The organism is Acidovorax sp. FW305-C-20-28 (assembly GCF_058783375.1).
Map to the genome: position 1 here is coordinate 165,759 of NZ_JBYSYM010000004.1, position 54,297 is coordinate 220,055.

At 68.3% G+C, this 54,297-nt stretch carries 53 protein-coding genes and 1 riboswitch (1 of these 54 cut by a window edge); of the genes, 18 read left to right on the top strand and 35 right to left on the bottom strand.

The genetic code is table 11. From position 1 onward, the window contains the following. From AC3WOH_RS07245 to AC3WOH_RS07295, 11 genes are all read right to left on the bottom strand, one after another. A protein-coding gene (locus AC3WOH_RS07245; protein ID WP_492228679.1) for a D-amino acid dehydrogenase crosses the window boundary here: on the bottom strand, positions 1-802 show its 5' portion. The gene continues 512 nt to the left of window position 1, outside the view; only the first 802 of its 1,314 coding nucleotides appear in the window; its start codon is at positions 800-802; its stop codon lies beyond the left edge, outside the window. Positions 803-892: 90 nt separating this feature from the next. After that, a riboswitch (glycine riboswitch) is annotated at positions 893-1,002 on the bottom strand. A gap of 176 nt (positions 1,003-1,178) precedes the next feature. Beyond that, entirely contained in the window at positions 1,179-1,598 is a 420-nt protein-coding gene (locus AC3WOH_RS07250; protein WP_492228680.1) for a YXWGXW repeat-containing protein, read from the bottom strand. 132 nt (positions 1,599-1,730) lie between these two features. Then, entirely contained in the window at positions 1,731-2,177 is a 447-nt protein-coding gene (locus tag AC3WOH_RS07255) for a YXWGXW repeat-containing protein (protein ID WP_492228681.1), read from the bottom strand. Between the two features lie 147 nt (positions 2,178-2,324). Beyond that, positions 2,325-2,705 (bottom strand): DUF6463 family protein, encoded by a 381-nt coding sequence (locus tag AC3WOH_RS07260; RefSeq protein WP_492228682.1) that lies wholly within the window; start codon positions 2,703-2,705, stop codon positions 2,325-2,327. Positions 2,706-2,733: 28 nt separating this feature from the next. After that, positions 2,734-4,068 (bottom strand): ABC1 kinase family protein, encoded by a 1,335-nt coding sequence (locus AC3WOH_RS07265; RefSeq protein ID WP_492228683.1) that lies wholly within the window; start codon positions 4,066-4,068, stop codon positions 2,734-2,736. Beyond that, positions 4,065-4,577 carry a DUF2867 domain-containing protein gene (locus AC3WOH_RS07270; protein ID WP_492228684.1) on the bottom strand — a complete coding sequence of 171 codons (513 nt, stop codon included), beginning with the start codon at positions 4,575-4,577 and terminating at the stop codon, positions 4,065-4,067. The genes AC3WOH_RS07265 and AC3WOH_RS07270 overlap by 4 nt, the downstream gene beginning before the upstream one ends. Then, positions 4,574-5,401, bottom strand: coding sequence for a TetR/AcrR family transcriptional regulator (locus AC3WOH_RS07275; RefSeq protein WP_492228685.1), 828 nt, complete (start codon positions 5,399-5,401; stop codon positions 4,574-4,576). The genes AC3WOH_RS07270 and AC3WOH_RS07275 overlap by 4 nt, the downstream gene beginning before the upstream one ends. 102 nt (positions 5,402-5,503) lie before the next feature. Next, positions 5,504-5,698 (bottom strand): helix-turn-helix transcriptional regulator, encoded by a 195-nt coding sequence (locus tag AC3WOH_RS07280; protein WP_492228686.1) that lies wholly within the window; start codon positions 5,696-5,698, stop codon positions 5,504-5,506. Between the two features lie 18 nt (positions 5,699-5,716). Further along, positions 5,717-6,763, bottom strand: coding sequence for an NAD-dependent epimerase/dehydratase family protein (locus tag AC3WOH_RS07285; protein ID WP_492228687.1), 1,047 nt, complete (start codon positions 6,761-6,763; stop codon positions 5,717-5,719). Positions 6,764-6,765: 2 nt separating this feature from the next. Then, entirely contained in the window at positions 6,766-7,158 is a 393-nt protein-coding gene (locus AC3WOH_RS07290; RefSeq protein ID WP_492228688.1) for a hypothetical protein, read from the bottom strand. A 90-nt stretch (positions 7,159-7,248) separates the two neighbouring features. Then, complete coding sequence (locus AC3WOH_RS07295) at positions 7,249-7,980, bottom strand: helix-turn-helix domain-containing protein (RefSeq protein WP_492228689.1); 732 nt, start codon at positions 7,978-7,980, stop codon at positions 7,249-7,251. Positions 7,981-8,097: 117 nt separating this feature from the next. Between AC3WOH_RS07295 and AC3WOH_RS07300 the strand changes: the two genes are divergently transcribed. The 3 genes from AC3WOH_RS07300 to AC3WOH_RS07310 are packed head-to-tail and all read left to right on the top strand — an operon-like array spanning position 8,098 to position 11,497. Next, positions 8,098-8,997, top strand: a complete 900-nt coding sequence (locus AC3WOH_RS07300) for a hypothetical protein (RefSeq protein ID WP_492228690.1) — start codon at positions 8,098-8,100, stop codon at positions 8,995-8,997. Next, entirely contained in the window at positions 8,994-10,967 is a 1,974-nt protein-coding gene (locus tag AC3WOH_RS07305; RefSeq protein ID WP_492228691.1) for an MFS transporter, read from the top strand. The genes AC3WOH_RS07300 and AC3WOH_RS07305 overlap by 4 nt, the downstream gene beginning before the upstream one ends. Next, a complete protein-coding gene (locus AC3WOH_RS07310; RefSeq protein WP_492228692.1) occupies positions 10,967-11,497 on the top strand; it encodes a hypothetical protein in 531 nt (176 codons plus the stop codon). Before AC3WOH_RS07305 ends, AC3WOH_RS07310 begins: the two co-directional genes overlap by 1 nt. A 63-nt stretch (positions 11,498-11,560) precedes the next feature. On the opposite strand, the gene AC3WOH_RS07315 is transcribed toward AC3WOH_RS07310, so the two are convergent. Continuing rightward, positions 11,561-12,577, bottom strand: coding sequence for a 1-aminocyclopropane-1-carboxylate deaminase (locus AC3WOH_RS07315; RefSeq protein ID WP_492228693.1), 1,017 nt, complete (start codon positions 12,575-12,577; stop codon positions 11,561-11,563). 183 nt (positions 12,578-12,760) lie between these two features. On the opposite strand from AC3WOH_RS07315, the gene AC3WOH_RS07320 reads away from it, so the two are divergent. Then, positions 12,761-13,279, top strand: a complete 519-nt coding sequence (locus AC3WOH_RS07320) for an Lrp/AsnC family transcriptional regulator (protein WP_492228694.1) — start codon at positions 12,761-12,763, stop codon at positions 13,277-13,279. A gap of 13 nt (positions 13,280-13,292) precedes the next feature. Here the strand turns inward: AC3WOH_RS07320 and AC3WOH_RS07325 are convergent, their stop codons facing one another. After that, a complete protein-coding gene (locus AC3WOH_RS07325; RefSeq protein ID WP_492228695.1) occupies positions 13,293-14,468 on the bottom strand; it encodes a saccharopine dehydrogenase family protein in 1,176 nt (391 codons plus the stop codon). A gap of 276 nt (positions 14,469-14,744) precedes the next feature. On the opposite strand from AC3WOH_RS07325, the gene AC3WOH_RS07330 reads away from it, so the two are divergent. From AC3WOH_RS07330 to AC3WOH_RS07345, 4 genes are all read left to right on the top strand, one after another. Further along, positions 14,745-15,230 (top strand): YiaA/YiaB family inner membrane protein, encoded by a 486-nt coding sequence (locus tag AC3WOH_RS07330; protein WP_492228696.1) that lies wholly within the window; start codon positions 14,745-14,747, stop codon positions 15,228-15,230. A gap of 76 nt (positions 15,231-15,306) precedes the next feature. Then, positions 15,307-15,765 (top strand): hypothetical protein, encoded by a 459-nt coding sequence (locus AC3WOH_RS07335; protein ID WP_492228697.1) that lies wholly within the window; start codon positions 15,307-15,309, stop codon positions 15,763-15,765. Between the two features lie 14 nt (positions 15,766-15,779). Beyond that, positions 15,780-16,610 carry a DUF2145 domain-containing protein gene (locus AC3WOH_RS07340; protein ID WP_492228698.1) on the top strand — a complete coding sequence of 277 codons (831 nt, stop codon included), beginning with the start codon at positions 15,780-15,782 and terminating at the stop codon, positions 16,608-16,610. 54 nt (positions 16,611-16,664) lie between these two features. Beyond that, positions 16,665-17,783, top strand: a complete 1,119-nt coding sequence (locus tag AC3WOH_RS07345) for a serine endopeptidase (protein WP_492228699.1) — start codon at positions 16,665-16,667, stop codon at positions 17,781-17,783. A gap of 2 nt (positions 17,784-17,785) precedes the next feature. Here AC3WOH_RS07345 and AC3WOH_RS07350 read toward each other — a convergent pair whose 3' ends face one another. The 3 genes from AC3WOH_RS07350 to tgt form a co-directional block, all read right to left on the bottom strand. Next, positions 17,786-19,249 carry a GGDEF domain-containing protein gene (locus AC3WOH_RS07350; protein ID WP_492228700.1) on the bottom strand — a complete coding sequence of 488 codons (1,464 nt, stop codon included), beginning with the start codon at positions 19,247-19,249 and terminating at the stop codon, positions 17,786-17,788. A 124-nt stretch (positions 19,250-19,373) separates the two neighbouring features. Then, positions 19,374-19,898 carry a hypothetical protein gene (locus AC3WOH_RS07355; RefSeq protein ID WP_492228701.1) on the bottom strand — a complete coding sequence of 175 codons (525 nt, stop codon included), beginning with the start codon at positions 19,896-19,898 and terminating at the stop codon, positions 19,374-19,376. A gap of 28 nt (positions 19,899-19,926) precedes the next feature. Then, complete coding sequence (gene tgt / locus AC3WOH_RS07360) at positions 19,927-21,099, bottom strand: tRNA guanosine(34) transglycosylase Tgt (RefSeq protein ID WP_492228702.1); 1,173 nt, start codon at positions 21,097-21,099, stop codon at positions 19,927-19,929. A 150-nt stretch (positions 21,100-21,249) separates the two neighbouring features. Between tgt and AC3WOH_RS07365 the strand changes: the two genes are divergently transcribed. Continuing rightward, on the top strand, positions 21,250-21,738 hold the full coding sequence (locus AC3WOH_RS07365; protein WP_492228703.1) for a universal stress protein: 489 nt from the start codon (positions 21,250-21,252) through the stop codon (positions 21,736-21,738). A gap of 72 nt (positions 21,739-21,810) precedes the next feature. Beyond that, on the top strand, positions 21,811-22,440 hold the full coding sequence (locus AC3WOH_RS07370) for a LysE family transporter (protein WP_492228704.1): 630 nt from the start codon (positions 21,811-21,813) through the stop codon (positions 22,438-22,440). Positions 22,441-22,498: 58 nt separating this feature from the next. Here AC3WOH_RS07370 and AC3WOH_RS07375 read toward each other — a convergent pair whose 3' ends face one another. The 3 genes from AC3WOH_RS07375 to AC3WOH_RS07385 form a co-directional block, all read right to left on the bottom strand. Then, on the bottom strand, positions 22,499-22,891 hold the full coding sequence (locus AC3WOH_RS07375; RefSeq protein ID WP_492228705.1) for a hypothetical protein: 393 nt from the start codon (positions 22,889-22,891) through the stop codon (positions 22,499-22,501). A gap of 335 nt (positions 22,892-23,226) precedes the next feature. Then, entirely contained in the window at positions 23,227-24,381 is a 1,155-nt protein-coding gene (locus AC3WOH_RS07380) for a phospholipase A (RefSeq protein ID WP_492228772.1), read from the bottom strand. A 232-nt stretch (positions 24,382-24,613) separates the two neighbouring features. Then, the gene (locus AC3WOH_RS07385) at positions 24,614-26,689 is read right to left on the bottom strand and encodes an ATP-dependent helicase (protein ID WP_492228706.1); all 2,076 of its coding nucleotides are present in this window, start codon (positions 26,687-26,689) and stop codon (positions 24,614-24,616) included. Between the two features lie 247 nt (positions 26,690-26,936). Here AC3WOH_RS07385 and AC3WOH_RS07390 point away from each other — a divergent pair, with 247 nt between their 5' ends. The 6 genes from AC3WOH_RS07390 to AC3WOH_RS07415 all read left to right on the top strand — a co-directional run bounded on the left by AC3WOH_RS07390 (position 26,937) and on the right by AC3WOH_RS07415 (position 31,568). Then, a complete protein-coding gene (locus tag AC3WOH_RS07390; RefSeq protein WP_492228707.1) occupies positions 26,937-27,743 on the top strand; it encodes a hypothetical protein in 807 nt (268 codons plus the stop codon). Further along, positions 27,740-28,294: a GTP-binding protein gene (locus AC3WOH_RS07395; RefSeq protein ID WP_492228708.1), complete on the top strand. Its 555-nt coding sequence runs from the start codon at positions 27,740-27,742 to the stop codon at positions 28,292-28,294. Before AC3WOH_RS07390 ends, AC3WOH_RS07395 begins: the two co-directional genes overlap by 4 nt. Beyond that, a complete protein-coding gene (locus AC3WOH_RS07400; protein WP_492228709.1) occupies positions 28,291-28,689 on the top strand; it encodes a roadblock/LC7 domain-containing protein in 399 nt (132 codons plus the stop codon). The genes AC3WOH_RS07395 and AC3WOH_RS07400 overlap by 4 nt, the downstream gene beginning before the upstream one ends. Positions 28,690-28,787: 98 nt before the next feature. Continuing rightward, positions 28,788-29,147, top strand: a complete 360-nt coding sequence (locus tag AC3WOH_RS07405) for a hypothetical protein (RefSeq protein ID WP_492228710.1) — start codon at positions 28,788-28,790, stop codon at positions 29,145-29,147. A gap of 105 nt (positions 29,148-29,252) precedes the next feature. Next, a complete protein-coding gene (locus tag AC3WOH_RS07410) occupies positions 29,253-30,521 on the top strand; it encodes an ABC transporter substrate-binding protein (RefSeq protein ID WP_492228711.1) in 1,269 nt (422 codons plus the stop codon). 93 nt (positions 30,522-30,614) lie between these two features. Beyond that, positions 30,615-31,568 carry an AEC family transporter gene (locus tag AC3WOH_RS07415; protein ID WP_492228712.1) on the top strand — a complete coding sequence of 318 codons (954 nt, stop codon included), beginning with the start codon at positions 30,615-30,617 and terminating at the stop codon, positions 31,566-31,568. A gap of 63 nt (positions 31,569-31,631) precedes the next feature. Here the strand turns inward: AC3WOH_RS07415 and gspD are convergent, their stop codons facing one another. The 15 genes from gspD to AC3WOH_RS07490 form a co-directional block, all read right to left on the bottom strand. Beyond that, a complete protein-coding gene (gspD, locus tag AC3WOH_RS07420) occupies positions 31,632-34,115 on the bottom strand; it encodes a type II secretion system secretin GspD (protein ID WP_492228713.1) in 2,484 nt (827 codons plus the stop codon). 31 nt (positions 34,116-34,146) lie between these two features. Beyond that, a complete protein-coding gene (locus AC3WOH_RS07425; RefSeq protein WP_492228714.1) occupies positions 34,147-34,761 on the bottom strand; it encodes a hypothetical protein in 615 nt (204 codons plus the stop codon). Then, positions 34,758-36,110, bottom strand: coding sequence for a hypothetical protein (locus AC3WOH_RS07430; RefSeq protein WP_492228715.1), 1,353 nt, complete (start codon positions 36,108-36,110; stop codon positions 34,758-34,760). The genes AC3WOH_RS07425 and AC3WOH_RS07430 overlap by 4 nt, the downstream gene beginning before the upstream one ends. Positions 36,111-36,185: 75 nt before the next feature. Next, positions 36,186-37,217, bottom strand: coding sequence for a hypothetical protein (locus AC3WOH_RS07435; RefSeq protein ID WP_492228716.1), 1,032 nt, complete (start codon positions 37,215-37,217; stop codon positions 36,186-36,188). Next, entirely contained in the window at positions 37,214-37,861 is a 648-nt protein-coding gene (locus AC3WOH_RS07440) for a PulJ/GspJ family protein (RefSeq protein WP_492228717.1), read from the bottom strand. The genes AC3WOH_RS07435 and AC3WOH_RS07440 overlap by 4 nt, the downstream gene beginning before the upstream one ends. Beyond that, positions 37,858-38,394: a type IV pilus modification PilV family protein gene (locus AC3WOH_RS07445; protein ID WP_492228718.1), complete on the bottom strand. Its 537-nt coding sequence runs from the start codon at positions 38,392-38,394 to the stop codon at positions 37,858-37,860. The genes AC3WOH_RS07440 and AC3WOH_RS07445 overlap by 4 nt, the downstream gene beginning before the upstream one ends. Beyond that, positions 38,372-38,848: a prepilin-type N-terminal cleavage/methylation domain-containing protein gene (locus AC3WOH_RS07450; RefSeq protein WP_492228719.1), complete on the bottom strand. Its 477-nt coding sequence runs from the start codon at positions 38,846-38,848 to the stop codon at positions 38,372-38,374. The genes AC3WOH_RS07445 and AC3WOH_RS07450 overlap by 23 nt, the downstream gene beginning before the upstream one ends. Positions 38,849-38,887: 39 nt before the next feature. Continuing rightward, positions 38,888-39,346, bottom strand: coding sequence for a type II secretion system major pseudopilin GspG (gspG, locus tag AC3WOH_RS07455; RefSeq protein WP_184860406.1), 459 nt, complete (start codon positions 39,344-39,346; stop codon positions 38,888-38,890). A gap of 31 nt (positions 39,347-39,377) precedes the next feature. Continuing rightward, positions 39,378-40,577, bottom strand: a complete 1,200-nt coding sequence (locus tag AC3WOH_RS07460; RefSeq protein ID WP_492228720.1) for a type II secretion system F family protein — start codon at positions 40,575-40,577, stop codon at positions 39,378-39,380. After that, on the bottom strand, positions 40,574-42,172 hold the full coding sequence (locus AC3WOH_RS07465; RefSeq protein ID WP_492228721.1) for a GspE/PulE family protein: 1,599 nt from the start codon (positions 42,170-42,172) through the stop codon (positions 40,574-40,576). Before AC3WOH_RS07465 ends, AC3WOH_RS07460 begins: the two co-directional genes overlap by 4 nt. A gap of 257 nt (positions 42,173-42,429) precedes the next feature. Then, the gene (priA, locus tag AC3WOH_RS07470; RefSeq protein ID WP_492228722.1) at positions 42,430-44,547 is read right to left on the bottom strand and encodes a replication restart helicase PriA; all 2,118 of its coding nucleotides are present in this window, start codon (positions 44,545-44,547) and stop codon (positions 42,430-42,432) included. A gap of 1,567 nt (positions 44,548-46,114) precedes the next feature. Continuing rightward, on the bottom strand, positions 46,115-46,303 hold the full coding sequence (locus AC3WOH_RS07475; RefSeq protein WP_492228723.1) for a hypothetical protein: 189 nt from the start codon (positions 46,301-46,303) through the stop codon (positions 46,115-46,117). Positions 46,304-46,601: 298 nt separating this feature from the next. Next, on the bottom strand, positions 46,602-47,717 hold the full coding sequence (gene hemE / locus AC3WOH_RS07480; protein ID WP_492228724.1) for a uroporphyrinogen decarboxylase: 1,116 nt from the start codon (positions 47,715-47,717) through the stop codon (positions 46,602-46,604). Positions 47,718-47,897: 180 nt separating this feature from the next. Next, positions 47,898-49,478, bottom strand: a complete 1,581-nt coding sequence (locus AC3WOH_RS07485; protein WP_492228725.1) for an MFS transporter — start codon at positions 49,476-49,478, stop codon at positions 47,898-47,900. 138 nt (positions 49,479-49,616) lie between these two features. Beyond that, the gene (locus AC3WOH_RS07490; protein WP_492228726.1) at positions 49,617-50,150 is read right to left on the bottom strand and encodes a MarR family winged helix-turn-helix transcriptional regulator; all 534 of its coding nucleotides are present in this window, start codon (positions 50,148-50,150) and stop codon (positions 49,617-49,619) included. A 96-nt stretch (positions 50,151-50,246) separates the two neighbouring features. Here AC3WOH_RS07490 and AC3WOH_RS07495 point away from each other — a divergent pair, with 96 nt between their 5' ends. Both AC3WOH_RS07495 and AC3WOH_RS07500 read left to right on the top strand, forming a co-directional pair. Continuing rightward, complete coding sequence (locus AC3WOH_RS07495) at positions 50,247-51,200, top strand: tripartite tricarboxylate transporter substrate-binding protein (RefSeq protein ID WP_492228727.1); 954 nt, start codon at positions 50,247-50,249, stop codon at positions 51,198-51,200. Positions 51,201-51,209: 9 nt separating this feature from the next. Next, the gene (locus AC3WOH_RS07500) at positions 51,210-52,541 is read left to right on the top strand and encodes a sulfatase family protein (RefSeq protein ID WP_492228728.1); all 1,332 of its coding nucleotides are present in this window, start codon (positions 51,210-51,212) and stop codon (positions 52,539-52,541) included. 6 nt (positions 52,542-52,547) lie between these two features. On the opposite strand, the gene paaN is transcribed toward AC3WOH_RS07500, so the two are convergent. Next, on the bottom strand, positions 52,548-54,221 hold the full coding sequence (paaN, locus tag AC3WOH_RS07505; RefSeq protein WP_492228729.1) for a phenylacetic acid degradation protein PaaN: 1,674 nt from the start codon (positions 54,219-54,221) through the stop codon (positions 52,548-52,550). Between the last annotated feature and the right edge of the window lie 76 nt (positions 54,222-54,297).

The window sequence follows — 54,297 nt, forward strand, 5'->3', positions numbered from 1 at the left end:
GCTGTGCCAGCAGCGGGCTGAACGAGCCCATGGCGAGCACGAAGGCATCACCGTGCACGCGCTCGAAGCGGCCGTCGGCATTGGTCACCTCCACATGGTCGATGCGCCCGCCCGCTTCGCGCAGGGCGGTGATGTGGTGGCCCATGCGGAACTGCACGCCCGCGGCCTCGCACAGGCGCGCCAGTTCGCGGGTGAAGGTGTTGGCGTCGCCCGACTCGTCTTCGGCCGTGAAGGTGGCACCGGCCAATTGCGGGCGGATATGGGCCAGCGCCGGTTCGATGCGCACGGCCTCGTCGGCGCTGACCACCTGGCGTTCGCAGCCCAGGGCCCGCATCTGCTCGGCGGGCGCCAGGGCACCATCGAACTCCTTCTGGCTGGTGTAGAAGTGCAGGATGCCCTGCGTGCGCTGGTCGTAGGCGATGCCGGTGGCCGCGCGCAACTGCTGCAGCGTGTCGCGGCTGTAGGTGCCCAGGCGCACGATCTGCTCGATGTTGTGGCGCGTGCGTGCCGGTGTGCAGTTGCGCAGGAAGGACAGGCCCCACAGCCACTGGCGCATGTCGGCGCGCAGGCGGAACAGCAGGGGCGCGTCTTCCTTGCCCAGCCACTGCAGCACCTTGAGCGGGGCGCTGGGGTTGGCCCAGGGTTCGGCATGGCTCACCGAGATCTGGCCGCCGTTGGCAAAGCTGGTTTCTGCACCAGGAGCCCCCTGGCGGTCGATGACGGTCACCTCGTGGCCGAGCTGTTGCAGGAAATAGGCCGAAGTCACGCCGAGCAGGCCGGCGCCAAGAACGATCACACGCATTTTGAAAGCCTTTAAAGGGCTGTGCCGGACGCACGTGTGTCGGCCAAGCGATGCGGGTGCATGCGCGCAGCGGGCACAGGTCTGCCGGCTGCCGCTCCCCCTGTCCTTGGTACCTGAGAGATTCACCGCGCACCCCTCATGGGCGGCGGCTTGCTCCTTCGGTGCGCTGCATGGTGCAGCGGCTCTCCAGACGGCTTTGATCAATGGTGCAGTACGGGACCTGAGCGTGCATGGGAGTTTGCGCCTTCGGTGAAGCGGGCAGTGCCGCTTGCTCTCCTGCGGTGTCCATTCTAGGTGCAGCAAAGACAAACGCCGCAGCTAATGTGCGGCGTTTGTTGCTGATGCAAGCCAGGCCGGGCCGTGGCCCGGTCATGCGTCAGTTGCGGCGCGGGTTGTTGGGGTTGTTGTCGTAGCGGTTGGGCACACCGTCGCCATCGCGGTCGCGGTCATGGCGGTTGGCCACGCCGTCACCATCGCGGTCCCAGCCGCCGCGGCGCATTTCCCAGCGGCCATCGCGCTCCTGCCAGGTGGGCTGGCGGTAAGCGTAGCCGGGGCGGGCCTTCACCCAGTGGCCGGCAACCCATACGTGGCGGCCGCCACGCCAGTCCCAGTGGCCTTCCTCCCAGACCATGCCGCGGCGGGGGGCCGGCATCGCTTCACGGCGGGGTGGGGGTGGGGCGGGGATCACCTGGCCGGACTGGATCACCACCGTCTGTGCGACGGCCACGGGCGCGAACGTGCCCAGTGCCAGCGTGCTGGCAATCAGGGCGGCGGCGGAAATGGTTTTGTAGGTCATGGGTGACTCCTTTTTTCAATGTTGTGGTTTCGCCTCTGTATGGTGGTGTGGCCGGGGCGCCGGGTCTGTAGGCGCCAGGCCTTGCCGCCTGTAGGCATGCGGGGCCGCCGGTGGGCGGCCACCGGACCACGGTCAGTTGCGGTAAGGGTTGTCGGGGCGGCGGTCATAGCGGTTGGGCACACCGTCGCCATCACGGTCCCAGCCGCCGGGGCGCATGTAGTGGCGGCCGCCGCGCTCTTCCCAGCGCGGCTCGCGGTAGTGGTAGCCGGGACGGGCTTGCACCCAGTGGCCGCCGATCCACACATGGCGGCCGCCGCGCCATTCCCAGTGGCCGGGCACCCAGGCCATGCCGCGGCGGTGGGGTGGAACGGCCTCGTAGCGGGGCGGCGGTGGTGCGTGGTGGTATTGCACCGGCACAACCTGCAGTGGGGCAAGTGCCGGGCGTTGCACCGGGGTGTAGTACGACGAAGGCGTGCCAGTCTCGATGACGATGGTGGCGCTGGGGGATGCCAGCGCCGGGGCAACGGCGCTCAGCGACAGCAAGGCCAGGGAAGCGGCGGCGAGGGCAATGCGGGCCATGAAGGTCTCCTTGGAAATGATTCCTTGCGGAACCGGAGCCTTGATCGTGGACTTTTTGCGTCAAGCCGGTGTAGTGGGCGTGCGAAGAGTTGTAAGCGGGTGTTGCTGCAAGCCAGCTTGCGCACCCGAAGCGTGATTTATGTCACATCAGCGGACCAGCAAGGCCAGGGCGGGTGGCAATACCAACCAGAAGCCCGACACCGGCATCAACACCAGGCCTGCCGCTACCAGGGCCAACAGGCACCAGCCCATGGGGCGCAGCGCGGCTGGGGGCTGGCTGCGTTCGAGCGCCGTCACCTCCCATGCCAGCAGGGCCAGCACGGCGCCGAACAGCAGGAACCAGATGGCGTTGCCCATGTGCGCATCGCCTGCCACCGCGTTGAACACGCCGCGCTGCCAGAGCGCACGCCATTGGGGTGCGAACAGGATGGCGGCCACAGCCGTGTGCAGCAGGGCCACGGCGAGTAGCCAGCGGCCTTTCCAGGGACGCGTTGCCAGCAGGGCCAGGGTGGAGGGGAGGCTGTGCATGGGATCTCCTTGGTGGGAAAAGCGGGGGTCAGCCGATCCAGCGCTCGGCCCGCGTATGCACCTGTGCCTGCATCTCGGTCAGCAGGTGCATGAGCCCGAGCCAGGCGCGCTCGAACGACGGCAGCTCCGGTGGCACGGCGGCCAGGTGCCTGGCCAGCACCTTCTGCTGCGCCGCCACGGGCGCGGGCGGGCGGCTCTTGCCGGCGAAGTCGAAGACCGGTGCGGTGAAGGGTTCGGTCTGCCAGGCCTGCATGATCGAGAGGGCGGGCATCAGCTCGCCGGTGAAGGTGGCGAGGTCCAGCGACGCATCGACCAGCCCCAGTGCCCCGTAGGCCTGCAGCACGCCCTGGTCACGTGCTGGCGATGCGGGCTGCAGCAGCGCACGCCAGGCCTGCAGCACCCCGGCGCGGAAGGCCGGCGAGAGCTGGCGCGTGCAGCCGAAATCGAGCACGCCGAGCTGCCCGTCCGGCAGGAACAGGAAGTTGCCCGGGTGCAGGTCGGCATGCATGTGGCCGAGGCCGAAGGTGCAGTGCATGAACCAGTCCCAGAGCCACTGGCCGGCCTGGTTGCGCTGCACCTGTGTGGGTTCGGTGCGCAGCCAGTCGGCCAGGTGCAGGCCGTGCAGGTACTGCTGGGTCAGCACCTGTGCACGGGTGTGTGAGGCGATGGGCCGCGGCAGCACGATGCCCGGCAGCACCGCATGCTCGGCAAACCATTGCAGCTGGCGGGCCTCGTGCAGGTAGTCCACCTCGTGCAGCAGCGTGCGCTCGATCTCCTCCAGCACGCGCTCCACCACCACATCGCCGGGCAGGGGCAGGTCGCTGTGCGCCAGGGCGCGCAGGGTGGTGCGCAAGAGGCGCATGTCCGAGGCGATGGTGGTGGCGATGCCCGGGTACTGCACCTTGACCGCCACGGGGCCATGCCCCGCAAGCTCGGCACGGTGCACCTGGCCCAGGCTGGCGGCGGCAAAGGCCTGGGGCTCGAAGCGGGTGAACAGGGCCTCGGGTTCCTGCCCGAAGGACTGGCGAAACACCCGCCCCACCAGCGCCCGGTTGAGCGGCGTCGCCTGGTGGCAGGCGCGTGCCAGCTCGCGCCGCACGCCCTCGGGCAGAAAGCTGCTGTCCATGCTCAGGATCTGCGAGACCTTGAGGGCGGTGCCGCGCAGCTGCCCCATGGCCTGGAACAGGATGCGGCCCATGGCCGCCTCGTGGCGTGCCTGGGCATCGGCCTCTGCGGCCGCGTCGGTGCCGGCGGGGCGCATGCGTTCGCCCAGCCGGGCCAGGCCCAGGCGGGCGGCCGCCACGCCGGTGATGGTGCCGCGCGCCAGGGCGCCGGTGCGCGGGGCCTTGGCGCCGCGCGTCATGCCCGTGCCAGCATGGTGCGCACGATGCGGCGGTGGAACGGCGCCACCACGGCCATGTAGGCATGGCCAAGCGGGTTGTGGATGTGCACCACGGTGCCCAGGGCCAGCACGGGCTGCCCGCCCTGCATGCGCTTGTGCAGCGAGACCTGCACGTCCAGGTGCTTGTCGTCCTGGCCCATCACCACCTCGCGGTCCGACAAGTGGCGGATCTCGAAGATGCCCACCCGGTCGCCCACGCGGTAGCCGCTGGCGTCGCGCCGCGTGCCGTCGTTCAACTGTCCCAGGCCCTTGAGCCCGACCAGGCGCACCAGGCGGTTGCGCAGCGCCATCAGCGCCCGCGTCCAGCCGGGGGTGCGGGCCACCACGTCCAGCCAGGACTGCAGCGCACTGTGGCCGGGCGCGGTGTCGGCGGTCTCGTAGCAGTCGGCGAACTGCGCGCCCGGCAGGCGGGCTTCGATCACGCTGCCGGCGGGCAGCGGTGTGGCGCGGACGGTGCGGAAAGCGGTCATGGTGCGGCCTTGCGGGTGCGGGTTTTGCGGGCGGGCTTGGCGGCCGGTGCGGCAGGGGCCGGGGCGGGCGCGGGCCTGCGCGGCCGGCCTGCCGCGGCACTGTCTCCCAGCGACGCCTTGGCCATGCGCAGCACGCCGATGAGCCCGCTGCCGTGCTGCATGAAGCGCGCCATCTGGCTGCGCAGCACGAAGCCGCCGAGCTGCAGCACGCGGTTCACCAGGCCCGCACGCAGGGCGGTGACCAGCACGCCCAGCGACAGGTCCACGAGCTGCGTGGTCTCCGCGAATTCGTCCGAGGTGTCGGCCAGCCAGTAGGCCACCACGCCGGCCAGGTAGTCGCCGAACAGGCCGCTGGCCACGCCCTTGAAGTCGCAGGGCTCGATCTCGCCGCTGTCTTCGGCCGCGCTGACGAAGTCCGTCACCGCATCGCGCAGCGCCTGGCGCGAGGCCAGGGGCTCGGCCAGCATGGACAGGGGCGAGCGCCGGGCCAGGGCCATCACCTCGGCCACGAACTCGCGGTCGGGCAGCAGGCGTTCGAGCAGGGCGTCGGTCAGGCGTTGCAGCTTTTCCTGCAGCCCGTAGTCCGCCAGGCCCGGCGTGGCCAGGGTGTCGGCCAGCGCGCCGCGCACGGCCTCGTCGACAAAGCCCAGCACCACGCGGTCCTTGGTGGGGAAGTATTTGTAGATCGTCGCATCGCCGATGCCGGCCGCGCGCGCGATGTCCTTCATCGTCGTGCCATCGAAGCCCTGGCGCGTCATCAGATCGACCGCGCTGGCCACGATCTGGCGGCGGGTCTCGTCCTGCTGCTGTCGGGTGGTTTTCAATTTGCTATCCTTAAATCAAGGAATTCAATGATTTAAAGAATAGTAAATTTTGTTTAATCCGTCAACACCCTCCTCACGGGCAGACCCGGGTCGTGAGCGACCCTAGTCGTCGGGCAGGAAGATCTGCTCGATCGGCTGCTGCAGCAGCCGGGCGATCTTGAAGGCCAGCGGCAGGCTGGGGTCGTACTTGCCGGACTCGATGGAGTGCACGGTCTGGCGGCTGACGCCCAGGGCCTCGGCGAGGGCCTGCTGGGTCATGCCCTGGTCTTGGCGCAGGGTCTTGAGGTGGTTGCGCATGGCGGCAGGGGAAGGGGTTCAGTGGCCGGAGGCAGCAGCCTCTGTGGTCAGTTGCCGGGCATGCTCGCCCAGGGTGGCGCGTGCGGGCCGGTACTGCACGCCCAGGTCGGACACGCTGCGCGCGGTCTCGAAGTTCAGCGGGTGGCCGACGTTGTGCTGGACGTACTCGCGCGTCATGCCGGCCATGGGCGCAATGGCCCACATCAGCCACTTGGGCACTTCCTTGCGGGGCAGGTTCGCGCCCGGCGCGGCACCGCTGGCGCGCAGCAGCTCGGCAATCTCCAGCAGGCGCAGGCTTTCGCCCACGACGATGTAGCGGCCCGCGGCGTGGTCGCCCAGTGCAGCGCCCACATGGGCCTGCGCCACGTCGCGCACATCCACGATGCCCAGCCAGAGCCGGGGCACGCCCTGGCGGAACGAACCGTCCAGGAATTGGCGCAGCATCTGCACGCTGGTGGCATCGTCCCGGTCCGACAGGGAGGGGCCGAAGATCGCGCCTGGGTGCACGCTGACCAGGGTCCAGCGCGCCTGCCGGGCCTGCATCTCCCAGGCCAGGGCCTCGGCCCGGGTCTTGGACAGCGCATAGGGGTTGCTCTGCACGGTCGAGCTGCGGTTCACGTCGTCGGCCCGCAGGGCATGGCCCGGGCGGTCGCGCAGCTCGGCACTGTGGCCGAACATGGACACGATGGAGCTCGTGACCACGACACGCCGCACCGAGGGCGTGCGGTTGACCGCGTCCAGCACGTGGCGCGTGCCGGCGGTGGCGGGGCCGATCAACTCCTTCTCGGCGTCCGCCACCGGCCCCAGGCGGTAGGGCGAGGCGGTGTGCACGACGGTGTCGCACCCGGCCATGGCCGTGTCGAAGCCGGTGGGGCTGAGCAGGTCGGCCTCGAAGAGGGCCAGGCGGCCCGGGTGCTCCTGGGCCATGCGCTGCAGGTGCCGGGTCTTGCGGGCGTCCTGCAGGCTGCGCACGGTGGCGTGCACGGTGTGGCCCTGGTCGAGGAACAGCTGCACGACCCACGAGGCGAGGTAGCCGGCGGCGCCGGTCACGAGGATGCGCGCCATGCTCAGCTCAAGCGGTGGTGGGTGATGCACAGGCCGACGCCCCAGGCGGCGACCAGGGTCCCCGCCAGCACCAGGGGATGCATTGGCGGGCTGAACCCCAGTGTCTGCAGCGCCGATGCGGCCAGCAGTGCGAGCAGGCCGAAGCCCAGCGCCCACTGGCAGGCGCGGCCATGCATCTGGCGCTGCAATTCATCCAGCCGGCGCAAGCGGCCCAGGGCCGCCCAGCCGAGCAGCCCTGTCACCGCGGCCAGCAGCAGCGCCGCCCACTGGCCTGCAGGTCGGGACAGGGAGGGAAGCTCCAGGCTCGCAAGCCCGAGAAGGATCAGGACGAGAACCCCGGCCAGCACCTTGGTCAGGTAGCCGAGTTGTTCCAGCAAGGGAGGCTGCTCATGCATGGTGGAAACCCTTTGATGTAAAGTTTGCTTTACTCATTGTGGCGAGCTCTGGCGCAATGTCAAGTTTCTTTTACTTTTTCGAAAGGCCGTCTAGCGGCGCATGCCCGTGAAGGCCTCGAACTCCCAGCTGCGCAGCGCCAGCAGCAGGGTGTAGCCCTCGAGTTCGCGCGGCGGCAGCTTCTGGTCGGCCAGGTGCTGCTGGGCAAAGTCCTGGGCCACGCGCTGCATGCGTTCCATGAAGGCCGGCGCCAGGCTGCGGCTGATGGTGCCGTGCACCAGCAGCACGCCTTCGCCCGCACCGTCGAAGCCTCCGGCGAAGTAGTCGAGCAGCGCGTGCTCGCGGAAGTAGTTCATCACCGGCCCGTGCGGGCGCCAGCGGAAGGTCTTGGCCAGCTTGAGCCGGTAGCGGTTGAGCGGGCGCAGCTCGATGATGCCGATGCGGTCGAGCTGGGCCAGGTACTTGATGCCTTCGGCCTCGGACAGGCGGTAGGTGCTGGTCACCTGCTCCAGCGTCCACTGGCTGAGCACGCAGATGGCCATGAGCAGCAGGCGCTTGTCCGCCACCACGGCCTTTTCCTGCTCCTGGCTCAGTTCCTTGAGCAGGGGCTGGCTCTCGGCCACACGGCGCGCCAGGTCGGCAAAGTCCAGCGCCAGCGCGCGGCAGATGGCATCGATGCGCGACAGCGGCATGTCCCCCTTGGCCAGCATGCGCTTGACGCTGGACTCCGCCATACCCAGCTGAACCGCCAGGTCGGCGTAGGTCATCTGCGCGGTCTTGAGTTCCTTCTTGAGGGCGGTGACGAGGTCGGCGGTGGTGCTCATGGGTATCGATTATCGGTACCTGCGGTGCATTTGGCAGCCCTTTGCACAGATTTCAGTACCGGTGAAGGCCTGGGCGTTCCCACACTGCGCCCACCAACCACTCCCGGAACCCGCACCATGCCCTTGCCACTTCCTCCCCGCGCCACGGGCCCGTCCCGCCTGGAGGCCGCGCTGCTGTTCGGTGCCTGCGCGCTGCTGGCGCTGGCCGTGTTCGGCCCGGTGCTGCACGACAGTGCCCACCAGCACGGCTTTGCCGACCAGCGCACGCTGCTGGGTATTCCCTGTGCGCTCGATGTGCTGAGCAATCTGCCGTTTGCCATTGCCGGGGCCTTGGGCCTGGCGTGGCTGGTCCGGTTGCAGGCGGGCGCGGTGGATGGCGTCTCACGCGCCCTGGCGGGCCTGTTCTTCGCCGGCCTGGTCTGCACCGCGGCAGGTTCGGCCTTCTACCACTGGCGCCCCAGCGACTTCGGCCTGATGTGGGACCGGCTGGGCATGGTGCTGCCATTCGCGGGCCTGCTTGGGCTGGCGGCGGCGGGGCGCGTCAGCGCCCGTGCCGGTGTGGCCACGGCTGGTGCGGTGCTGCTGGGCGGTACGCTGGCCGTGCTGTGGTGGGCCCTGTCGGGCAATGTGCTGCCCTGGGCCGTGGTGCAACTGGGCGGCATGCTGGTGGTGCTGGCGCTCGCCATGCTGCCGCGCCGGGCCGGCACCCTGGCCGTGCACCTGGGCGCAGTGATCGCCTTCTACGGCGTGGCCAAGCTCTTCGAGGCGGCCGACCACCCCATCCTGGAGGCCACGGGCCAATGGGTGTCGGGCCACAGCCTCAAGCACCTGGCCGCCGCTGCCGCGGCCCTGCCGGTGCTGTCCGCACTGGCGGGCTTGCTGCTACGCAACGCAGGCCATGGCCCTGTCGCCACAACCGGGCAGAATGGCGCCCAGCACCGGGCGCGACGCGGGCCGGTGACAGCGCCCGAGATGCCGTTCGACCACACCAAGATGCAAGCGAGGAGAGACGCATGACCACCACCGAGACCCCTTCTGCGGGCGCGAGCTCCCTGCATGCCAGCCCTGGCGTCCACGCAGGCCATGGCGGCCACGAGGATCCCAACCAGTTCGCCCTGCTGCGCCAGCGCCGCTTCGCGCCCTTCTTCTGGACGCAGTTCTCGGGTGCCGCCAACGACAACCTGTTCAAGTTCGCCTTCACGGTGATGGTGACCTACCAACTGAGCGTGGGCTGGCTGCCGCCGGCCATGGCCGGGCTGGTGATCGGTGCGCTGTTCATCCTGCCGTTTTTGCTGTTCTCGGCCACCTCGGGCCAGCTCACGGACAAGTACGACAAGACGAAGATGATCCGCTTCGTGAAGAACCTGGAGATCGCCATCATGCTGGTGGCGGCCGTGGGCTTCGTGGCGGGCAACGTGCCCATATTGCTGCTGTGCACCTTCCTCATGGGCATGCACTCCACGCTGTTCGGGCCGGTGAAGTTCGCCTACCTGCCCCAGGTGCTGACCGAGCGCGAGCTCACGGGCGGCAACGGCATGGTGGAGATGGGCACCTTCGTCGCCATCCTGCTGGGCAATGTGGCCGGCGGCCTGCTGGTGGCGCTGCCTGGCATCGGCCACACCACGGTGGCGATTGCCTGCGTGGCGCTGGCGCTGGTCGGGCGCCTCGTGGCGCAGGCCATTCCCCCGGCACCGGCCACCGACCCGGGCCTGGTCATCAACTGGAACCCCATCAGCGAAACCTGGCGCAACCTCAAGCTGGCGCACGGCAACATCGTGGTCTTCCGCTCGCTGCTGGGCATCAGCTGGATGTGGTTCTTCGGCGCGGTGTTCCTGTCGCAGTTCCCCAGCCTCGCCAAGGAGGTGCTGCACGGCAACGAGCAGGTGGCCTCGCTGCTCCTGGTGGTGTTCTCGGTGGGCATCGGCATCGGTTCGCTGCTGTGCGAGGTGCTCTCGCGCCGCCATGTGGAGATCGGCCTGGTGCCCCTGGGCGCCATCGGCATGAGCGTGTTCTCCATCGACCTGTATTTCGCCGCGCGCAGCCTGCCGCCCGCGGAGATCATGGGCCTGGGCGCCTTCCTGGCCCAGGCGCCGCACTGGCGCGTGATGCTCGACCTGGCGCTGCTGAGCCTGTTCGCGGGCCTGTACAGCGTGCCCATGTACGCGCTGATCCAGATGCGCAGCCAGCCCACGCACCGCGCGCGCATCATCGCCGCCAACAACATCCTCAATGCGCTGTTCATGATCGCCAGCTCGCTGATCGCCGGCGCGCTGCTGGGCGCGGGCTTCACCGTGCCGCAGATCTTTTTGTTCACCGGCCTGGCCAATGCGGTCGTGGCGTTCTACATCTTCATGCTGGTGCCCGAGTACCTGCTGCGCTTCGTGGCCTGGGTGTCCTCGCGCTTCGTCTACCGCTTCAAGGTGCAGGGCGACGAGAACCTGCCGTCCGCCGGTGCCGCCATCCTGGCCTGCAACCATGTGAGCTTCGTCGACGCCGTGCTGCTCATGGCTGCCAGCCCGCGGCCCATCTACTTCGTGATGGACCACCGCATCTTCCGCGTGCCGCTGCTGGGCTGGCTGTTCCGCCTGGCCAAGGCCATTCCGATCGCGCCCTACAAGGAAGACCCCGCCACCTACGAAGCCGCCTTCGAGCGCGCGGCCCAGGTGCTGCGCGAGGGCGATTTGCTGGCCATCTTCCCCGAAGGCGGCATCACCAAGGACGGGCAGCTGCAGGAGTTCAAGGGCGGCATCATGAAGATCATCGACCGCGCGCGCGAAGAGGGCATCCACGCCCCCGTGATCCCCATGGCGCTGACCAACCTCTGGGGCTCGTACTTCAGCCGCATCGAGCAGGGCGGCGCCATGGTGCGCCCGTTCCGCCGCGGCTTCTACAGCCGCGTGGGGCTCAATGTGGGCCATGCGGTTCCGGCGGCCGAGGTGCAGCCCGCGTCCCTGCGCTCGCGCGTGGCCGACCTGCTGGCCGCCTGATGCAGGGCACCGAAAACCACCTGGAGAAGCAGGAGCGGGTCGCGCTGGCGCGCCGCATCATGGCCTTCCTGCGTGAAATCGGGCTGGCGGTGAGCGAGGCCGAGGTGCCTGCCGACAGCTTCCTGCCCGGCCTGCGCATCGTGCAGGGTGGTTTGCGGGTGGACCTGGAACGCTTGCGTTGGCCGGGTGACCTGCTGCACGAAGCGGGGCACCTGGCCGTGGTGCCTGCCGCACTGCGCGGCGGCATGGACGATGCGCTGGCCGAACTGCCCCCTGTGCCGCACGGGGGCGAGATCGAGGCCACGGTGTGGGCCTGGGCAGCCCTGCTGCACCTGCAGTTGCCGTCCGCCGTGCTGTTCCATGACGGCGGCTACCACGGCCAGGCGGCGGGCCTGCGCACCACCTTCGAACTGGGTGTGTACCCGGGCCTGCCGGGGCTGGTTGCGGCAGGGCTCACGGCATCGCCTGGGCAGGCAGCCGCCTTGGGCGTGGCGCCTTACCCGCACATGCTGGCCTGGCTGCGCGCCTGATCCGATCAGATCACCGAGAGGCCCGCCAGCCGGGCCAGGCGCTCGGCTTCGGTCTCGGTGCGGTCAGCCGTTGCGAAAAAGAAAGCTGTAGGCGTTCAACGCCGGCACCCCTCCCAGGTGCGCGTACAGAACACGGGAGCCTTCGGGGAATTCGCCCTTGCGCACCATGTCGATCATGCCGTGCATGGACTTGCCTTCGTACACCGGGTCGGTGAGCATGCCTTCCTGGCGTGCGCACAGGCGGATGGCTTCGAGCGTGCCCTCGTTGGGCAGGCCGTACTCGGGGCCGCCGTAGCGCGTGTCCAGCACCACGTCCTCGGCCGTGATGTCCTGGCCCAGTTCCACGAGCTGGGCGGTGTGCTGCGCGATGCGCAGGATCTGCGCGTGCGTCTTTTCGGGCTTGGCCGATGCGTCGATGCCGATCACCTTGCGCGCGCGGCCGTCGGCCGCGAAGCCCACCACCATGCCGGCCTGCGTGCTGCCCGTGACCGAGCACACGACGATGTAGTCGAACTGGAACCCGAGCTCCTTCTCCTGCTGGCGCACCTCTTCGGCAAAGCCCACGAAGCCCAGGCCGCCGTAGGGGTGCTCGGAGCAGCCTGCGGGGATGGGGAAGGGCTTGCCGCCGGCCTTCTTGACGTCGTCCATGGCCTGCTCCCAGCTGGGGCGGATGCCGATGTCGAAGCCCGCGGCATCCAGGCGCACGTCGGCCCCCATGATGCGCGACATCTCGATGTTGCCCACGCGGTCGTACACCGCGTCGGAGTAGTTGACCCAGTTCTCCTGCACCAGCACGCACTTCATGCCCAGGTGCGCGGCCACGGCGGCCACCTGGCGCGTCTGGTTGGATTGGATGCCACCGATGGAGACCAGCGTGTCGTAGCCGCCGGCAATCGCCTCGGGGATCAGGTATTCGAGCTTGCGTGTCTTGTTGCCGCCGAAGGCCAGGCCGCTGTTGCAGTCCTCACGCTTGGCGTACAGGTGCACCTTGCCGCCCAGGTGGGCCGACAGGCGGTTCAAGGGGGTGATCGGCGAGGGGCCGAAGGTCAGCGGGTGGCGGGCGAATTTCTGCAGGTTCATGGCGGCTCTCGTAGGCGATGGAAGAGGGGGAATCCGTTGCAGGGGCGCTTCGGTGGCGCCTCGCCTGCAATGCCTCCATCGTAGGAAAAGCCATGGCTAACGTGGTTGTGAATATGGGTTGGATTTCGGAGATTTGCTATGTGAAAATGCCAATCGAGAAATATTAATTCCGAAAAACAAGCCATGTGCGCAACAAAAGTTCACGGCAAGAGTGCGCCCGCCAGCGCCGCGGTCACCGACGACCTGGACCGCACCGACAAGGCCGTCCTGCGCCTGCTGCAGCGCGATGCCTCGCTGTCCAATGTGGCCCTGGCCGAGAAGGTGCACCTGAGCCCGCCCGCCTGCCTGCGCCGGGTGGAACGGCTCAAGCGCCTGGGGCTGATCGACGGGGTGGTGGCGCTGCTCAACCCCAAGGCCGTGGGGGCCGGCATGCTGGTGATGATCGGTGTGGTGCTCGACCGCTCCACGCCCGAGTCCTTCGCGGCCTTCGAGAAGGCGGCCGTGAAGATCTCGGGCTGCATGGAGTGCCACGTGGTGACGGGCGAGTTCGACTACTTCATGCTGGTGCGCACGCGCGACAGCGACAGCTTCAACCGCCTGCATGCCGAGCAACTGATCTACCTGCCCGGCGTGCGGCAGGTGCGCTCCTTCATGGTGCTGCGCAATGTGCTGTCCACCACGGAGCTGCCGCTGGCCTTGTGACCAGCGGCGGGGGTTACGCCGTCTCGACTGCGAACGCCAGCCCGGCATTTGCCTGCAGGCGCGCGATCAGCGGCTCGCCCATGGCGGGCGCCGTGGTCCAGATGCCGCCCGGCGTGGCGGCGGCCTCCTGCAGCAGGCAGACGGCGGCTTCGGTGATCATCTTGCTGGTCGAGCCATAGCCTGGGTCGCGGTCGCCCTTCACGCCCACGCGCAGGGTGTTGCCCTGGCCGTCCTCACCGAGGAACAGCACGTCGTACGAGCCTGCTTCGCGCTCCTCGCGCGACGGGCCTTCGCCGGGCTTGGGGCCTTCCTTGGAGCCCATGGACTTGTCGCCCGCCACGGCATTGGCGATGGCCTCGCCCTTGGCGCCCGGGCCTGTGACCAGCATCTCGTCGTAGACGAAGTCCGTGCCATAGGCATGCTGCAGCAAAAAGTTGGAGCGGTGCACATTGCGCGTGTTGATGGCCGCCATCACGAAGGGCGCGACCCACACGCCCAGGGCTTCGTCCTCCATGGGCTTGTGGCCCGTGGGCTGGCGCGGGCCCTCGAAGCCAGGCGTCAGCGAGAACGGGTTCTTGAGCAGTTCCAGCACCTTCGGGTCGGCGGCCGATGCGGCCATGGTGGCCTGCAGGCTCGCGGCCGTGCCGCCCGAGAACGTGCCCTTGAGCTTGCGCACCCGGCCGCGCACACGGCTCGCGGGGTGGCCGAAGCGCGCCTTCATCTCGCGCTGCAGCATGAACACGCCTAGATCGAAGGGAATGGAGTCGAAGCCGCACGAGAACACGATGCGCGCGCCGCTGGCCTTCGCCGCAGCCTCGTGCGCGTCGATCATGTGGCGCATCCAGGCCGGTTCGCCGCACAGGTCCACATAGTCCACACCCGCGGCCGCGCAGGCGGCCACCAGTTCGTTGCCATAGAGCTGGTAGGGCCCCACGGTGGTCAGCACCAGGCGCGTCTGCGCCATCAGCGCCTGCAGGCTTTCTGCGCTGGCGCTGTCGGTCACCACCAGGGGCGTGTCGGCCGGGGCGCCCAGTTCGTCGCGCACGGCGGCCAGCTTCTCGGCGCTGCGCCCACCCATGGCCCAGCGCAGGCCGCTGCCGGCGGGGTAGCGCTGCAGCAGGTACTCCACCACCAGCCGGCCGGTGAAGCCGGTGGCGCCGTGGACGACGATGTCATAGGGTTTGGTCATGGGGTTCTCCAGGAGAGTCGGTAGGGCGGCAGGCTCAGCAATCGCCGGGATTGTGAAAGACCAGGGCGGCATCGGCTGTCGCCCATGCGCTTCCAAGGGGGTGGCATGCGCGCAACTGTGGGGGCTGATAAGGGTGTCAAAGTGTGACCAAGTACCGTAAAACGATACCGAGGAGATGGTGCCGCGCCACTGTGGTGGTTCAATGCGGACAGCCGGCGGGCGCTTTGCGACCATCCGTTCCGTGTTCAACAACGGCCCCAGGGCCACACCACCCTTATGTCAGCATCTCCCGTCCTCGTTCAGCGCGATACCAAGGCCTGGCAGCTCCAGGTCTGGATTTCGTTCGGCATCGCCGTGTTCCTGTGCGCAGTCGGCCTGGCCTGGCTGCCCGGGGAACAGCTGGAGCGCGCGTTCATGGTGATGGGCTATGTGTTCTGCCTCTCGGCCGCCTTCGTGCTGGCCAAGTTCGTGCGGGACAGCGAAAGCGCCACGCGCCGTGGCGCTGGCGACACGCCCATGTGGAAGCTGGTGGTGTGGGGCGGCTTCGCAGTCGCCATGGGCCTGACGGGCTGGGGCCTGTTCGGCATGGAGATCAACGTCACCTACAAGGCCTTTCTGGGGGTGAGCTGGCTGTACCTGATCACCACCGCCTTCACGCTGGCCAAGATGCTGCGTGACCGCCACGAGGCCGACCTGCTCGAAGCCCGCCTGCAAGGCCGCCGCGAAGCCGCCCAGTCGGCTGCCCAGAACAGCAATAGCTGATCCTGCCCCGTGTCTGGAATGCCATTCCCCGGCACACCGAGTGCCGGGGGCGCCCACCTCTGAGGAGTGAATGACCATGAGAACCCTGCAACGCACCCTGGCCCGCGCCCTGCTGGCCGCCACTTTCCTCGCGGCCCTGGCCAGCCTGCCAGCCCGCGCCCAGAGCGAGGCCTCGGCCGCGCTGTCCCTGCTGCCCGTGGCCTCCGTGGTCGGTACGGCCTCGGTCGCCTCGACCGCCGCCGGCGCCGTGGTGGCCCTGCCCGCGGCCCTGTCGGTCGGTGGCGCCGTGCTCTCGGTGCGCGCCGTGGAGGTGTCGGCCGTCGGTACCGTGTATGTGCTGGAGCGTGCCTCGGACGGCGCCCGCGTCAGCGTCGAGGTGCTGGGCCGCGGCATCGGCGCCTCGGCCCACGCCGTGGGCACCGTGGTGGTCTGTACCGTGATCGGCTCGGGCGTGGTGCTGTCGGTGGCCGGCGAGGCCCTGGCCTTCGTGCCCAACGCCATCGGCCGGGCCCTGCTGTACAACGAGCGCCTGTGAGGACGGTCGCAGCCATGCACACCACCACCACTTTGCACCCGGCCGGCCTGCGCTGGGCCCTGGGCGCGGCGCTGCTGACCGGCGCTGTGCTGCTCCCTGCCACCCAGGCCCATGCCGGCCGCTCCTGCGAGGCGGCCAAGCCGCCCCCCGCCAAGAGCATTGAGCGCGGCATGCAACTGGCCGAGCGCACCTCCCAGGCCCTGGACGCGACCGGCGCCCAGGTCGTGATGCTGGGCCGCGCGGGCCAGGACCTTAGCAAATACGGGCTGCGCTATTCGCACCTGGGCTGGGCCTACAAGACGCCCGAAGGCCCCTGGCGCGTGGCGCACAAGCTCAATGAATGCGGCACCGCCGTGGGCCATGTCTACCGCCAGGGCCTGGGCGAGTTCTTCCTTGATGACCTGTGGCGCTACGAGGCCGTGTGGGCCGTGCCCACGCCCGAGGTGCAGCAGCGCCTGTACACGCTGTTGCAGGACAAGGGCCGCACCAAGGCCCTGAACCAGCCCGCCTACAGCATGGTGAGCTACGTCTGGGGCACCAAGTACCAGCAGTCCAACCAATGGGCGCTGGAGACCCTGGCCGCAGCCATGGAGCCGGCCACCGTGACCTCGCGCGAGCAGGCCCAGGCCTGGCTCAAGTTCAAGGGCTACGAGCCCACCACGCTCAAGATCGGGCCGCTGACCCGCATGGGCGGGCGCGTCGGTTCGGCCAACATCGCCTTCGACGACCACCCCAACGACAAGCGCTTCTCGGACCGCATCGAGACGGTGACCGTGGATTCGATGCTCGTGTGGCTGCAGCGCGCCCAACTGGGTGCGGCCCCGGCCACCCTCACGCTCAAGTGACAAGGCCGGTGCGCGCCGTCTGAAGATTCCAACCGACACCCGGGAGATGTGCCCATGAGCAAATCGCTGCGCCTGTCCGAAAAATGGTTCCGCCGCGGCCTGTGGCTGGTGGCCTTTGTCTTCGCGGGCTTTCTGATCGGGCTGGGCGGCACCATCGTCGGTGACCTGCCCCAGGTCGAGAAGCGCCTCGTGGTCGAGGACTTCGTCGACAAGGCCGCCTACGACCGGGTGCGCGAGGAAGTTCGCAGCTCGCGCAAGGCCGAAGAGGATGCCGAAACCGCGCTGCAGCAGGCCCAGCTGCAGCGCAGCAAGGCGCGCAGCGAAAGTGTGGCCGAGCGCGAGACCTTCAACAACTGGCTGGCCACGCGCAGCGCCACCCAGCGTGCCGACCAGGACCCCGAGGTCATCGCGCGCACCCAGAAGCTCGACGTGCTCAAGCTGGCCGAGCGCAAGACCCAGCAGGCGGTCGAGGCGCAGCAGCAGGCCGCGCTCGACGCGCACCAGGCCGCCAGCGCCGCCCAGCAGCGCCAGAGCGAGATGGAGCGCGAGGGCTATGACCGCATGTCGGTCGAACAGCGCAAGCTGGAGCTGCGCGTCTTCCTGTACCGCCTGGCGCTCACGCTGCCGCTCCTGGCCATTGCCGGCTGGCTGTTCGTCAAGAAGCGCAAGGGCACCTACTGGCCCTTCGTCTGGGGCTTCATCTTCTTCGCGCTGTTCGCCTTCTTCGTGGAGCTCGTGCCCTACCTGCCCAGCTACGGCGGCTATGTGCGCTACGTGGTGGGCATCGGCATCACGGTGCTGATTGGCCGCTATGCCATCCTGGCGCTCAACCGCTACCTGGAGCGCCAGAAACTGGCCGAAGCCCTGCCCGACCAGGAGCGCCGCAAGGAGCTCAGCTACGACGTGGCCCTGGCGCGCCTGGCCAAGAGCGTGTGCCCCGGCTGCGAGCGCCCGGTGGACCTGAAGAACGAGAAGATCGACTTCTGCCCGCACTGCGGCATCGGCCTGTTCGACCACTGCGGCGTGTGTACCACCCGCAAGAGCGCGTTCGCGCGCTTCTGCCATGCCTGCGGCGCCGCCGCGGCCGGTGCACCGGCGCCCCAGGTGCTGCCGGTGATCCCGCCCACGCCACCGGTGCCGCCGGGGCGGTTGGCGCCCGGCAGCGTTCCCTGATCTCAGGGGCCCGGCGCGGCCCGGGGCTCCTCGTACAGATGGGTGCGGTCGCGCCCGGCCGCCTTGGCCTCGTAGAGCGCGGCGTCGGCATCGGACATCAGCGCCCCCAGCGAGTCCTGTGCGGACACGCCCGTGCGCACCACCAGGCCGATGCTCACGGTGGCGTGCAGCGGCGTTGCATGGCCTGGCAAGGCGAACGGGTGGTTGCGCACCTGTTTGCACAGGCGGCGCGCCACGGCCATGGCATCGGCCTGGCGTATGCGTGGCAGCACCACGGCAAACTCCTCGCCGCCCAACCGGCCGAACAGGTCACCCGGCCGCAGCGCATCGCTCACGGTGGCGGCAAAGCCATGCAGCACCTTGTCGCCCTGGGCGTGGCCATAGGTGTCGTTCACGCGCTTGAAATGGTCCAGGTCCAGCATCAGCACGGCCACGCTGCTGCGCTCGCGCGCCAGCCGGGCCAGCAGCTTGCTGCCTTGGGCCATGAAGGCGCGGCGCGCCAGGGCATCGGTCAGGAAGTCGTGGCTGGCTGCGCGGTGCAGGCGGCGCATGGCCTCGACGCTGGCCGCCTTGGCCGTGGCCACCGACAGCGGGCCCAGGCCCAGGAGGGAGATCCCCACGCGCAGCGAGAACACCGACCAGGCATGGGTGGGCGCGAACGCGAGGTCCAGCACGCCCGCGCCGGCCGCCATCGCCAGGCCGAAACAGGTCAGCATGGACAGCACGCTGGTGGCAAACACGCCATAAGTGAGCGCACACCACAATAGGGCGGGGACGGGGAAGGCCAGCGCCCCGGGGCCGCCAATGGCGATGGCCGCCGCCTCGCTCGCCGCCAGGGCGAGCAGCGGGGCGCCGTACTTCCAGCGGCGCCGGGACCAGCGGCGCTTCTTGAGCGTGCGCCGCGCCTCCTGCGGGGTCGGCAGGCTCAGCAGGACCGGGAGAATCAGCACGCTGTTGATCAGCTCCGTGCAGAACCACATGCCCAGGGCCGTGGGCCAGGCCGTGTTGAACAGCAGCGGGCCCGTGCCCGAGCCGACCAGTGCCGCCACGGCACTGCTGGCCACACAGATGCCGAACATCAGCACCACCGACATCTGCCGTTTGAGGAAGCGCGTGGCCACCGGCACCTGGCCGAACAGCCACCATCCCGTGGCCACACCGCACAGGTTGGCCGCGGCCAGCCACAGCGTGGCCAGCGGGGGCGTGCCGGCCGCCAGGTCGGCAGCCACATAGCCCACGGCGGCCGCCGCCCAGGTGCCCGATGCCGCCAAGCGCGGGTAGCGCACCAGCAGGCCCAGCAGCAGGGCATTGGCTGGCCAGAACGCAGCCATGAAGCCCACGGGCCGGGTCATGATGCCCAGCAGGGACGCGGCGAACACCAGTGCACCGATGCCCAGGCACAGGCCCCAGCCCTTCACGGGGCCGGCCGCAGTGCCGGGAGAGGGTGGGCGCAACAGGGACTTCATGCGTGGTAATCCAGGGCAGGGGCCCACTGTAGCCGCGAATGCCGGCTGGTACCGGTCAGGCCCCCTCGGGTGTGGAATGGGTCAGGGTTTGTTCACAATTGGCGGGGAGTCTGGCGTACCGGCCTCACGGCATGCGACGGCGCCAGGCCTGCCAGCGCATGCGCCACTGCCGCTTGAGCACCCGCCCCGCGCGCCAGGGCCAGGAAGCGCGCACGCGTTCGAGCAACAGTGCCTTGGTGTGCATCCAGCGGGCGTACACCCAGGCAAACCAGCGCAGTTGCAGCAGCGCCGGCTGGGTCAGCGTGAACAGCCGCGCCAGCACCGCCGTGCCCACCAGCTTGGCCACCACGATGATGAGCATGCCCAGCACCACGTGCCCCTGGCCGATGGTCCACAGGGCCAGCAGCTTGACGGGCAGCAGCATCAGCGAGGGCAGGGTGAACAGCAGCAGGGCCGCCCAGGGGGGCAGGCCACGCACGGAGCCCTCGATCCAGCGCAGCCCGGGCCAGCGGCCGATGCGCGCCAGGAGCTTCTGCAGCGGCTCCCAGCCCCATTCCTCGAAGACGATGAGCAGCGCCAGCAGCCAGCCGGCCAGGTGGCCGATCGGCCGCAGCGGCCACAGCAACAGCTTGCGCAGGAAGGGCGGCACGGTGGTCGGAGGGCCGGCGGGTGAGGGATCAGACGCCGCGCGCCCGGTCCGCCTTGAACTGTGCGCGGAACTGGGCAAACGTGCCCGCGTCCAGCGCCTCGCGCACTTCGCGCATCAGGTTCAGGTAGTAGTGCAGGTTGTGGATGCTGGTGAGCATCGGGCCCAGCATTTCGCCGCAGCGGTCCAGGTGGTGCTGGTAGGCGCGGCTGAAGCCCCCGCGCCCGCCGGCCTCCCACGAGACACCGCTCTTGCCCGCGCAGGCGTGGCAGGTGCAGCTGGTGTCCAGCGGCTGGTGGTCGCTCTTGTGGCGGGCGTTGCGGATCTTCAGGTCGCCATAGCGCGTGAACATGGTGCCGTTGCGCGCGTTGCGCGTGGGCATCACGCAGTCGAACATGTCCACACCCTGGGCCACGCCCTCGACCAGGTCCTCGGGCGTGCCCACGCCCATCAGGTAGCGCGGCTTGTTCGCGGGCAGCAGGTGCGGGGTGTGCGCCATGATGCGCAGCATCTCGTCCTTGGGCTCGCCCACCGAGACGCCGCCCACAGCGTAACCGGGGAAGTCCATCTCCACCAGGCGCTCCAGCGATTCGGCACGCAGGTTCTCGTACATGCCACCCTGCACGATGCCGAAGAGCGCATTGGGGTTGTTCAGGCGGTGGAACTCGTCCTGGCTGCGTTTCGCCCAGCGCAGGCTCATCTCCATGGACTGGCGCGCCTCGCGCTCGGTCGTCAGGTGGCCCTTGGTCTCGTAGGGCGTGCACTCGTCGAGCTGCATCACGATGTCGCTGTTGAGCGTGGTCTGGATCTGCATGCTCACCTCGGGCGACATGAACAGCTTGTCGCCGTTCACCGGGCTCGCGAAGGTCACGCCCTCCTCGGTGATCTTGCGCATGGCGCCCAGGCTCCAGACCTGGAAACCGCCCGAATCGGTGAGGATGGGCTTGTTCCACTGCTCGAAGCCGTGCAGGCCGCCAAAGCTTTCCATCACGTCCAGGCCTGGGCGCATCCACAGGTGGAAGGTATTCCCGAGGATGATCTGCGCGCCCATGTCGTGCAGGCTCTGGGGCATCACGCCCTTGACGGTGCCATAGGTGCCCACGGGCATGAAGATGGGTGTTTGCACCACGCCGTGGTTGAGCGTGAGCGTGCCCCGGCGCGCGTGGCTGGTGGGGTCGGTGGTGAGAAGGTCAAACTGCAGCATGGGCTGCATTGTCCCAGACCGCACGTCCGGGCCTGCCAGCGCCCTGCGAGGGCCGTGCCAAAAGGGTATTGACAGGCGCTGCATGAGGCCATGGGGTGCCGCGCCACCCGCAGTCTGTACACTGGTTCGTACCAACGGAAGGAGAACCCCATGTTCAAGATCCTGATCGCCGTGGACGGCTCGGACCTCTCCCTGGACGGCGTGCACCACGCCCTGGGCCTGGTGCGCCAGGGCCTCACGGCCAGCGTGGTGCTGGCCAATGTGCAGGAGCCCGCCACGCTCTACGAAATGGTCACTGCGCGCGACGCCGACCTGATTGCCGCGGCCAGCCTGGAGGCCGGCGAGCACCTGATGGCCCCGGCCCGGGCCCTGCTCGACGCGGCCGGTGTCGCCTACGAAACCGACATCGGCGTGGGCGATGTGGCGCACACCCTGGTGGACATGATCGAGCGCAGCGGCTGCGACCTGGTCGTCATCGGTGCGCGCGGGCAGGGGGCCATCAGCAGCGCGCTGCTGGGCTCCGTGTCGCAGGAGGTGGCCCATGCCAGCCCCGTGCCCGTGACCATCGTCAAGCATGTCGAGGTGGGGCGCCAGCTGGAGGCGGAGCCCGAGGACGGCACGGCCGACGCGCCGCTCTGATCACCAGCCGTCAGTCGCCTGGGCCGCTGGGGCGCGACAATGTTCGCTCCTCCCTTTTCCCGTTGCCCACCCATGGCCTACGCGTCCTCCCTCCTGCTGATTGCTGGCATCTACCTGGCGGTCCTGGCCAGCCCGGGCCCCAATTTCTTCATCCTGAGCCAGATGGCACTGGACGGGCGGCGCCGTGAGGCGCGCCACGTCGTGCTCGGGCTCACCACAGGCTCGGTCTTCTGGGTGCTGGTCTCGCTGGCCGGGGTGGCGACACTGCTGTCGCAGCACCCGTGGCTGGCGACTGCGGTGCGCCTGGTGGGGGCTGCCTACCTCGTCTGGTATGGCGGGCGGCTTCTGTGGTCCGCCTGGTCGCCAGCTTCCTCCCGCGCAAGCGCCCCGTCCCCGCAGGCCGCGGCCTCGCGCGGGGCCGCCTACCGCACCGGGCTGCTGACGGGGGTGACCAACCCCAAGGGCGCAGCGTTCTGGACCAGCGCCTTCGCGGCGGTGTTTCCGGTCGGCGCGCCGGCGTGGTTCTATGTCGCCACGGTGGCGCTGGTGGCCCTGCTGTCGCTGGCCTGGCACCTGGGCATCACCGTGGTCTTCGGGGTGCCCCTGCTGCGCGCGGGCTACCTGCGCATCGAGCGCGCGGTCAACGGCATGGCCGGCGGCGTGCTGGTGCTGCTGGGCCTGCACCGCATGGCAGGGCGCTGAGCTCCAACAGCACAAGGGCCGCGAAAAGCGGCCCTTGTGCAAGAGAGTCAGGGAGCGTTCAGGCCGCCTTGCGGAACGGCTGCTCGTTCGTGCTGCGCTGCAGCTTGCCGTGCGGCAGGCTGGCCAGGCGCGAGAACATGCGCCGCACATAGCCATTCACCCACAGGCACTTGTTGAGTTCGTCCACCGGCAGCGGGCCGGACACCACCACGATGTCGTTCGCCATGTCCTGCGCCCCGGCAGCACGAAGGCGGCGGCGCGTGTTGTTGGCCCAGGACTGGATGCGGGTGGGGCTGCCATGCTGGTGCACCTGGCCCGTGTGCGCATCGAAGGCAATGGCCACGGTATCGGTCTTGAGCTTGAACCTGCGCTCACCGGTCACGGCGCTGGGCTCCTCGCGCATGTCGTACAGGTAGTAGCTGCCGGCCTTGAGCTGGTATTGCATGTCCATGGTGGTTCCTCTCTCTGGGCATTGTCGAGGGCGCACCACAGGGCAATCGCAGGGAATGGGGCCGGAAAACGCCTCTTATCGGCGCGTGATCCGCGCTGGCATGCCAGTCGGTGCGCGTGCCATTGTGCGCGGCCCCTCGGCATGTGCAAATGAAACTTGACCGCAATTGCGTAACGGTTTGTGAGGGCCGGGGCGGACTCTGTTCAGCGGCCCCGGCAATCGCCGGCTGATGGTCAAAAGCGCGTGGCCAATGCCAGTGCCCCCGTGCAAGGGCCGCCCCGCCGCACTGGGGGCGTCCCCCTCAGGGGGATGGCGCGAAGCGCCTCAGGGGGAGCCTAGAAATCCACCAGGCTCAACCCCAGGCTGAACACCGTGCGCTTGCGGTTGTAGTCGATCATGCTGTCGCCATAGCCGCTGAACAGCTGGGTGTGCAGGCGCAGGTTGCTCTTGCTGCCCAGGAAGCCCGTGCCCAGGGTCTGCAGCCATTCCAGGCGCAGCGAACCGCGGTCGCTGTTGGCCAGCGAATGGCGCATCGTGGCGCCCACGGTGTTGTCCTTGTCGTAATTCCAGAAGGCGGCCAGCTCGGCGCGGCCCACGTAGTCGCTGATGCCGGGGTTGTCGTCGCTGCCCGTGCTTTCGGGAATGCGCTTCCACAGGCGCGCGCGCACGTTGAAGCTGTTGCCCAGCTCCATGCCGGTCATCAGGTAGGCACGGTTCCAGCTGCGCGACAAGGGCTTGCTCTGGCCGTTGGACTGGTGCACCAGGCCGATGCCGCTGTAGCGCCAGCGCCAGCCGAACGGCAGTTGGGCATCGGTGGGGTAGACATACATCACCTCGGGCTCGTGGTCCGTGGTGCGGAAGGGGCGCGAGATCTCGGGCGTGAACAGCTGCCAGTACGACTGCTGCGTGTAGCCGAACCAGACCGAGTCCTTGAGCGTGGGGTGGCCCTGCGTGAGCAGGCCCTGGGCGATCTTGGTGCGCACCGACAGCTGGATGCGGTTCTCGGTGCGGCGGTAGGGCGTGGACTCGGTGGCCGAATTGCCATCGGCATCCGATGTCGGCTGGCGGTTCACATTGCTGCCCGCCACCACCGACACCGTGATCGGCCGGTAGCCGCGGAAGCTGAAGGTGCCGCAGTCGCTGCCCGACTCCAGCTCCCAGAAGCGCGACAGGTCGCTGTACTGCGGGTCGCGGCAGCCCTCGGTGCGTGCCACCTCGATGATGCGCGTGGCCGGCAGCGTGGTGTCCACCGGTGGCGGCACAGCGTTGTTGGCCTCGGCTGTGGCGGCCGGTGATTGCCAGGCCTGCTGGCCGGCCCACTGGTCGAAGCAGGCCAGGCGCGCCTGGTTGTCGTCGGCCAGTGCTGCGCAGCGGCGCCAGGCGGTCTGGTCACCGCTGCTGGTGCTGCCGGGGGCCATGGCCGGTGCCGGTGCTCCCTGGGCCAGGGCCGCGCCCGCCGGGACCAGCATGGCCAGGGCCAGGGCGACCATGCCCGGTGTGCCCGCAGGGGCCGCGCGAAGCGACGGGAAAGATGAGGTGCTGTGGGTTGGGTGCATGTGCCGGGTGGTTTCTTGCCGCATGGGCCATGGACGACCGGGCCTGGCCGGGTCGCAGAGTTTCATTGTGGCGCCATTCTTCCAGAGTCGGCCGGAGAGGGGGTGTCGGCCACCATCCCGACTTGCACGCCCGCCTCCACCCGCAGGGTGGCGGCGGGCGCGTGCCTCATACGGGGGGCGTGGTGCTGCTCGCCGCCTTGGCCTTGGCCGCGAACTCCGCGCGCAGGGCCTTGAGCTTCTCGCGCGGGTCTTCGCGCGCCGTGGTGCGGTCCAGCCCCATCTCGGCGATGAAGCGGCTGGGCCGGGCCTGCACCATCTCTCGGCCCTTCTTGCGCCGCTTGGTCCAGCTCACGGCCAGGGTGCGCTGGGCGCGCGTGATGCCCACGTACATCAGGCGCCGCTCTTCCTGCAGGCGCTGCTGCGTGTCCTCGGCCACCACCTTCTGGCGGCCCTCGTCGTCGTCGAGCTTGAAGGGCAGCATGCCCTCGGTCACCCCTACCAGGATCACGTGCGGCCACTCCAGGCCCTTGGAGGCGTGTAGCGTCGAGAGCACCACCATGTCCTGCTCTTGCTCGCGTTCGGAGATGGTGGACAGCAGGGCGATGGTCTGCGAGACCTCGAGCAGGCTCTTGGTCTCGGCCGCCATGGGCGTGCCCGAGCTGTCGTCGATCTGGCCGCCCGCGCGCTGGGCCATCCAGTCGCAGAACTCCAGCACATTGGACCAGCGCGCAGCGGCCACGGTCTCGCTGTCCTCGCCATCGTAGAGGTGCTGCTCGTAGCCGATCTCCTTGAGCCAGTCGCCCAGGAAGGCGCGCGAGGCCTCGGCCCCGTGCGTGTGCCGGGCGCGGTACTCCAGGTCGTTGATGTAGCGGCCGAACTCGTGCAGGCTTTCGAGCGCGCGCTTGGGCACGGCCGCCGGCAGCATGTTGTTGAACAGCGCCGCGAACATGCTCTGCTTGTGCTGGGTCGCGAACGCGCCCAGAGATCCCAGCGTGGTGTGGCCGATGCCGCGCTTGGGGCTGGTGATGCAGCGCAGAAAGGCCGGGTCATCATCGTTGTTGATCCACAGCCGGAACCAGGCGCACAAGTCCTTGATCTCCGCGCGGTCGAAGAAGCTCGTGCCGCCCGACACCTTGTAGGGGATGTTCACCTTGCGCAGCGCCTTCTCGAACGGCTTGGCCTGGTGGTTGGCGCGGTACAGGATGGCGAACTGCTTCCAGTCCGGCGGCGGGTTGGCGGCTGCGCGCAGGCTCAGGATGCGTGCCACGGCGCGCTCGGCCTCGTGTTCCTCGCTGTCGGCGTCGATCACGCGCACCGGTTCGCCTTCGCCGAGCTCGCTGAACAGCGTCTTGGGGAAGAGCTTGGGGTTGGGCCCGATCACGTTGTTCGCCGCGCGCAGGATGGCGCTGGTCGAGCGGTAGTTCTGCTCCAGCTTGATGACCTTGAGCGCCGGGAAATCGAGCGGCAGCTTGCGCAGGTTATCGAGCGTGGCGCCGCGCCAGCCGTAGATGGACTGGTCGTCGTCGCCCACGGCCGTGAAATGCGCGCGCTCGCCCACCAGCAGTTTCAGGAGCTCGTACTGCGTGGCATTGGTGTCCTGGTATTCATCGACCAGCACATGGCCCAACAACGCCTGCCACTTGGCGCGCACCTCGGGGAAGTCGCGCAACAGGCGCAGCGGCATGCCGATCAGGTCGTCGAAGTCCACGCTCTGGTAGGCCGCCAGGCGCTCTTCGTAACGCGTCATGAGCACGGCGATGGCGCGTTCGTTGTCGTCGGCGGCCTCGGCCAGTGCCTGCTCCGAGGTCAGGCCCTTGTTCTTCCAGGCGCTGATGGTCCACTGCCACTGGCGTGCCGTGGCCATGTCTACCGTGCCGCCGGCGGCGTCCTTGAGGATGCCGGTCACGTCGTCCGCATCGAGGATGCTGAACTGGGGTTTGAGGCCCAGCACCGCGCCGTCCTCGCGCACCATGCGCACCCCCAGGGCGTGGAAGGTGCAGACCAGCACGTCCTTGGCGCGCTTGCCGATCAGGCCCTTGGCGCGCTCGCGCATCTCGGCCGCCGCCTTGTTCGTGAAGGTGATGGCCGCAATGCGCTTGGGCTCCAGCCCGCGCTCGATCATGTGGGCGATCTTCTGCGTGATCACCCGCGTCTTGCCCGAGCCGGCGCCCGCCAGTACAAGGCAGGGCCCGTCGGTGTAGTGGACAGCCTGGAGCTGGGCGAGGTTGAGACCGAAAGACATGGGGAGGGAACAGCAGGCGGGCGGGACAGGGGACGCGCTGGCGCGCCCCGGGGCGCACGGCGTGTTTCAGCAAGGGAGGGATGCGGTTGGATCATACCTTGGGCTCTTCTGGGCGCCCTTTGTGCACAAATGGCCACAGAAAGGTCAACTACTGTCATAAAACCCGACTGATACGGGTTTGTACTGGTCGCGAATGGAGGGCTCACTTAAACTGACCAGTTGCTTCTTGCACCGAGGGGTATCGAGAGTGAAGACCAATCTGAAGGGGGATCTGGCGACCAGCTTGCTGGCGCCTGCGTTGCGCACCCGGTTTTCCGAGCTGTTTGGCGTGGCGGCCCGCAAGTCCTTCTTTGCCTGGCGCGAGTCCCCCGTGGCCCAGGCGCAGGTGGTGGTGCTGGATGTCTCGTCCAACCTCCTGCGCCTTCAGTCCCTGCCCCCCTGTGTCATCTGGATCGGGCGCGAGCAACCGGCCGCGCGGCTGCCCGAGGCCTGGGTGGGGCGCCTGGCGCAGGACTACACCGTCGCCGACCTGATCGACATCCTGGACCGCGCGGCCGTCTTCCTGATGGACTGGAAGGCGCGCCAACCCGCCGCCCCGGTCGCGGTGGCCGTGGCGGCGCAGCCGCCCGTGGTTCCGCCGGTAACACCGGTTGCTGCACCCGCGCGCTCCTTTGCCCACAGCACCATCCAGCCCACGGCGCCCGCGGCTGCCGGCACGGCGGCCATGGCCGTGGCCCAGGGCAGCCGCTACCGGCTGGGCGCCTGGGTGTTCCTCGGCCCGCCTTTCGACAGCTCGGGCTGCATCAGCGCCCTGGCCCTGCTGGCGCGCCAGCCTGTCACGGCACAACAGCTGCATGCGCACAGCGGCCTGACACCGGCCGAACTGGCCGAGCTGCTCAAGGAGCTGGCGCGCCGCAAGGTGCTGCAGGTGATCGCGCCGGCACAGGCCGTGGCTCCATCGCCCGCCGTCGCCACTTCGCGTGGTCCGGCCCCCGTCAGCAAAGGATTGGTGCGCCGCCTGTCCCACTGGATCAGCGGAGCGAGCAGGCCATGACCTATTCCGCCGCCTCCCCTATGCCGCGCATCGCCTTCATGGGACCCATGGGCGTGGGCAAGACCACGGCCATACGCGCCCTGTGCGGCAGTGACATGGTCGAGTCCGACGTGCCCAACCTCGACCGCCAATCCCATGCCAAGGAGTTCACCACCGTGGGCGCCGAGTTCGGCCAGATCGACCTGGGCGATGGCGAGTTCGTGCAGGTCTGCGGCTGCCCGGGGCAGGACCGTTTCGACTTTCTGCGCCAGTGGGTGGTGTCTGCTTCGGTGGGCGTGTTCGTGATGGTCGACGTGAATGCGGCCGATGCCGTGCAGGCGGCCGGGGTGCTGCTCGCCGAAGCCGCCGCGGCCGAGCACCCGCCGCTGGCCCTGGTGCTGAGCGCCCGCCCGGCCTCGGCCGCCGCCACCCAGGCCTTTGCGGACGGCCTGCAGGCCGCAGGCCACGGCGTGGTGCCGGTGCTCCAGGTCGATGTGAGACGGCGTGCCGATGTGTTGCAGGCCCTCAGCGTGCTGGTATCGATGTTGTCCCTTCGCAGCGAATCCCCATGAAAAGCAGTGCTCCCCTGATTTCCGAAGCCTTGGCCGAAACCGCCCTGCGTGCCCTGCAAACCCATGCCGCGCCCATCACCGGCCTGCACCTGGCCCTGCTGGCCACGCCCGACGGTTTCGAGATCGCCTGCCTGCGCAACCGTGGCGAACTGCAGGCCAGCCGCCTCGCGGCCATGGCCAGTTCGCTCATGGCCATGGCCCGCGCCGTGGGCCGCGAGATCCAGACACCCCAATGCAAGCGCCTGACCTTCGAGGCCGAGGGCAGCACCGTGGTCTTCCAGTCCATCGACGCACCCGTGCCCTGCATCCTGTGCCTGGTGCTCGGCCCTGAAGCCCTGCTCGGCCGCGCTCTGTGGGCTGCGGGCGAGGTCATGCAGGACATGGCCAAGGCCTGAGGCCCCAGCCCTTCTTCACTGCGCAGCGCTGGCGCGCCTCGGCCACCAGCGCGCTCTTCTTTTGTCAACCAACCAAGCAACCAACGAGGAACCCAAGAATGGCGAGCATCAATGAATCCCTGAACCAACTGCTGGCGGTCGAAGGCGCACAGTGCGCGGCCGTCGTGGACAGCGGCAGCGGCATGCTGCTGGGCAGCGCGGGCACGGGGGTGGACATGGAGCTGGCAGCGGCCGGCAATACCGAAGTCGTGCGCGCCAAGAACAAGACCATGCAGGCGCTGGGCCTGCAGGACAGCATCGACGACATCCTGATCACCCTGGGCAAGCAGTACCACATCATCCGCCCCATGGCATCCAAGGAAGGCATCTTCCTCTACGTGGTGCTCGACAAGGCCCGGTCCAACCTCGCCCTGGCGCGCCGCAAGGTGCAGGACATCGAAAAGCTGATCGAATTCTGACGGTACGCGCCGGCGCGCGCCTTCCTGCGGGAAACCCCGCTGTCCCCGGTCGGGTTGCACTTTGATACTGCACGGACCAACGAGACAAGCCTGAAAGGCCGTGCCATGCCGACCAAGAGCCTCGCGCCACCGCGCTCCATCGCCCCCGCCGCGCTGCTGCAGCGTGCCGGGTGGCATGGGGCGTTTCTTCTTCTGGGTGCCTTGGCGGCGACCACTCTGGCCGCACTGCCCGCGCGCGCCCAGATCGGCAGCACCGCGCCCGTGCGCATCGGCGTGGTGGGGCCGTTCACCGGGGCCTCGGCCGATTTCGGCGTACCCATGCTCAATGGCATTCGCATGGCGGTGGACGAGATCAATGCCGGTGGCGGCTACCTGGGCCGGCCGCTGGAGCTTGTGGTCAAGGACGACGCCGCCAACCCCGACCAGGGGCGCAAGGTCTCGCAGGACCTGCTGGCCGAGAAGGTCGTCGCCACCATCGGCTTTTGCAACACCGGCGTGGCCATGAAGGCCATCGACCTGTTCCAGGAGGCCAAGTCGCCGCTCATCGTGCCCTGCTCATCGGGCACGGCCGTCACCGCCAAGTACCCTCCGGCCGAGAGCTACATCTTCCGTGTGCAGGGGCGCGATGCGCTACAGGCGCCCTTCATGGTGGAGGACATCGTCAAGCGCGGCTGGGACAAGGTGGCCATCTTCGCCGACAAGACCGGCTATGGCGAAGGCGGTTACAACGACGTGGTCGCGGCGCTGGCCGCCAAGAACCTCAAGCCCGTGCATGTGGCGCGCTTCGACCTGGGCGTGAAGGACCTTACGAGCGAGCTCACGGCGGCGCGCGCGGCGGGCGCCAATGTGGTCTTCAGCTATACCGTGGGGCAGGAGAACGCCGTCATCGCCAATGGCAAGAAGACCCTGGGCTGGAAGGCACCGCAGGTCGGGCCGTGGACGCTGTCGTTCCCGTACTTTCTCGACGGCGCGCGCGATGCGGCCGAGGGCGCACTCATGGTGCAGACCTTCATCGCCGAGCCCAGCAACGAGCGCCGCGCGTCCTTCCTGTCGAGCTACACGCGCAAGTTCCAGCGCAAGCTGGCCGTGCCCATGGCCGCGGCCAATGCCTACGATGCCACCTACCTGCTGATGTATTCCTTCCTCGGCATCCGCGACGGCAACCTCAACGGCCCGGCGCTCAAGGAGTCGCTGGAGGGCAAGATGAAGACCTACTACGGCGTGGTCGCCACCTACGACAAGCCCTTCAGTTCCAGTGACAAGGACGCCATCACGCGCAACATGCTGGTGATCGGCGCGGTGAAGAATGGCGCCATCACCTTCGCGTATCCCGAAGACGCCAAGCGCAACCTGATCATCCAGCGCAAGCAATGAACAGGAGCGGCATCGCCACAGGCGATGGCCCCCGCCTGACTCTGCGCTGACGGTGCGGCCCGGCCAGCGCCCTGCCGCCCGACAATATCCGCTGTGCTCTCCGTCCTGCTCGTCACCTTCCCCTTCTTTGCGCTCGTGCTCTGCGGCTACCTGGCTGCCCGGCGCGGCGTGCTGCCGCAGCCGGCCATCCCGGGGCTCAACGCTTTCGTGCTGTTCTTCGCGCTGCCCTGCATGCTGTACCGCTTTGGCGCCAGCACGCCGATCGGGCAGTTGCTCGATCCGGCGGTGGCGGGCGTCTATCTCTTGTGTGCGCTCGCCATGGTGGCGGGCACCGTGGCGCTCACCAGGCGCGGCCGCATCGGCTGGAACGATGCCTCCTTCGGCGCGCTGGTCGCTGCCTTCCCCAACACCGGCTTCATGGGCGTGCCCCTGCTCGTGGCGCTGCTGGGCAAGGAGGCGGCCGGCCCCACCATCGTCACCATTGCGGTGGACATGCTGGTCACCAGCTCGCTGTGCATCGCCCTGTCGCGCCTGGATGGCGCCGGCACGCATGGCGTGGGCGTGGCGCTGCGCAATGCGCTCAAGGGCATGGTCGCCAACCCCATGCCCTGGTCCATTGCCCTGGGCGCACTGGCCTCGGCCCTGAGCTTCAAGCTCCCCGGCCCCGTGGACCGCACCGTGGCCATGCTGGCCGACGCCGCCTCGCCCGTGGCGCTGTTCACCATCGGCGCGGTGCTGGCGCGCTCGCAGATGAACCAGCACGAGCAGGTGCCCACGCGCGAGTATGTGCCCGTGGCCCTGGCCAAGCTGCTGGTGCACCCGGTGCTGGTCTGGGCCGTGGGCATGGCCGCCATCGCTGCGGGCGTGCCGCTCACGCGGTTTGCACTCACCGTGCTGGTGCTGGTCGCGGCCCTGCCCAGCGCCAGCAATGTCTCGCTGCTGGCCGAACGCTTTGGCGCCAACAACGGGCGCGTGGCGCGCATCATTCTGGTGTCCACGGCGCTGGCGTTTCTGAGTTTTTCAGGGGCCGTGGCCTTGCTGACCTGAGTTCAGCGCAAAGCAAAACAGCCCACCGAGGTGGGCTGTTTTGTTGTTGTTGGGCCGGCGAGATCAGTTGACGAAGGCTTCGCTGTTCTGGATCTGCGGTGCAGGCAGGGCCGCGGGCTTTTGCTGGCTGCGGACTGGGGCATCGCGGCTGAGATTTGGGGCTTGGCTTGCCTTGTTTTCTTGCATCATCACGCGCAGCTTCTGCAGGCTTTCCTGGAAAGATCCGGCCAAACGGTCGGCCTCTTCGCGATTGTTGATCACATAGGGCGTGATGGTGATCAGCAGTTCAGTCTTCTTTTTTGTCTTGCTGGTGCTGCCAAAGAGTCCTCCCACGATAGGGATGTCCTTCAACACGGGCACGCCATAGACGTCACCTGTGTTCTTTTGCTCGATCAGGCCTGCAATCATGATGGTCTTCCCATCTTCGATGGTTGCATCTGTGGTGACCTTGCGCTTCTGAAAGCTGGGGTAGTCAGCGCCACCAGCCGAGATGTTTCCTCCGATGCTGCTCACCTCTTGAGAAATGCTGAGGCTAATGCGGCCAGTGGACGTAATGCTGGGCTTGACCTCCAGCAGAATACCCGTGGGACGGTATTGCACCGAGTTGGAAGTGGAGAACTGGTTGGTGGTGATCAGACTGCTGCTCGGCGTGGACACTGTCTGTGTGACGACAGGAATTTCATCACCGACTTCGATCTTTGCCACCTTACCATCGCTGGCCAGCACATGGGGGGTCGAGAGTACATTGACCGTAGTGTCCTGACCCAGCAGATTCAACAGTCCAATGACTTGGCCAGCACTCCCAAACACAGCGTAGTTCAGGCCGGAATTTGTACCTGTGACAGCGGGGGTGATGGCTGTCGCGGCCGCTGTTTTGATAGCGGTCGAAGGCGCGAGAGTGCTGTCCAATCCTATGAAGCCCGGCCAGCTTTTGCCGCCCGTGCTCAGGGCGGATTTGATCCACCACTCCACGCCATACTTGAGTCCGTCGGTGAGCGCCACCTCTGCCACCATGACCTGCACCATGACTTGGCGTGGAGATGCGTCGAGGCGTTCTAGCACCTTGCGCACTTGCTGATAGTCCTGCGGCGAGGCGCGAACGATCAGGGTGTTGGTTTCGGTATCAGCAATCACCTGGACGGATCCACCCAGGCCAGGTGCTGTACCGGTCGCTCCTTGCGAGGGCACATTCCCACGTTCAATGGTGCGTGCCGTGGAACTGTTGTTCTGGTTGTTGGTGTTGCCCGCGGCAGCTCCCGTGTTGGTCCCGGTGTTTCCTGTGCCGGCACCGAAGGCACTGCTCGTGGCCGACGGCAACCCCGCAGCCCCCGTATTCGCATTGTTCTGCGTCGGCGCCGATCCCCCAAAGATCTGCGTCACCAGGCTCGCCAGGTTCGCTGCATTGCCATTGGCCACCGGGTACACATGCACGAACGAACCCAGGCCGTTGCGCGGCTCGGCGTCCAGCGTCTTGATCCATTGCTCGGCCGTCTGGATCAGGGCCGGGTTGGCGGCGGCCACCATCACGGCGTTCATGCGTGCCACGGGCAGGAAGAAGGTCTTGGTGGCGTCGGTGCCGGGCTTGTTGAAGATGCCCGAGGTCTTGAACAGCGCGTCCAGTTCCTTGGCCACGTCGGCGGCCTCGCTGTGCGCCAGCGGGAACAGGCGGATCTGCACCTGGCTCACGTAGTCCGAGTCCAAGGTTTTGACCATGTCGACAATCTTCTCGACGTTGGCGGCCTTGTCCACCACGATCAGGTAGCGGTTGGAGGGGTCGTTGGTGATGGCCGCCTGTGCGCCGACAAAGCCGCGCAGCGTGTTGGCCAACTGGTTGGCCTGCACGAACTGCACCGGAATGATCTGCATCACCGACGAGGCCGCGCCCACGCCCGGGCCCAGGCCGGCATCGCGCACCGCGTTGGTGTCGCGCAGCACCTTGTAGAGCTTGCCCTGGCGCACGATGGAGATGTTGCTCGCGGCCAGCGCCGTTTCCAGCGTGCTGTAGATGTCGGCCATGCTGATGGCGCCGGTGCTCTTGAGCGTGACGCGGCCCTGCACGGTGGGGTCGATCACGTAGTCGAGCTTGAGCACTTCGCCGAGCACGACCTGGATCACCTCGTAGATGTCGGCGTTGTCGAACTTGAGCGTCACGCCCGGATTGGGCGTGTTGGACAGCACCACGCCGGGGTTGGCGCTCGCGGGCGCGGTGGCGGCCGCTGCGGTTGCTGGCGCCGCGCCGGGGGCGGGCATGGCCATCGGGGCGGGCGCAGCAGGCGCACCTGCCGTTGCTGCGGGTGCCGCAGGCGTTGCGGCCGGCGCGGCCACGGTGCCTGCTGCCTGCGGTGCCTGGATGGTGATGCCGGGCATGCTGAAGCCGCCGGGCACGGGGGTGCCACCGCTGCTGGGCACCGCGGGCATGGGCTGGCCGGTGAAGGGATTGATCGGTGGCTGCTGCGCCATCACCAGGTGCGTTGCCGTCAGCGTGGGCAGGAGCGCAACGCTCACAGCGGTCAGTTTGCGCAGCATGGGAGGAATGGATTTGTTCATTGCAGTCTTCTGAAATTCAGCCGTGTTCGGTTTACTTGCGGGCGGCCGCAGGCGCGGCAGGGGCAGCGGCCTCGGGCAGCGGCTTCATGTGCAGACCCGAAAAGCGGGCCACGATGTGCAGTTGCTGGCCGCCGCGCTGGGTGTCGTCCACCACCTTGATCTCGACCTTGTCCATGACCAGCATTTTGGGCGACTGCGCCAGGGCGATCTGCAGGCGCGGCAGTTGCTGGGGCACGCCGTTGAAGCGTGCGGTGAGCGACATGCGCGAGACGTTGCCCTTGGGCGCGTCCGAGAATTCCGACAGGTCGATGTTGTCGAAGTACAGCCCCTGCAGCAGCTTGGTGACCTGCTGCTGCATGGCGTTGACCGACTCGGTGATGTCGTTGGCCACGAACAGCTGCGTCTCTATGGGCGTGTAGCTGCCGCCCACTTGCTCGCTGTTGGCCTGCACCTTCTTGTCCAGGTCCAGGGTGTTCTGGTTGCTTTCGAGCAGCGTCTGCAGGTCGCTGGCCTGCTCGCGGTGCTCCAGGTAGCCGGTGAGGCGCTGGTCCACGAGCGCGGCAATCAGCAGCAGCACGATGACGGGGAAGGCAAAGTACTTGATGCCATGGGCGGCATGCACCCGCTTGAGATCACGCTTCATCATGGTTGGGAGGCCCCCGATGCGGGTGGCTTGGCTGGGGCGGGTGCGGCAATGGGTTTGGGCGCTGCTTCCTTGCGCGCCTGCAGATGGATCTGCGGGGTGCTGGCGGCCAGGTACTCGGGCACGGGGAAGTCGCTCCAGGCGCCGAAGCCGGCCAGCGGCCGCTCCTGCAGCCACTTCACGCTGCCCTCGTTGCCCTGGCCTGCCAGCGCGACGACGCCATTGTCGGAGCTGAAATACTGCAAGGTGGCCGGTGGCGGCGGGAAATACGCAACCAATTGCGAGAACGGGCCCAGCGCGGACGGCGCCTCGCGCGCGGTGTTCACGGCCTGCACCGCGTCGGCCATGCGCAGGGTGCGGGCCTTGAGCAGCTTGGCGGCCTCCACCTTGGGCAGGTCCTTGCGCACGCGCTCACGGCCTTCCTCGATCTGGCGCACCAGCCGACCGTCGTGCCAGACCATGAGCGCCAGGCCCGCCATGCCGGCAACGCCTAGCCCCAGGCTGAGCACCTTGAGCGTCTGCACCATGTCGTTGTGCGTGTGGCGCACGATGATGCCGCCCTGGTCCGAGCGCCAGAGCTTCTCCAGCAGGTCGGCATGCGATGCTGCCGGCAGCACATGGTGCTGGTAGTCGGCCCAGGTCTGCGGCTCGGCGGCGTAGCCCTTGGGCGTGGTCAGCTGCACCGGGCGACCGGGGGCGCTATCGGCGGGGGCGCCCAGCGCGGCCAGCTCCACCTGCAGGGTTTGGGCCAGGTGTTCGTGGGTATCGCCGGCGTCGAGCACCCGCGTGCGCAGCATGGTGCCATTGGCCGCATACACGTGCAGGTACTGGTCGGAGGCGTCGGTCTCGACCACGGCGCGCAGCGAAGCGGGCTGCCTGGCGGCCAGGCGCTGGAACAGCTGCGCGCGCGCATACAGCTCCACCAGGGCGAGGCGGCAGGCGCTGCTGATGCGCTCGATCTCGGTCACCCAGTCCTTGTGCATCCACATCAGCGAGGCGCCCTCGGCTCCGCCGAAGCTGTCCACCTGCGTGCGCGTGTCGCTGGCCGGGAAGGGCAGCGAGGGCGGGGCACCCGCGTCCTGCGTGCTGGGCGGAACAATGCCCAGGATGTCGCCGGCCAGCACCCAGTGCGCGCGCGTGCCCGCCGGAATCTTCCAGCGCGTCACGCTGTCGGCCAGCTGCTGCTGCAATTGCGATGCGAAAGCGTCCCCCTCGGGCAGGGGCACCACGAGCTCGTGCGCCCGCTTCCAGCCCAGCAGCCCGCGGTAGAAATGCAGGATGCACAGGCTGTGCGGTGAGAGGGAGAGCACCAGCTGGTGCCGCCAGCTGGCAGAAGGGGAGAAATTGCGCATCGGTCGAGGTTTCAATCGGGTCGGGATGTTCTTTTCAGGCAGCTTTCGGGTGTTCGGTCACAGGGCTGTATGCGGTCAGCGGGCGCTCACATCGACAACGGAGTCCACCACGCTGAACTTTCCGCCCTGCTGGACCAGGGTGGCCACCAGTGCTGCACCGGTGGGCCGGGCCCCTTCCAGGCGCAAGCGCGCGGTGACGGCCGTGGGCGGGCCCGCCATGTCGGCGGCGATCAGGCCCGTGCCGGCGGTCCATTGCTGGGCCAGGGCTGCCGTGATGGGCGTGCCCGAGCGGCGCATGGCGGTCAGCCGCTGCAGGTGCTCGTCCGTGAGATTGCCCAGGGTCCGCAGCAGCACGGGGGGCGTGGTGTCCAGCCGCACCTTGCGATTGCGTGTACCCACCACCAGCAGGTCCTGCAAACCCACGGGAACCTGGGTCGTGCCACCGCGCACCAGGGTGCGGGGTATCTCGTTCCAATCCAGCAATTCTCGCATGCTTGAAAATCCGGCCGTTCCGCGCGCGTCCATCACCCGGTTCTTGAACTCCATGGTCAGCAGCGCCAGTTCGCGTGCGCGCTCCGGGGCCGTGCCCAGCAAGGCATACAGGCGCTCCCATTCCTGGGCGGTCAGGTCGTTGGCGTCGGGCAGGCCGCTGGCGTCCTGCAGCTCGGCCGTGAAGGCCTGGCGGCCCAGCGTGGCCTCGTAGCGGGCCGTGGGCGTGGTGCCCGCGGCCGCCGCTGCCGCAGCGCCCCGGGCCGAGGGGGCCGTGCCGGGCGCCGCCGCGGGCGGGGCACCAGGCTCCGGCAGGCGCCACAGTGGCCAGTTGCGGCGCACGTCTTCGGGCAGGGGCGGATTGGCCCCCGCCACCGCCTGGGCGATGCCCAGCTGCAGGGCGGTGTAGGCCGCGGCGGACTGCAGGGCATAGCCTTCCTGCAGCGCGTCCTTCTCGCGGGCCAGCAGCTGCGCATCCAGGCGCAGCGAGACCGAGACGCCCAGCACCACCGTGGTCACCACGGCCATCAGACCCAGCGCGAACAGCAGGATGTAGCCGCGCTCCGGGCCGGCCCCGCCGAGGACGCGGCGGCGCTGCAATGGCGTGCGGCGGCTCATGGCGCACCTGCCTCGCTGCGGGCCTTGTACACCAGGGCCGGCATGTCGTCGCGCACGCCCGACAGGCCCATGCGCAGCAGGTCGGGCGGCTGGCGCGGTTGCTCCCACTTGGCCAGCCAGGTGGGGATGGGCTTGCCCTCGCGGTTGGGCAGGCGGGTGAGGTACGAGAACGCGCACATGCGCAGGCCCGAGGCCAGCACCTGGGTGTCCAGCAGGGTCGGGGTTTGCGGCCGCGCGGTGGTGTTGGCGGCGGTGGCGGGCGGCAGCGTCTTCACGCGGTGCACCAGTGCCATGGTGCTGCTGCCCTCGGCGGTTTCGCAGGCATATTCCACGCGCGCGATGGCCGGGCCCGTCCCGGGTGTGCCCATCACCGGGTGCAGGGTGTCGAACTCCAGCGTGGTGGCACTGCCCTTGACGGTGATGCCGCGCGTGGTCCATTCATGGCGCAGGATGCGTTCGGCCCCGCGCACCTCCTCGCGCGAGCGGGCGCGCTCGCCGTTGCGGCTGTAGGAGTCGAGCGCCGTGGACATGGCCGAGGCGCCGATCACGGCCACCACGGCCGAGATGGCGAGCGCCACCATCAGCTCCAGCAGCGTGAAGCCGCCCTGGATGCCTGGGAGGAGGGGGGCGTGCCGGCGCATCATGGCGTGGGCCGCACCGGGTTCTGGGGATTGTTCTGCGGGGTCGACGAGGTCGGCGCGGCGGCACCGCCTGCAGTGCGCTCGCCGGGCGGTGGCGGTGCCAGGCGGTAGCTGTTCAGGCGGTAGACCTGCTGGTTGCCCTTGGGGCCCCAGAAGACCTCGACCTCGACCTCTTCGATCTTTTGCCGGAAGGCAGGGATGCGCTCCTGCTGCGCGCGCGTCAGCGCCTCGAAGGGGCGCAGGTGGATGCGGTAGCCGAAATCGGTGCCTGCATAGCCCTGGTCCACGGCATCGTCGGCCACGGCGAAGCTGGGGTTGGCCAGGGCTTCGTCGAGCTTGGCCTGGGCCAGTGCCATGGCGGCCGTGTGGCCGTTGATCTTGTCGTCCAGGCGCGCCGTGCCCGAGATCGCGGTGAAGGCGATCGCCAGGCCAAAGCCGATCAGCACCATGGCCACCAGCACCTCCAGCAGCGTGAAGCCGTGCTGCAGGGCGCGGGGCCGGGCTGGCGACGGCCTACTGCTCGGTCGGCGCGGCATCGGTTCTTTCAATGCGCCCGCTGATGCGGGCCAGGCGGAATTGCTGCTGCACGCCCGTGGGCGTGCGCACCAAGAAGCTGGCTTCCTGCATGGTGCCATCGGGGTAGAAGACCAGGGGCAGGGATTCCTCGTCGGTGCTGCGGGCAGCCACGGTGCGCAAGCGGGGCGCTGCCGTGGCGACGAAGCGGTAGCGGTCCGGCAGCTCCAGCACATTGCTGCCGGCCAAGGCGATGCGCCCCGATTCGAAGAACAGCGTGGCTTCCACCGCGCGGCCACCGAGCACCGCGCGGTTGCGCAGGCGCTTGAGCTCCTGCTGCGTGCGGTCGAGCCAGCGGCGCTCCTCGGCGCGGCCGGCCAACTGGTCCACCGAGACCATGGCCAGGCCCGTGCCGATGCCTACCAGCACCAGCACCAGCAGCAGTTCGAGCAGCGTGAATCCGGCGGTCTTTTTCATGCTCATGCGCAGCAACCGCACGGCGTCCCGAGGACGGATTTATTCCCAGCTGCGGATATCGGCGTCGTCGCCCGAGCCGCCTTCCTTGCCGTCGGCGCCCAGGGACGAAAGCTCGTAGTCGCTCTTCTCGCCCGGTGCGCGGTAGACATAGCTGTTGCCCCAGGGGTCCTTGTCCACCTTCTTCTTGAGGTAGGGGCCGCGCCAGCGGGCGGCCTCGGCGGCGTCGGCGGGCTTCTCCGACAGGGCGGCGATGCCCTGCTCGGTGCTCGGGTAGCGCGACATGTCCAGGCGGTAGGTGTCCATGGCGGCGCCCAGCATCTCGATCTGGGTGCGCGCGGCCTTGACCTTGGAGGCGTCGAGCTGGCCGAACAGGCGCGGGCCGACCAGCGAGGCCAGCAGGCCCAGGATGACCATGACGATCAGCAGTTCGATCAGCGTGAAGCCGCCAGCGCGGCGCAGCGCGGGCTTGCGGGAGGGGTGCTTGAAGGGAATGTGCATGAAAAACCTACTTACTACGTCACTTGTTCATTTACAGGGGCATGTCGTTGATCGAGAAGATCGCGGTCAGCATGGACACCACGATGGTGCCGATCAGCCCGCCCATCACCAGGATCATCACGGGCTCGAACAGGGCCACCAGGTTGCGGGTGGCCTTCTGGATGTCCTTCTCATACTGGTCGGCCACCTTCACGAGCATGGCATCGAGCGCGCCCGACTCCTCCCCCACCGCGGCCAGCTGGCCCAGCAGCCGGGGAAAGAACGGGTCGGCACGCACCGGGGCCGACACGCCCTTGCCCTCTTGCACGGCGCGCACCAGCCGGTCCAGCGCCTTGCGCAAGGGGATGTGCTCGGTCAGCTCGCGCACGATGCGCATGCCGGTGAGTATCGGAACCCCGCTGGCCAATAGAGTTCCCCAGGTGCGGCAGACATGGGCCAGCTGGATCTTGAGCAGCAGCGGACCCAGGATGGGCATGCGCAGCAGCAGCAGTTGCCAGCGCTCGCGCCATTTCTCGTCGCGCAGGGCCATCACAAAGGCGGTGAGGGCCACGGCGATCACCCCCAGGATGTACAGGCCATAGGCCTTGAGGAAGTCGCCGGTGCCGATCAGGATGGCCGCCGCGGTGGGCAGTTCCTGGTGCATGTCGGTGAAGATCTGGCCGAACTTGGGCAGCACGAACACCGTGAGCCCGAGCAGCGCGCTCACGCCGAAGAAGAACAGCAGCACCGGGTAGATGGACGAGGTGATGAGGAACGAGCGGAACTCGATGCTGCGCGTGTAGAACTCCACCAGCCGCTGCATCACCACAGGCAGCACGCCGCCTTCTTCACCCGCGCGCACCATGTTCACGTACAGGCGCGGGAACACCGAGGGGTGGCGCATGAAGGCATCGCCCAGCGAATTGCCCTTTTCCACATCCACCACCACGGCCTGCATCACGCCGCGAAAGAACGGCTGCTCGATGCTGCTCTGGCAGATGTGCAGCGCCCGGTCCAGCGGCAGGCCGGCGTCGAGCAAAGTGAGCAGTTGCTCCGTCATGGCCAGCACATGCTTGATGCCCACGCGCTTGCTGCCGCCGCCGAGCGAGGCGGTCCAGTTGATGCCCGGCGCTGCGGGCTTCGGGTCGGACGCAGGCGGCAGGTACGGCGCAGGATCCGCAGGCAGTGGGCTGCCGGTATCGACCGGATTCCCCTGGCTGGCAGTACCCGCAGACCCCGGGCGCGGCCTCACGTCATCTCCTGGCGCGTGACCCGCGCCAGCTCTTCGAGCGTGGTGATGCCGGCCAGCACCTTGCTGATGCCGTCGGCGCGCATGGTGCGCACACCCTGCTCGATGGCCTTGCGGCGCACGCCTTCGGCCGGCATCTTCTGGATGATGGCTTCCTTGATCGCCGTGGTCATGGGCAGCATCTCGTAGATGCCCGTGCGGCCGATGTAGCCCGACTGGCCGCAGTGATGGCAGCCCTTGCCGTGGAACAGCTCGGTCACCTGGTGGGCCTGCACGCCCTCTTCGGCCAGGAACAGCAGGTCGGCCGAGGTGGGCGTGGTGCTTTCCTTGCAGTGCGGGCAGATCACGCGCACCAGGCGCTGCGCCACGATGAGCACCACCGAGGAGGCGATCAGGTAGCTCTCCACCCCCATCTCCATGAGGCGGTGGGGCGCGCCGAACGAGTCGTTGGTGTGCAGGGTCGAGAACACCAGGTGGCCCGTGAGGGCTGACTGGATGGAGATCTCGGCCGTCTCGCGGTCGCGGATTTCGCCGACCATGATGATGTCCGGGTCCTGCCGCACGATGGAGCGCAGTGCGCTCGCAAAGGTCAGGTCGATCTGCGACTTGACCTGGATCTGGTTGATGCCGTCGATCTGGTACTCGACCGGGTCTTCGACCGTGATGATCTTGTTGCCCGGCAGGTTCACCTGGCCCAGCGAAGCGTACAGCGTGCTGGTCTTGCCGCTGCCGGTGGGGCCGGTCACGAGGATCATGCCGTGTGGCTGCACGATGGCGGCCTCCAGCATGGCCAGCGCCTCGGCGTTCAGGCCGAGCGACTCCATGCCCATCATTCCCGGGCCCTGGTCCAAGAGGCGGATGACCATGCTTTCGCCGTACACCGTGGGCACGGTGGAGACGCGCATGTCGATCTGGCGGCCACCCACTTCCATCTTCATGCGGCCGTCCTGGGGCAGGCGGCGCTCGGCGATGTTCATCTTGGCGCGCAGCTTCAGGTGCGAGATGGACGCGGTGTACATGCGCCGCGGCGGCGATTCGGCGTCGAACAGTACGCCGTCGATGCGGTAGCGCACGCGGAACTTCTGCTGGCTGACTTCCAGGTGCAGGTCGGAGGCGCGGCTTTCCACGGCGCGCAGCAGCAGCGACTGCACCAGGCGCACTACGGGGGCGTCTTCGGCCAGGGCCTTCAGGGTTTCGAGGTCGTCGTCGGGGTTCTCCGAGCCGCCCGCATTCTCGTCGTCGAAGGCGGCCAGGCTGGCGTTCTCGGGCCGGTAGACCTGGTCCAGCCCCGAATGGATCCACATGCGCGGCGCCAGGTGCAGGCGCGTGGGCACGGTGAAGAACTGCTTCAGGGCATCGAGCGCGGCCAGCTGCACCGGCACGCTGGAGGCGATGTGCACCGCCTCGTCCGTCACCGAGAAGGGCAGCAGCGAGTTGGTGCGCAGAAAGGCCGGCGACAGCCCCTCGATGGGCGAAACATCCTGCAGCCCGTGGGCCATGGTGTTGAGCAGCGGCACCTTGAGGTTGCGCGCGAACTGGGCCAGAAGCTCGGCTTCCTGGTTGCCGGCGTCATCGGTGCCGATGGGGAGACTGCTCATAGTTACGGTGGGGGTGGCCTGTTCGGCGCGGGGGCATGGGGTGAAAAATGGGGGTAGCCAGCGGCCCATGGCCTGCAGGATGGGCGCAGGACGGCCCGTTCAGCCACAGGCCGGGGGTGTTCTGGCACCACCCGGCATTGTAGTTTGTTCGCATTTCCCGGGGCACCCCCTGCATGGGTGGGCTTGTGGCGGAGTGCGTAACAAACACCAATGCGTGTTAATGGCCGTGCCTGGGCGCCGCTCTGGGGGGCGGGGCTTCAGATCACCAGGGGGTCCACGTCCACCAGCCAGCGGATCAGGCCCCGGTGGGCTGGGTCGCCCCGCGTGGCGTGCAGCACCGGGTGCCAGGCCGCCAGGAAGCGCTGCAGCGCCGCGCGGCTCCCGCTTTCCAACAGCATCTGGGCACGTTCCACATTGGCCACCCGCTGGATGGTCAGTGGCACGGGCGGGTACAGGGTGACATGGGCGAGGCCCGGCAGGTCCTGCTCGCGCGCGGCGGCGCTGGCCGCGGTCAGGAAGGCCTGGGCCACCTCCTGGGTGCGGGCATCGGCCCGCACCAGGGCCTGGTAGGCAAAGGGGGGCATGCCCGCCTCCTGGCGCTCGGCCAGCTGCTGGGCGGCGAAGGCCGGGTAGTCGTGGCGGCGCAGCGCCTCGAACACCGCATGCTGCGGGTGGTAAGTCTGCACCCACATCTCGCAGGGGGCTCCGCCCTGGGCAGCCATGTAGGCGGCATCGCGCCCGGCGCGCCCGCCGGCCTGCATCAGCAGTGCGAACAGCCGCTCGGCCGAGCGAAAGTCGCTGGAGAACAGCGCCCCGTCGGGCTGCACGGCCGCCACCAGGGTGATGCGGCGAAAGTCGTGGCCCTTGGCAATCATCTGTGTGCCCACGAGCACGTCCACCTCGCCCGCATGCACCTGGGCCAGCTGGGTCTCCAGCGCGCCCTTGGCCTTGGTGGTGTCGGCATCGATGCGGGCGATGCGCGCGGGTGCGCCATCGGGCCGCAGCACCTCGGACAGCAGGCCGGCGAGCTGCTCCTCCAGCTGCTCCGTGCCCCGGCCCATGGACTGGATATCGGGGCTGCCGCAGGTGGGGCAGTGGCGCGGCACGCGCACGGTGTAGCCGCAGTGGTGGCAGCGCAGGGTGCGGTCGGTCTTGTGGAACACCTGGTGGGCGCTGCAGTGCGGGCAGTCGCTCTTCCAGCCGCAGTCGGCGCAGTGCAGCACCGGGGCGTAGCCACGGCGGTTGAGCAGCACCATGCACTGCTCGCCGCGCTGCACCCGTTCGGTGATGGCCGCCAGCAGCGGCGCGGTGAACACTGCGCGCTTGGGCTGCTGGTTCATGTCCACGCGCCGCACGCGCGGCAGTTGCCCGGCACCGATGCGGCTGGGCATGTGCAGCCGCAGGTAGCGGCCGCCTTCGGGGTCCTCGGGGGTCGGCGGGCGGCTCGCGTGCCAGCTTTCCAGCGAAGGCGTGGCCGAGCCTAGCAGCACCTTGGCGCCCTGCTCGCGTCCGCGCCAGATGGCCAGGTCGCGCGCGGAGTAGCGCGCGCCTTCCTGCTGCTTGTAACTGGGGTCATGCTCCTCGTCCACGACGACCAGGCGCAGCCCCGGCAGGCTGGCGAACACCGCCATGCGCGTGCCCAGCACGATGCGCGCGGCGCCGCTGTGCGCGGCCAGCCAGCTCTTGAGGCGCTGCGGGTTGGTCATGCCGCTGTGCAGCGAGACCACCGCCTGCGGTCCGAAGCGCTGGGTGAAGCGCTCCTCCAGCTGGGGCGTGAGGTTGATCTCGGGCACCATCACCAGGGCCTGGGCCGTGGGGTCGGCGTCCAGCGCCTCCTGCACGCAGCGCAGGTAGACCTCGGTCTTGCCGCTGCCGGTACTGCCGAACAGCACGAACGGGCCTTTTTCGGCCGCGATCTGCGCGCGCGCGCTTTCCTGCTCGGGCGTCAGCGCCACTGTGGGCATGTCCTGGCCGGTGCCTCCGGCGGGTGTGGCCGGCCGGCGCAGGCGCCGGGCCAGCTGTTCCGGGCCCAGGTCGCGCAACTGGGGGGGCAGGGCGGCCAGTGCCACCTCGCCGAGTGCACGCTGGTAGTAGCGCGCGGCAAATCCCACAAGCCGGCGCCACGGCGCGTCGAGCGGTGCCACGCCGGCCAGCACCCCGGCGATGGGGCGCATGGTCGCGCTCTCGGGCAGCTCCCCGGTGGCTTCGTCCGCATCCCAGACCACGCCCAGCACTTCGCGGGTGCCAAAGGGCACCCGCACCAGCGTCCCTGGTGGCAGGGGCTCGGGGCTGGAGTAGCTCAGCAGATCGCCCACGCCACTGTGCGAGGGCGCGTGCAGGGCGACTTGGACGATGGAGGCGGCAGCAGTCTGCAAGGTGTGGGGGCGATCCGGGGCGCAGGGCCGCCGCAGGGGAGGGGCGGGCGACCGGGAATCCTACGCGAATCCGCCAGGCCTGCGGCCCGCACGGGAGGGCGTCCTGGTACCTCTGATTCTTCATGTGCTCTGGCGGTTTCAGGGCTAAGTGCTTGAATGGATTCGGCTTTCCAAGTCATCCCACGAATCTGTGGATAACTTTGTTGACATCCTGTCTTCACCCCGCGCGGAGCCGCATGGATGCTGGGTCTCAACAGAATGCCTGTCAAAACGGCAGGGTCAAAAAATCCATATGAATCAATGATCTGAAGATTTTTCGGGGGATTTTCTGTGCTAGGCCGGGACGCCTGGTTTTTGCTGCGCCGCATCACGTTTTGTGTGCATAAGTGCAATGGGCGTGCTGCGTCAAGAGGGCATTGCCGGTGTCCCTGGGCCTGGGCGCTGGCGGGAGATGTCCACTGATTTCTCCGATTCCTCTTGCAAGTGCTTGATTTGGCGAGGTTTTTGCAGGAAGTTCAAAAAATCTGTGGATAACTTTGTTGATATCCCCTGTGTGCAGCCCGCCGGGCCTTGCCAATGCGTGCTTTCGGTAGGTTGCCTGTCAAAAGGGCAGCCCATGGATCTCCATACAAATCAATTACTTAGCGCGCTCGTTGAACGACGTTTCCTGGCGGGCGGTGGGTCATTGAATTTTTTCATCGGTGCGCTGCCAGTGTGTACAACCCAGACTATGTCGCCCCCAGGGGGGCACGGTCTCCTCCTTTGGTATGGCGTTGGGCGAAGGCGCCAAGGCACTTCCTGGCGACCCCGGCGTCGGCGGGCTTGGCGATCCGCCCGGTGCGCCAGGTCGGGTGTTGCCCCTCTATCCCACAGTTTGTGTGGATAACTTTGTTGACATCCTGTAACGAGTCGGCGGAGACCCGCATGGAGACTGGGTGCCAACGGAATGCCTGCAAAAGCAGCAGGGCCAAAAAAATCCATATGAATCAATGATCTGAAGATTTTTGGGGTGTTTTTTCGTGCTAGGGCTGGGCAGGCTGCGCTGGCGCCGGTGCATCGCTCGGCATGTGCACAAGTGGGGTGGCCTGGGGCCGCCAGGAGGGCATTGGAAGCCCCGCCGGCATGGCGGGGGTGCTCGTCGATGCTTGCGATGCGCTTCGCAGCTGCTGGATTCATGGTCGGCGCCCAAGAAATCCCGCAATTCTGTGGATAAGTTTGTTGGTATCCCCTGCATGCTGCCCGCAAACCCTTGCTGGTGCTGGCTTTGGCCGGATTGCACTGCAAAAGAGCAGGCGGTGGGCTGGGCAAGGAACACGGTGTGGGAGGGGCACCCACTGGGCCGTTTTTCGACAGGCCGGAGGGTCCAGCCCCTCCCCGATGCACTGTCTCGGGGACAGCGTGGGCATTGCTCCGGCCGGCCTGCGCGATGCAGCGCCGTTGGGGGGACGGGACGCTTACCGCAGCGTCGTTTGCCAAGTCATCCCATGATTTTGTGGATAACTTTGTTGACATCCTGTCTCCAGTGCGCTGCAGGCCGCATGGATAGTGGGCTTCAACGGAATGCCTGTCAAAGTGGCAGTGCGAAAAAATCCATATGAATCAATGATCTGAAGAATTTTCCTGGCCTTTCCTGTGCTAGGCCCATGCCGCTGGCTTTTGCGGCGTCGCCCTGCCGTTCGTGTGCATAAGTGCAGTCGGCGGGCTTCGTCAAGAGGACATTGACCGCCAATTGGGCATCGGCGGCGTAGGACAACATCCACTGATTTCTGCAGTTGTCGGCGCAAGTGGTTGATTTGTCATGGGTTTTTCACAAAGTCCCAAAAATCTGTGGATAACTTTGTTGATATTCCCTGCGTTCGGCCTGCCAGCCCTTGCAAAACCGTGCTTTCGCTGGATTGCCCGGCAAACAGGCAGGTGCAGAACCCCTATATAAATCAAGCACTTGCGTGTGCGTACAAACAAAAGGCCGTTCCATGGACGGCCCGATTGATTTTTTTGTGGATGCACCGCTTGTGTGCACAACCTCGGCTATTTCCAAGGCCTGGGCGGGCTTGTCAGCCCCCGCGGCGCTGGTTGCGCGAATGGCTGTGCACCGCTTCCACCAGTGCGGCCACATGCTCGGGTGGCGTGAACTGGCTGATGCCATGGCCCAGGTTGAAGATGTGGGTCGGGCCGGTGGTGGCGCGGTCGGTGTGGGGCGTGCCGAAGCTGTCCAGCACCTGGCGCACCTGCCCGGCGATCTGCTCAGGCGGTGCGAACAGCACATTGGGATCGATGTTGCCCTGCAGCGCCTTGCCCGGGCCGCCCACGGCGCCGCCCACCAGCGCGCGGGCGCGTCCCAGGTTGGCCGTCCAGTCCAGGCCCAGCACTTCGCAGTCCAGGGGCTTCATGTCTTCGAGCCACAGGGCGCCGCCCTTGGTGAAGACGATGCGCGGCACGTCGGTACCGTCCACGCCCGTGCGCTTGAGCTGCGCCAGCACGCGCGCCGTATAGGCCAGGCTGAACTCCTGGAAGGCGCCATCGGCCAGCACGCCGCCCCAGCTGTCGAACACCATCACGGCCTGCGCGCCGGCATCGATCTGGGCGTTCAGGTAGGCGGCCACGGCATCGGCATTGGTGGCCAGGATGCGGTGCATCAGGTCCGGGCGCGCATACATCAGGCTCTTGACCAGGCGGTAGTCGTCGCTCCCCTTGCCTTCCACCATGTAGCAGGCCAGGGTCCAGGGGCTGCCCGAGAAGCCGATCAGCGGCACGCGGCCGTTCAAAGCCTTGCGGATGCTGGTCACGGCATCGAACACATAGCGCAGCTTGTCCATGTCGGGCACGGCCAGCTCGGCCACGGCGGCCTCGTCGCGCACCACCTTGGCAAAGCGCGGGCCCTCGCCCTCGGCGAACGACAGGCCCAGGCCCATGGCGTCGGGCACGGTGAGGATGTCGCTGAACAAAATGGCCGCGTCCAGCGGAAAGCGTTCCAGGGGCTGCAGCGTGACCTCGGTCGCGTAGTCCACATTGGTCGCCAGGCCCATGAAGCTGCCGGCCTGGGCGCGCGTGGCCTTGTACTCGGGCAGGTAGCGGCCCGCCTGGCGCATCAGCCACAGGGGCGTGTAGTCGGTGGCCTGGCGGCGGCAGGCGCGCAGGAAGGTGTCGTTGGAGAGGGGGGCGAAGCTCATCCCCCGATTGTGGCAGGGCCTGGAAACTGGACTGAATCGCCTGTGCAGGTGTCGCGGATGTTTGAACAAGGCTGGCCGCGGCCAGGGGCGCTGCCCTGCCAGCGCCACCGTGGATCCGGCTTTGCCGGCCCACCGGAGGCGTCCCCCTCAGGGGGAAGACGCGAAGCGGCTCAGGGGGAGCTATCTTTCTGCGATGTAGTGGGACATGCGAACTACCTCTCCAGGGGCGAGGAAGGCGCGCACCTCGGTCTCCAGCGCCTGGTCGGCCATGGTGGCGCGGGCGCGCTGGTGCAGGTAGTCGGCCCAGGATTCGACGATGAAGCGTTCTACATAGCGCGAGGGGTCGCCCAGGTCCTTGTACACGCGCCAGAAGGTGGCGCCATCGCGCCGGCGCGGGGCCTTCATGCGGCTGATGGTGTCCAGGAAGGCGGTGTCCGAACCCTCGGCGATGCGGTAGCTCACTTCCACGGCCACGGGGCCTGCTTCGGGCAGGGGTTCGGCCTCGATGAACAGCTCGTCCCAGGGCGTGGCCTGGGTCACCTCGTGCAGGGCGCCCATGCGCAGTGGCATGGGGCGCGCCAGCAGCAGGCCGATCCCCATGCAGGCGGCCGCGGCGACCAGGGTGGGGGCCAGGCCCACGATGTCCGACGCCGCGCCCCAGATGGCCGAGCCCATGGCGAAGGCACCCAGGGCGGTCACCATGTGCATGGCCACGGCGCGCGAACGCACCCAGGGCGGCGCGCTGGCCTGGGTGGCGGTGTTGAAGGTGGACATGGCCGACATCCAGGCCGCGCCGCCGAGCATCATGGCCAGGTAGACCACGATGGCGGTGTGCGAGAACGCAGCCACCAGCATGGCGCCCGCGAACACCACGCAGGCGGCGTTGACGATGACCTCCAGCCCGAAGCGCGCACGCAGCTTGCCGATGACCAGGCCCACGGCCACAGCCCCTGTGCCCAGGCAGCCCATGAGCAGGCCGAAGCCCTGGGCCCCCGCGCCCAACTGGCGCTGGGCGATCACGGGCAGCAGGGCCCACAGGGCTGAGCCGGCGGCGCTGAAGGCCGTCACGCGCACCAGCTGCGCCAGGATCATGTGCGAATGCCAGGCAAAGCGCAGGCCGCTCAGGGTGCCGCCCCACAGCCGTTCGGCCGGCAGCCGGGTGGGGGCATGCGGGCGCGGCGGCCAGCGCCGGATGGACTCCCACATCACCAGGGTGGTGGCGGCCGCGATGGCGAACACCCAGCCCGCCCCGAGTTGCGCGAACACCAGGCCGGCCAGTGTGGGACCCACGGCGCGCGCCGCGTTGTAGGCGATGCTCACCGCGGTGATGGCCTGGGGCCACTCGTCGCGCGGCACCGGGTCGATGACCGAGGAGTTCCAGGCCGGGGTGAGCACCGCCGTGCAGCAGCCGCAGACGAACACCAGGAACAGCACCGAGGCCGGCCCGCCCTTGCCAAAGAGCACCAGCAGCGCCAGCAGGCTGCAGGCCGCGATCTGCGCCAGCAGCGCCCCGGAGATGAGCCGGCGCCGGTCCGTGGTGTCGGCCAGCACCCCGGCCGGCAGCGCCAACAGGAACATGGGCATGAACACGGCCGTCTGCACCAGCGCGGCCAGGAAGGAGGAGCCCGACAACTCCACCATCAGCCAGGCGGCCGCCATGGTCTGCATGCCGCTGCCGATGAAGAACACCCCCCCGCAGATCCACAGGCCCCGGAAAGCAGGTTGGCGCAGCGGACTCCAGAGCGAGGTGGACGAGGACATGGATGGCGTGGGGAGCGTATCTATTGGAAGAAAGGAGGGCGCGCAACGCCCCGTTGCCACAGGATAGCGGTACCCGCGGTGTTCCGGCGCGCCAAAGTCCGTTTTTCCTGTACGGCGGCCAATGGCGTGGGTGCGCCGCTACTCCGGCTGGCGTCCCCCGCGCAGCCGGTAGGTGCGCGGCACATCGGTGCGGGTGGCCACCAGGGCCTCGGCCTGTTGCTGCATGCGCGCAAGGCTGGTGTCGAGCGTGTCGAGTGCCTGGGCATCGAGCCCGGTCAGCAGGGCCTGGTTGAGCGCCTTGATCTGCGGGAACAGCGCGTCGTGCAGTGCCTGCCCTGCCGGGGTGAGCATCAGCTGGGCCTGGCGCCGGTCCCCGGGCATGGCTTCGCGCGTGATGAGCTTCTTGCCCAGGAGCGAGGTGATGGCGCGCGAGGTGCGTGCCCGGTCCAACCCCAGGCGTTCGGCCAGCTCGGCCGGCGGCATGCCCGGGCGCTCGGCCAGCCACATGAGCAGGCCCCACTCGCGCCGGGTGATGCCGTAGCCGCCCTCGCACAGGCGCACCACCAGGCTGCCGGCCACGGCCAGCAGGCGGTTGAGCCGGTACATCAGCAAATGCCGGGCGGCTTCGGGGTCGGCCAGCCGCAGGGCGTCGGTGGGCTGCGGGTCGGGCATCAGGGTAATTCCGGGCAATGGTTGTTTAGATCAATCGATTGTGGCCCTTCTACAGTGCGGCATTTCTTCTATCCTTATTCGTTCGGGAGCATTGCCATGTGGAAACCCCTCGCCTCCGTGTTCACTGCCGTGCTGGCGCTTTCGGCCGCGCTGGCCCAGGCGCAGGAGGCACCGCTGCGCATCATCGTGGGCTATGCACCCGGCGGCTCCAGCGACCGCGTGGCCCGCATCGTGGCCGACAAGCTCCAGGCCAAACTCGGCTCGCCCGTGATCGTGGAGAACCGCACCGGTGCCGGCGGCCGCCTCTCGGCCCAGGCCGTCAAGGCTGCGCCGGCCAACCAGCCCGCGCTGCTGCTGGCCAACCCGGCCGTGATGCTGGTCGCGCCGCTGGTGTTCCCCGACGCGGGCTATGACGCCGAGCGCGATTTCCGCCCCGTGAGCCACGTCAACAGCTACGAGTTCGGCGTGGCCGTCTCGGCCGCCGTGCCGGTGCGCGAGCTGCCCCACCTGGTCGCCTGGCTGCGCGCCAACCCCGACAAGGCCAACTTCGGCGTGCCCGCCACGGGCAGCTTGCCGCATTTCTTCGGCCTCATGGTGGGCGATGCCGCCAAGGTCAGCGCCGAGGTGGTCGGCTACCGCGGCTCGGCCCCGCTGCTCAACGACCTGATCGGCGGCCAGGTGCCCGTGGCCTTCGACACTTTCGACACCCTGCTGCCCCAGCACGAGGCCGGCAAGATCCGCATCCTGGCCGTGTCCAGCGCCAAGCGCAGCCCGCTCGATGCCAAGATCCCCACCTTCAAGGAAGGCGGCCTGGACCTGGCCGCCACGGGCTGGAACACCTTCTTCGCCCCCATGAGCATGCCCAAGGCGCAGGCCGAGCGCCTGGCCGGCTTGATCAACGAGGTGATGAAGGACCCCGACACCCGCCGCAAGTTCGAGGCCGCCAAGATGGAGCCCGTGGCCAGCACCATGGCCCAGACCGAAGCCATGCTCAAGGCCTACCGCGCGCAGTGGGCGCCCGTGGTGCAACGCTCCGGCTTCAAGCCCTGAAACATCGCCATGAGCCATCCACGTCCCAACATCATCTTCATCGTCGCCGACGACCTGGGCTATGCCGACCTGGGCTGCTACGGCGGGCGCGAGGCCGCCTTCGGCCCCGTCTCGCCCGTGCTCGACGGCCTGGCCGCGCAGGGCCTCAAGCTCACCCAAGGCTATTCGAACTCGCCTGTGTGCTCGCCCACCCGCTTCGGTTTGATGACGGCGCGCTACCAGTACCGCCTGCGCGGCGCGGCCGAAGAGCCCATCAACAGCAAGAGCCGGGGCAGCAGCACGCTGGGCCTGCCGCCCTCGCACCCCACGCTGCCCTCGCTGCTGCGCGCTGGCGGCTACCGCACGGCGCTCATGGGCAAGTGGCACCTGGGTTACCCGCCGGCCTTCGGGCCGCTGCAATCGGGCTACGAGGAGTTCTTCGGCCCCATGTCGGGCGGGGTGGACTACTTCACGCACTGCAGTTCTGCGGGCCACCACGACTTGTACCTGGGCGAAGCCGAGCAGCAGGAGGACGGCTACCTCACCGACCTGATCACCGACCACGCGCTCGACTTCGTGGAGCGCATGGCGCCCGGCGCGCAGGCCGGCACCCCCTTCTTCCTGAGCCTGCACTACACGGCGCCGCACTGGCCCTGGGAGACGCGCGACGACGCAGCACTGGCCGAGGAGGTGCGCCAGAACCTGTTCCACCTGCACGGCGGCAACATCGAGACCTACCGCCGCATGATCCACCACATGGACGAGGGCATCGGCCGCATCATGGACGCGCTTGCCCGCCATGGGGTGGACCGCGACACCCTGGTGGTCTTCACCAGCGACAACGGCGGCGAGCGCTTCTCGGACAACTGGCCCCTGGTGGGCGGCAAGATGGACCTGACCGAGGGCGGCATCCGCGTGCCCTGGATCGCCCATTGGCCCGCGGTGATCGCGCCGGGCGGCGAAAGCGTGCACAGCTGCATGACCATGGACTGGTCCGCCACCATGCTCGACGCGGCCGGCGTGGCGGCCGATGCCGACTACCCGCTGGACGGCGTCTCGCTGATGCCCCTGCTGCGCGATGCCGCGTGGGACTGCGAGCGCCCCCTGTTCTGGCGCATGAACCACCGCGGCCAGCGTGCCATGCGCCTGGGCGAGTGGAAGTACCTGCGCGTGGACGGCAACGACTATTTGTTCAACCTGGCCGACGACGAGCGCGAACGCGCCAACCGCGCGAAGGTGGAGCCGGAGCGACTGGCGTCTATGCGCGCGGCATGGGAGGCGTGGAACGCCACCATGCCGGCCATCCCGGAAGACGCGACCGTGAGCCTGGGCTACTCCGTGAAGGACATGCCCCAGCGATAGCCCTCTCTACTGGGCAGCGGGCGCCGCCACATGCTCGCGCCGCTGCACGATCACGAAGCGGTCGGCCACGAAGGCCAGGTTGGTGTAGCTGGCGTTGGCGGCCGGGTTGCCGCCTGTGGCGTGGTAGTCCGAGAACGACGCGGACTGGTTCACGAACACGCCCTGCGTGAGGTTGATGGACAGGGCCACGCGCGTGCGCCGGCCCAGGGCGATGGCGGCGTCGATGTAGGCGCGGTCGGTGGAGTACACGCCCAGCGTCAGCGCGCCGTGCGCGCGCAGCGTGGCCTCGGCCACCTGCAGGCTGGCGGCGCCCGAATCGGTGGCCACCAGGTAGGACACGGGGCCGAAGCACTCCTCGCCATAGATGGCGCTGTCGGCCTGCTCCAGCGCCACGATCACGGGCGTGTGGATCTGCGCATTGGCGAACTCGGGGTGGGGCAGGGCGCGCGAGGCCAGCACCAGGCGGCCCTTGTTGGCGGCCTGCTGCATGCGGGCCACGGTCTCGGGCGAGCCCACGGCGCCCAGCACCGAGGTGGCCACGCGCGGGTTCGAGGCCAGTTCGGTCACCGCGGCCGCCAAGTCCGCACCCACCTGCTCGAAGCTCTTGTGCCCTTCGTCGGTGGCGATGCCGCCGCGCGGCACCAGGATGTTCTGCGTGGTCGTGCACATCTGGCCGCTGTACAGCGACAGCGTGAACGCCAGGTTGCGCAGCAGGGCGGCGTACTGGTCGGTGGATTCGATGATGACGGTGTTCACGCCGGCCATCTCGGCGTACACGCGCGCCTGGCGGGCGTTGTCGATGAGCCAGCGGCCGAACTGGTTGCTGCCCGTGAAGTCGATGCTGGCCACCGCGCTGTGCGTGGCCAGGGCCTGCGTGCTCTCGGGCCGGGGGCTCAGCGCCAGGGTCACGGTGTTCGGGTCCAGTCCCTGCTCGGCCAGCACCTCGCGCAGGATGTTCACCGAGATCGCGGCGGGCAGCACGGCGTTGGGGTGCGGCTTGACGATGACCGGGTTGCCCGTGGCCAGCGCGGCGAACAGGCCAGGGTAGGTGTTCCAGGTGGGGAAGGTGGCGCAGCCCACCACCAGCGCCACACCGCGTCCCACGATCTCGTAGTGCTTTTGCATCACCAGCGGCGGGTTCTTGCCCTGGGGCTTGTCCCACAGCGCCTCGCCGGGCACGTCGGCCATGGCCTTCCAGGCATAGGCGATGGCTTCGAGCGCGCGGTCCTGCGCATGCGGGCCGCCGGCCTGGAAGGCCATCATCGGGCCCTGGCCGGTGGTCAGCATCACGGCGTGCGCGATCTCATGGCTGCGGCGGTGGATGCGCATGAGCGCCTCCAAGAGCACGCCCACGCGGCCCTGCGCGCCCAGTGCCTGCCACGCGGGTTCGGCCGCCTGGGCCGCTGCCACCAGGGCCTGCACATCACAGTCGGGGTAGCGCACATCCAGCGCCACGCCGTAGGGCGAGCGCTCGGTCGCCAGGCGGCCCTGCTCGCCGGGTTGCTGCAGCGCAAAGTCCTTGCCCAGCAGGGCATTCACGGCCGCCTGGCCATCGGCCTGGCCGGTTTCGCCATAGACCTTGGGCGAGGGCGATTCGGGGAAGGGCGTCCAGTGGCCGCGTGTGGCCAGGGCGTCAAGGGCTCCCTCCAGGAGGGTACGGTGGGTATCGAACAAGGACATCAAATTGTCTCCGCTAGGGTTTGCCCTGATGGGTTTGACTTGCATCAGGGTTCGGGAAAGTTTATTCTCTACCGAA

What these genes read in the sequence shown, in the direction of transcription:
- AC3WOH_RS07335 (WP_492228697.1), top strand. Translation starts at nt 15,307, where the DNA reads ATGAGAACCCTGCAACGCACCCTGGCCCGCGCCCTGCTGGCCGCCACT.
- AC3WOH_RS07330 (WP_492228696.1), top strand. Translation starts at nt 14,745, where the DNA reads ATGTCAGCATCTCCCGTCCTCGTTCAGCGCGATACCAAGGCCTGGCAG.
- AC3WOH_RS07310 (WP_492228692.1), top strand. Translation starts at nt 10,967, where the DNA reads ATGCAGGGCACCGAAAACCACCTGGAGAAGCAGGAGCGGGTCGCGCTG.
- AC3WOH_RS07315 (WP_492228693.1), bottom strand. Translation starts at nt 12,577, where the DNA reads ATGAACCTGCAGAAATTCGCCCGCCACCCGCTGACCTTCGGCCCCTCG.
- hemE (WP_492228724.1), bottom strand. Translation starts at nt 47,717, where the DNA reads ATGAGCTTCGCCCCCCTCTCCAACGACACCTTCCTGCGCGCCTGCCGC.
- AC3WOH_RS07365 (WP_492228703.1), top strand. Translation starts at nt 21,250, where the DNA reads ATGTTCAAGATCCTGATCGCCGTGGACGGCTCGGACCTCTCCCTGGAC.
- AC3WOH_RS07320 (WP_492228694.1), top strand. Translation starts at nt 12,761, where the DNA reads ATGTGCGCAACAAAAGTTCACGGCAAGAGTGCGCCCGCCAGCGCCGCG.
- AC3WOH_RS07290 (WP_492228688.1), bottom strand. Translation starts at nt 7,158, where the DNA reads ATGCATGAGCAGCCTCCCTTGCTGGAACAACTCGGCTACCTGACCAAG.
- AC3WOH_RS07340 (WP_492228698.1), top strand. Translation starts at nt 15,780, where the DNA reads ATGCACACCACCACCACTTTGCACCCGGCCGGCCTGCGCTGGGCCCTG.
- tgt (WP_492228702.1), bottom strand. Translation starts at nt 21,099, where the DNA reads ATGCTGCAGTTTGACCTTCTCACCACCGACCCCACCAGCCACGCGCGC.
- AC3WOH_RS07325 (WP_492228695.1), bottom strand. Translation starts at nt 14,468, where the DNA reads ATGACCAAACCCTATGACATCGTCGTCCACGGCGCCACCGGCTTCACC.
- AC3WOH_RS07445 (WP_492228718.1), bottom strand. Translation starts at nt 38,394, where the DNA reads ATGCCGCGCCGACCGAGCAGTAGGCCGTCGCCAGCCCGGCCCCGCGCC.
- AC3WOH_RS07270 (WP_492228684.1), bottom strand. Translation starts at nt 4,577, where the DNA reads ATGACCGCTTTCCGCACCGTCCGCGCCACACCGCTGCCCGCCGGCAGC.
- AC3WOH_RS07280 (WP_492228686.1), bottom strand. Translation starts at nt 5,698, where the DNA reads ATGCGCAACCACCTCAAGACCCTGCGCCAAGACCAGGGCATGACCCAG.
- AC3WOH_RS07425 (WP_492228714.1), bottom strand. Translation starts at nt 34,761, where the DNA reads ATGATGAAGCGTGATCTCAAGCGGGTGCATGCCGCCCATGGCATCAAG.
- AC3WOH_RS07255 (WP_492228681.1), bottom strand. Translation starts at nt 2,177, where the DNA reads ATGGCCCGCATTGCCCTCGCCGCCGCTTCCCTGGCCTTGCTGTCGCTG.
- gspD (WP_492228713.1), bottom strand. Translation starts at nt 34,115, where the DNA reads ATGAACAAATCCATTCCTCCCATGCTGCGCAAACTGACCGCTGTGAGC.
- AC3WOH_RS07260 (WP_492228682.1), bottom strand. Translation starts at nt 2,705, where the DNA reads ATGCACAGCCTCCCCTCCACCCTGGCCCTGCTGGCAACGCGTCCCTGG.
- AC3WOH_RS07450 (WP_492228719.1), bottom strand. Translation starts at nt 38,848, where the DNA reads ATGAAAAAGACCGCCGGATTCACGCTGCTCGAACTGCTGCTGGTGCTG.
- AC3WOH_RS07295 (WP_492228689.1), bottom strand. Translation starts at nt 7,980, where the DNA reads ATGAGCACCACCGCCGACCTCGTCACCGCCCTCAAGAAGGAACTCAAG.
- AC3WOH_RS07385 (WP_492228706.1), bottom strand. Translation starts at nt 26,689, where the DNA reads ATGTCTTTCGGTCTCAACCTCGCCCAGCTCCAGGCTGTCCACTACACC.
- gspG (WP_184860406.1), bottom strand. Translation starts at nt 39,346, where the DNA reads ATGCACATTCCCTTCAAGCACCCCTCCCGCAAGCCCGCGCTGCGCCGC.
- AC3WOH_RS07490 (WP_492228726.1), bottom strand. Translation starts at nt 50,150, where the DNA reads ATGCCCGACCCGCAGCCCACCGACGCCCTGCGGCTGGCCGACCCCGAA.
- AC3WOH_RS07305 (WP_492228691.1), top strand. Translation starts at nt 8,994, where the DNA reads ATGACCACCACCGAGACCCCTTCTGCGGGCGCGAGCTCCCTGCATGCC.
- AC3WOH_RS07500 (WP_492228728.1), top strand. Translation starts at nt 51,210, where the DNA reads ATGAGCCATCCACGTCCCAACATCATCTTCATCGTCGCCGACGACCTG.
- AC3WOH_RS07400 (WP_492228709.1), top strand. Translation starts at nt 28,291, where the DNA reads ATGAAAAGCAGTGCTCCCCTGATTTCCGAAGCCTTGGCCGAAACCGCC.
- AC3WOH_RS07285 (WP_492228687.1), bottom strand. Translation starts at nt 6,763, where the DNA reads ATGGCGCGCATCCTCGTGACCGGCGCCGCCGGCTACCTCGCCTCGTGG.
- AC3WOH_RS07430 (WP_492228715.1), bottom strand. Translation starts at nt 36,110, where the DNA reads ATGCGCAATTTCTCCCCTTCTGCCAGCTGGCGGCACCAGCTGGTGCTC.
- AC3WOH_RS07345 (WP_492228699.1), top strand. Translation starts at nt 16,665, where the DNA reads ATGAGCAAATCGCTGCGCCTGTCCGAAAAATGGTTCCGCCGCGGCCTG.
- AC3WOH_RS07475 (WP_492228723.1), bottom strand. Translation starts at nt 46,303, where the DNA reads ATGTTGTCCTACGCCGCCGATGCCCAATTGGCGGTCAATGTCCTCTTG.
- AC3WOH_RS07440 (WP_492228717.1), bottom strand. Translation starts at nt 37,861, where the DNA reads ATGATGCGCCGGCACGCCCCCCTCCTCCCAGGCATCCAGGGCGGCTTC.
- AC3WOH_RS07370 (WP_492228704.1), top strand. Translation starts at nt 21,811, where the DNA reads ATGGCCTACGCGTCCTCCCTCCTGCTGATTGCTGGCATCTACCTGGCG.
- AC3WOH_RS07485 (WP_492228725.1), bottom strand. Translation starts at nt 49,478, where the DNA reads ATGTCCTCGTCCACCTCGCTCTGGAGTCCGCTGCGCCAACCTGCTTTC.
- AC3WOH_RS07410 (WP_492228711.1), top strand. Translation starts at nt 29,253, where the DNA reads ATGCCGACCAAGAGCCTCGCGCCACCGCGCTCCATCGCCCCCGCCGCG.
- AC3WOH_RS07300 (WP_492228690.1), top strand. Translation starts at nt 8,098, where the DNA reads ATGCCCTTGCCACTTCCTCCCCGCGCCACGGGCCCGTCCCGCCTGGAG.
- AC3WOH_RS07250 (WP_492228680.1), bottom strand. Translation starts at nt 1,598, where the DNA reads ATGACCTACAAAACCATTTCCGCCGCCGCCCTGATTGCCAGCACGCTG.
- paaN (WP_492228729.1), bottom strand. Translation starts at nt 54,221, where the DNA reads ATGTCCTTGTTCGATACCCACCGTACCCTCCTGGAGGGAGCCCTTGAC.
- AC3WOH_RS07495 (WP_492228727.1), top strand. Translation starts at nt 50,247, where the DNA reads ATGTGGAAACCCCTCGCCTCCGTGTTCACTGCCGTGCTGGCGCTTTCG.
- AC3WOH_RS07375 (WP_492228705.1), bottom strand. Translation starts at nt 22,891, where the DNA reads ATGGACATGCAATACCAGCTCAAGGCCGGCAGCTACTACCTGTACGAC.
- AC3WOH_RS07395 (WP_492228708.1), top strand. Translation starts at nt 27,740, where the DNA reads ATGACCTATTCCGCCGCCTCCCCTATGCCGCGCATCGCCTTCATGGGA.
- AC3WOH_RS07350 (WP_492228700.1), bottom strand. Translation starts at nt 19,249, where the DNA reads ATGAAGTCCCTGTTGCGCCCACCCTCTCCCGGCACTGCGGCCGGCCCC.
- AC3WOH_RS07380 (WP_492228772.1), bottom strand. Translation starts at nt 24,381, where the DNA reads ATGGTCGCCCTGGCCCTGGCCATGCTGGTCCCGGCGGGCGCGGCCCTG.
- AC3WOH_RS07265 (WP_492228683.1), bottom strand. Translation starts at nt 4,068, where the DNA reads ATGACGCGCGGCGCCAAGGCCCCGCGCACCGGCGCCCTGGCGCGCGGC.
- AC3WOH_RS07435 (WP_492228716.1), bottom strand. Translation starts at nt 37,217, where the DNA reads ATGAGCCGCCGCACGCCATTGCAGCGCCGCCGCGTCCTCGGCGGGGCC.
- AC3WOH_RS07465 (WP_492228721.1), bottom strand. Translation starts at nt 42,172, where the DNA reads ATGAGCAGTCTCCCCATCGGCACCGATGACGCCGGCAACCAGGAAGCC.
- AC3WOH_RS07405 (WP_492228710.1), top strand. Translation starts at nt 28,788, where the DNA reads ATGGCGAGCATCAATGAATCCCTGAACCAACTGCTGGCGGTCGAAGGC.